This window comes from Rhizobium sp. OAE497 (assembly GCF_040546565.1).
Classification (GTDB): Bacteria; Pseudomonadota; Alphaproteobacteria; order Rhizobiales; family Rhizobiaceae; genus Rhizobium.
Genome location: NZ_JBEPOA010000001.1, coordinates 3,842,876 through 3,900,279, shown reverse-complemented (window position 1 = coordinate 3,900,279; position 57,404 = coordinate 3,842,876). Strand labels below are relative to the sequence as shown.

The following is a 57,404-nucleotide window of genomic DNA, read 5'->3' as shown; positions in this document are numbered from 1 at the left end:
CAACGTTCACGCAACGGCGATCCGGATCAACCAAACCGGGCTGATGTTTGCTGGCCCCTCCGGATGGGGCAAGTCTATGCTTGCCTTCACCTGCCTGACGGAAGCCCGGCGTCTCGGCCTGCCCGCGATGCTTGTTGCCGACGACCAGGTCTTTGTCGAACATCGTGGCGGCGCGATCATCGCCAAGCGCCCGGATTCGATTGCCGGACTGATCGAATTGCGTGGCACCGGCATCGTTTCGCTCGAGTGCATCCCTGAAGCGGTAATGCACTTTGCTATCCTTCCTGCCAGCGTTTCCGGACCCGACCGGCTGCCGCCCGACAACGAGCAGATCGAAGTTGCCGAAGGCTTTGCACTGCCGGTAATCCGGCTTCTTGCGAATACATCCGTACCTCTCGCAATTTTGATGGCGAAGGCGCCTGAAATCGGAATGGAATGCCGCTGAAACCACCGGAATCGCCCCGTATCGCTGCATTTTTGTCTTGCACTTCGGTTTTTGATCGCCAAGATGTGCCCCCACCGGTGGACGCGATTGTTGCATTGCGATATTGGGGCCGCCGTTGATATGCCATTGGGAGCAGTTAAATCATGATCGGACTTGTGCTTGTCACTCATGGCAAGCTGGCTGAAGAGTTTCGTCATGCTGTCGAGCACGTCGTAGGTCCTCAGAAATTCATCGAGACGGTCTGCATCGGCCCCGAAGACGATATGGATCAGAGGCGGCAGGACATTCTCCAGGCAGTCGCCGGCGCCGATGACGGTCATGGCGTGGTGATCCTCACCGACATGTTCGGCGGGACCCCTTCCAATCTGGCAATTTCCGTGATGAGCAGCGGCCACACCGAAGTGATCGCCGGCATGAACCTGCCGATGCTTATCAAGCTCGCCGGCGTACGCGGCGAGAACAATATGGAAAAGGCCCTGGCCGAGGCTTCGGAAGCCGGCCGCAAGTATATCAACGTCGCGAGCCGCGTTCTCAGCGGTAAATAACGGGCCTTCATGACCACGACGCAGCTCTCCCGGGAACTCCTCATCATCAACAAGCGCGGCCTGCACGCCCGCGCCTCGGCGAAATTCGTCCAGATGGTCGATACGTTCGATGCGACGATCACCGTGTCGAAAGACGGGATGACGGTGGGCGGGACCTCGATCATGGGACTGATGATGCTGGCAGCGAGCCCCGGCTCGACGGTGCTGGTGACCGCCAGCGGCAACCAGGCCACCGAAGCGCTTGAGGCGCTGGATCAGCTGATCCAGAACAAATTCGGCGAAGAAATCTAAGAAATCGCCGACATATAAACATATAAAGACTTCTTTATATCCTTATTGCCTTCCCACAAGAAGCCTGCTAAACGGCAAGCATGGCCGTGCAGACCGCGCGTGCTCTGCTGCGCCCATTGCGCACTTTTGATTTATTGACACGCTTTTCAGCCTGGAGACCTCTATGAGCACTGAAAAAGATTATGTCGTCGCCGATATCGCCCTCGCAGATTTCGGCCGTAAGGAAATTACGATCGCCGAAACCGAAATGCCGGGCCTGATGTCCAGCCGCGAAGAATTCGGCAAGTCGCAGCCGCTGAAGGGCGCGCGCATCACCGGCTCGCTGCACATGACGATCCAGACGGCTGTTCTCATCGAGACGCTGGTGGCGCTCGGCGCCGAAGTCCGCTGGGCTTCGTGCAACATCTTCTCGACGCAGGACCACGCCGCTGCCGCGATCGCCGCTGCCGGCATCCCGGTCTTCGCGATCAAGGGCGAGTCCCTCGAAGACTACTGGACCTACACCGACAAGATCTTCCAGTGGGCCGACGGCGGCTTCTCCAACATGATCCTCGACGACGGCGGCGATGCGACCATGTACATCCTGCTCGGTGCCCGCGCCGAAGCCGGTGAAGACGTGCTGTCGAACCCGCATTCTGAAGAAGAAGAGATCCTCTTCGCCCAGATCAAGAAGCGCCTCGCCGCTTCTCCGGGCTGGTTCACCAAGCAGCGCGACGCGATCAAGGGCGTCACCGAGGAAACCACCACAGGCGTCAACCGCCTCTACCAGCTGCATGCCAAGGGCCTGCTGCCGTTCCCGGCGATCAACGTCAACGACTCCGTCACCAAGTCGAAGTTCGACAACAAGTACGGCTGCAAGGAATCGCTGGTTGACGGTATCCGCCGCGGCACCGACGTCATGATGGCCGGCAAGGTTGCTGTTGTCTGCGGTTACGGCGACGTCGGCAAGGGTTCTGCCGCTTCGCTCTCCGGCGCCGGCGCCCGCGTCAAGGTTACCGAAGCTGACCCGATCTGCGCCCTGCAGGCCGCCATGGACGGCTATGAAGTGGTTCTGCTCGAAGACGTCGTATCTTCGGCCGACATCTTCATCACCACGACCGGCAACAAGGACGTCATCCGCATCGACCACATGCGGGCGATGAAGGACATGGCAATCGTCGGCAATATCGGCCACTTCGACAACGAAATCGAAGTTGCGGCACTCCGTAACCTCAAGTGGACCAACGTCAAGCCGCAGGTCGACCTGATCGAGTTCCCGAAGGGCAACCGCATCATCCTGCTGTCGGAAGGCCGCCTCTTGAACCTCGGCAACGCCACCGGCCATCCGTCCTTCGTCATGTCGGCATCCTTCACCAACCAGACGCTGGCACAGATCGAACTCTTCACCAAGCCGGAGCAGTATTCCAACCAGGTCTACATCCTGCCGAAGCACCTCGACGAGAAGGTCGCCCGTCTTCACCTCGGCAAGCTCGGCGTCAAGCTGACCCAGCTTTCGGAAGAACAGGCTGCCTATATCGGCGTGAAGCCGCAGGGTCCGTTCAAGGCTGACCACTACAGATACTAATCGCATCTCGACTATCCACAACATCTTGATGGGCGCCGCATTGACATTTGCGGCGCCCTTATTTTTTACCTCCTACCTTCCCGCTGAATCCCATCCGAAGTATTGTTTTAGAACTCGATTCGTGGCCCGGACTCGTCCGTTTGCCCGAAAATGGGATGTCTTGTCGTGATGCGGCACATTGAAAGACGGAGACAGACCGGGGATGCCGGAAGAAGAAAAAAGCCTGCCGGGACAGGTGGATGACGGCGTTCGGCCGGAAGCCTACCTGAGAGCGGCAGCACAAAACGATAAACTTGCGGCGGCCGGGCGGGTCGTGAAGCAAGGAAGGGGATCGCTGATGCGACTGGCGCAGATCTGCGCCGGCGGTACTGCGATTTCTACGCTCGCACGCCCGGTGATGGCTCAGGTCGAGTCCGAAGCGGCGGCATCGGCCCATCTCTTCACCTCGTCTCAGGTCGTCGGCGTTTCCGTCGTCATCGGCGTGATTTCGGCAGCCCTGCTCTCGACACTGTGGTCAGTGCGCCAGCGCGGCAATATCGAGACCGAAAGCCGCGAGATGCGTACGGCTCTGTCCGATGCGCAGCAGCGAATTTCCCAGTACCAGGCGCTGATCGCCGACAAGAACCGCCGCATCGTCATCTGGGACGGCAATGAGCGGCCCGAACTGCTGGGCCAGCTGCCGGCCGAAACCGGCGCGCCGCAGGACAATGAATTCCTGGCATTCGGCCTATGGCTGAAGCCACGCTCGGCCTCGGAACTCGACCGCGCCATCGACCGGCTGCGCGAAGCGGCGCAGAGCTTCGATATGGTCGTCGAGACCAATCGCGATGAGATCCTCGAAGCGCAGGGCCGGGTTTCCGGCGGCCGCGCCTTCGTACGCTTCGTTGCGCTCAACAATCTGCGCGCCGAGCTTGCCGAACTGAAGATCGAGCGCGACCGGCTGATGTCGTCGATCTCGGCCTTCCAGAACCTGCTCGACGCGATCGACTTGCCGGCATGGCAGCGCGATACCGATGGCCGCCTGACCTGGGTGAACCAGGCCTATGGCGATGCCGTCGAGGCGACCACGCCGCAGCAGGCGATCAACGAGAGCCGCGAAATCCTGACGACCGTCGCCCGCGAGCGCATCCGCGCCACAGCAACGCCGGAATCGCCGTTCCATGACAAGATTTCCACCGTCGTCCACGGCAATCGGACCTTCTTCGACGTCGTCGACGTCAAGGTGCCGAGCGGCTCTGCCGGTATCGCGGTCGATGTTTCTGATGCGGAAGCCGTCCGTGCCGAGCTTGAGCGGACACTGAAGAGCCATGCCGAAACGCTCGACCATCTGGCGACACCTGTTGCGATCTTCGACGGCGACCAGCGGCTGCAGTTCTATAACCAGGCTTTCGTGACCCTCTGGGAACTCGATATCGCCTTCCTCGAGCGCAAGCCTGACAATGCCGAGCTGCTGGAACGTCTGCGGGTGGCCAAGAAGCTGCCCGACCAGCTGAACTGGAAAAGCTGGAAGGATACGGCGCTGGCCGTCTATCGCTCGCTGGACACCAAATCCGATGTCTGGCATTTGCCGAACGGCCAGACGCTGCGCGTCTTCGCGACTGCACATCCGCAGGGCGGCGCAACCTGGGTATTCGAAAACCTGACCGAACAGGTCGATCTCGAAACCCGCTACAACACGCTGGTGAAGGTTCAGGGCGAGACCATCGACCACCTCTCCGAGGGTGTCGCGGTGTTCGGCGCCGACGGCAGGGTTCGTCTTGCAAATCCGGCCTTCCGTGTGCTCTGGGGCATCACCGAAGCCGAAGCCAAGCCCGGCACGCATATCCGCGCCGTGGGCGAGGCCTGCGCCCAATCCTATGACCGGCCGGATGGCTGGAAGACCTTTGCCGAGCTGATCACCAGCTTCGACGACGAGCGCCGGTCGAGCCAGGGTACGCTTGAGCTTTTCTCCGGCCTGGTTCTAGACTATGCCGTCATTCCGCTGCCGAACGCGCAGACCATGCTGACCTTCGTCAACATGACGGATGCGGTGCGCGCCGAGCGGGCGCTGACGGAAAAGAACGAAGCGCTGCGCAAGGCCGACGAGCTGAAGAACGATTTTGTCCAGCACGTTTCCTACGAGCTGCGCTCGCCGCTGACCAACATCATCGGCTTTACCGACCTGCTGCGCACGCCGGGCGTCGGCCCGTTGAACGACCGGCAGGCCGAGTATATCGATCATATCGCCACCTCGTCGTCGGTGCTGCTGACGCTGGTGAACGACATTCTCGATCTGGCGACCGTCGATGCCGGCATCATGCGGCTGAACTATTCCGAGATCGATCTCAGCGACCTGCTGGACGACGTTTCGATGCAGATCGCCGACCGGCTGCAGGAAAGCGGCGTAACGCTCGAAATCACCGCTCCGGCGCAGCTCGGCACGATCGTTGCCGATCCGCAGCGCCTCAAGCAGATCCTGCTGAAGCTCTTGTCGAATGCGGCGAACTTCTCGCCGGAGGGCGCGGCGATCGCGCTCGAATGCCATCGCGAAGGCACGGATTTCGTCTTCTCGGTCGCCGACCGCGGCCCCGGCATCTCGCAGGAGATGATTGCAACCGTCTTCGACCGCTTTGCCACGGGCGCGAAAAGCGGCAAGCGCGGCGGAGCCGGCCTTGGCCTCTCGATCGTCGACAGCTTCGTCAGCCTGCATAACGGCAAGGTCACGATCGACAGCAAGCCGGGCCGCGGCACCACGGTCGTTTGCCGGATTCCATCGGTGAACTTGCCGCGCGCCATCGCAGCAGCCGAATGACGGCCAGAGACACGCCAATCGCCCTGTTCCTGGCAGACGAAGCGGCAACGATCCGCCTCAGCGAAGATCTGGCGCTCGCCCTGAAAGCCGGCGACTGCCTGACGCTCTCAGGCGATCTCGGCGCCGGAAAATCATCGCTGGCGCGAGCGCTGATCCGCGCGATTGCCGATGATCCGGGCCTTGAGGTACCGAGCCCCACCTTCACGCTGGTTCAGTCCTACGACATCAGAATTCCCGTCTCGCATTTCGATCTCTATCGTCTCGCCGACGGATCGGAGCTGGAAGAGCTCGGCTTCGACGAAGCGCTGCAAAACGGTATCTGTCTCGTCGAATGGCCGGAAATGGCGCAGCACGAGATGCCTGAGGATCGCATCGTCCTGGCGCTCGAGCACGAGGGCCAGGGACGCCGCGTGACGATCACGGCACCGGAAAAGAAAGCAGAGCGGATTGAGCGCGTGCTGGCGATCCGCACGTTTCTTGGTGGTCTCGGCTATGAGACGGCCAGCCGCCGGTTCCTGACCGGCGATGCATCGCTGCGCGCCTATGAAGCCGTCTATCCGGCCACCGGCGGCAGGAAAATCCTGATGGACTGGCCGCCGCTCCCCGAAGGGCCTCCAGTTCTGGACGGCAAACCCTATCCGAAAGTCGCGCATCTCGCCGAAAACGCCTATCCCTTCGTCGCCATTGCCGATGCGCTGCGCGAGCGCGGCTTTGCGACGCCCGAAATTTACGGCGTCGATTATCCGCAGGGTATCCTGCTGATCGAGGATCTCGGCACCGAAGGCGTTCTCGATGGCGCCGGTCTGCCGATTGCCGAGCGTTACCGCGAAAGCGTCGCCTGCCTGGCACAGCTTCATGGCATGCAGATCCCGCAGGACATTCCAGCCGGCAAGGACCACATCCATCACATTCCGGATTTCGACCGGACGGCCATGAAGATGGAAGCGCGCCTGCTGCTCGACTGGCATCTGCCATGGAAGCGGGACGGCGCTGCCGCCACCGAAGCCGAGCGCGACGAGTATCTGGCGATCTGGGACGCGCTGATCGATCAGCTGGCGGAGGCAGAAAAGAACCTCCTGCTTCGCGACTTCCACTCGCCCAACATCATCTGGCGCGGCGAAAAGCAGGGTGTGCAAAAGATCGGTCTCATCGATTTCCAGGACGCGATGATCGGGCCGACATCCTACGATCTCGCCTCGATCGCCCAAGACGCCCGCGTCACCATCGAACCACCGCTGTTCCGCGAGCTGATGGACGGCTATCTAGACATCCGCCGCAGCCAGGGCGGCTTCGACGAGGCTTCCTTCCTGAAAAGCTGGGCGATCATGTCGGCGCAACGCAATTGCAAGCTTGCGGGATTGTGGGTGCGTCTGCTGCAGCGCGACGGAAAACCGGGCTATCTCAAGCACATGCCGCGCACGCTCGTCTATCTCCGCGTTGCCTTGGAGCACGAGGCGCTTGCCCCCTTGCGCGAATGGTGCGCAAGGGCTGGAATAGTCACCAGCGAATCATAAGTTCCGGACCAGAATGACGATCAAACAAGCCATGGTACTGGCGGCGGGTCTCGGCACCCGCATGCGCCCGATCACCGACACGATGCCCAAGCCGCTGGTGAAGATCGGCGGCAAGCCGATGATCGATTATTCGCTGGATGCGCTGAAGCAGGCCGGCGTAGAAGTTGCTGCAGTCAACGTCCATCATTTCGCCGATCAGATGGAAACCCACCTCAAGACCTATAGCGGTCTCGATGTGCTGATATCGGACGAGCGCGAGGCGCTGCTGAACAATGGCGGCGGCATAGTCAAAGGCCTGACATTGCTGGGCCGCGACACGATCTTCGTGATGAATGCCGACCTTTTCTGGATCGGCGAGAAGCCGGGCGAACCAAGCAACCTGGATCGCTTAGCCGGATTCTTCGATCCTGAGCGTATGGATATGGCCATGCTCTGCGTGCGCATCGAAGACACGACGGGCCATAACGGCGTCAACGATTTCTCTATTGGCCCGGATGGACGGCTGACGCGCTATCGCGACGATCAATCCAATCCCGTGGTCTATGCCGGCGCCTTCGCCATGAAGCCCGAGTTTCTGGACGATGCTCCGCGCGATCCGTTCAACATCAACATCTATTTCGACAAGGCGATCAGCCGCGGGCGCCTCTATGGCATGATGATGGACGGCCATTGGCTGACCGTCGGCACGCCCGAAGCCGTCGGCGAGGCGGAGGAGACGATCCGGCGATTCCGGACGTTTGCCTGAGCGATGAGCGAGCGCCACCAGCCGCGAATCCTGACGATCCCTGCCGGTGTGCCCTTTCTGAAGACACTCGCGGAGACGCTCTGCGATGGGCGGTTAACACCGCATTTCCGGCACGACCCGGCCGATCCGCTATCGTTGTCGAAGGTGACGATCTACCTGCCGACGCGGCGTGCCGCGCGCGTCCTGCGATCAGAATTCGTCGATCTGCTCGGCGGCCGCTCGGCCATTCTCCCGGTCATCCGGCCGCTCGGGGAGACCGACGATGACAGCGGCTATTTCGACGAGGCGCTGCCCGCGACGCTCGATCTGGCGCAACCGCTGTCCAACACGGCCCGCCTCCTCGAACTTGCCCGGCTGATCCTTGCCTGGCGCAACAAGCTGCCGGAGATCGTTCGCCACATCCATTCGGATTCGCCGCTGGTGGCCCCGGCAAGCCCGGCCGATGCCATCTGGCTGGCGCGCAATCTGGCGGAGCTGATCGATTCGATCGAGACCGAGGATCGCGACTGGAGCGAGCTCGCCAAGCTCGATGCCGCCGACCATGCGCTCTGGTGGCAGCTGACGGCGGAATTCCTACAGATCGCCAGCGCTTTCTGGCCGGAGCGGCTGGCCGAGCTCGGACGCTCTTCGCCGGCGCGCCACCGCAATGCGATCCTGCGCGCCGAGGCCAACCGGCTCGCAACCTCGCATCCTGCCGGGCCGATCATTATCGCCGGTTCGACCGGTTCCGTGCCAGCGACGGCCGACCTGATCGCCGCCGTAGCCGATCTGCTCGAAGGCGTTATCGTGCTGCCCGGCCTCGATCTTTCCATGCCGGACGAGCATTGGCGGATGGTCGCGCCGGAGCCGATCTCCGGACGGCCCGTCAATCCGGCGAGCCGCAGCCATTCGCAATATGGCCTTTCTCATCTCCTGAAGCGGCTCAAGCTGACACGCAATGATGTCACGCCGATCGTCGAAGCGGAGCCGGCGCTGCGGCAGCGTGCGGAGGTCCTCTCGCGAGCCCTCGCACCGGCGGAAGCGACCAGCGGTTGGGGCGAATGGAAGAGCGAGCTGCCCGGCGATGCCATTGCATCCGGCTTTGCCGACGTGGCGCTGATCGAAGCTGCAAACGAGCGTGAGGAAGCGACCGCGATCGCCATTGCTCTGCGCCTTGCCCTTGAGGAGCCCGGTCGAAACGGCGAAAGCCAGGCGGCGCTGATCACGCCAGACCGCAACCTCGCCCGGCGCGTCATGTCCGAGCTGGCGCGTTTCGGCATCCTCGCCGACGACTCCGCCGGTACACCGCTGGCGGCGATGCCGCAGGGCACGTTCCTGCAGCTCGTCCTTGAGGCGACCCTGCGGCCGGGTGATCCCGTCGCGCTCGTCGCCCTGCTGAAACACCCACTGAGCCATTTCGGCCTCGACAAGGCAGCGCTCACCGGTGCCGTGGAGGCGCTTGAGCTGCTGGCATTGCGCGGCGGCGTGGCGGATGTCGATATCGCGACGCTAAACGCCCTTCTGGAGCGGCAGCTCTTCGAACAGCGCGACGACCGGCATGCGCCGCACTGGCGCAAGGCGCTGCCCGCCGATGCCATCGATCAGGCGCGCGATCTCGCCACACGGATCACCAGTGCCACGGAGCCTTTGGTTTCAACGCTGGTCAGACGCGGTGGCGATGGGCGCGGGCTGACTGCCAAGTTCACACTTTCCGAATGGGCGGAACGCACCGGCCGTGCGCTGGAAGCGGTGGCCCGCGATGCCCGCGGCGATCTCTCCAGTCTCTGGAGCGGTGAAGCCGGTGACGCGCTGGCCGGGCTGCTTGCCGAGGTGATGGAAACAGAGGGTCAACTGGAAGCCGACGGTCCGCAATGGATCGATATCATCGCGGCGCTTTCGGCGGGCCAGGCGGCGAAACCCCGGGCGCTCACCCATCCGCGCGTCTTTATCTTCGGTACGCTCGAAGCCCGCCTCCAGAATGTCGATACGCTGATCCTCGGCGGCCTGAACGAGGGCTCTTGGCCGGGCCAGACGGCCAATAATCCCTTCATCTCGCGGATGATGAAGACGGAGATCGGCCTGGAGCCGCCGGAGCGGCGCATCGGCCAGCTCGCCCATGACTTTGAGATGGCGAACGGCACCCGGAAGCTGATCTATTCGCGTGCGCTGCGCCAGGGCTCGACGCCGACGGTCGCCTCACGTTGGCTGCAGCGGCTGCTGGCACTTGGTGGCTCGGACTTTGAAGCAAGCTTGAGAGGGCGCGGCGAAAAATACGTGCATTGGGTCAATCTACTCGACGAAGGCAACCCGCAGGCGCCGGCGCAACGTCCCTCCCCGATTCCGCCGGCCGAGCTGCAGCCGAAATCCTATTCCTTCAGCGAAGTCGGCCGTCTGCGCCGTGATCCCTATGCGATCTATGCCCGACGCATCCTGCGTCTCGATCCCGTCGATCCCTTCAATCGCGATCCGGGCGCGGCCGAGCGCGGTACGCTCTATCACGCGATCATCGACCGCTTCGTCCGCGAGGGACATATTGCCGGAACGCTTGAGGGCGAATCGGCAATGGAGCGCATCCTGACCGAGCTTTTCGACATGGAGGAGTTGCCGGCCCATATCGATGCCGTCTGGCGCCCACGCTTCCGCGAGGTCGCCCGTGCCTTTCTGGATTGGGAAGCCGAGCGCCGCCCGGCGATCCGCCGGACCTTTACCGAAGTTCGCGGCAGCGTCGAGCTCGATACCGTCAATATCCGGCTGACCGGGGTGGCAGACCGCATCGATCTGACCGGGCCGAAGGCCGCTGATATCATCGACTACAAGACGGGTTACAACCCCTCTCCTGCCCAGGCACGAACCCTGCTCGATCCGCAGCTGGCGCTTGAAGCGGCAGCCTTGAGCGCGGGTGCCTTCCGGGATGCCGGAAGTCTCGTACCGCAGGATCTCCTTTACGTGCGGCTACGGCCCGGCAGCCGGTTCCGTGCCGATACCGTCAACAACGAGAATTCGGCACGCAGCGACAAGGCCAAATCGGCGCTCGACCTTGCAGAAGAGTCGATCGACCAGCTGATCAAGTTCGTGTCGTTGCTGCAATCCGGCGAGCGCGGCTTTACCTCGCGGCTCATTCCCGCCCAGCAGTTCGATTTCGGTGGGGACTACGACCATCTGGCCCGCGTTTCCGAATGGTCGACGGCAGAAGAAGAGGAGGCCGGCGGTGATGAATGACGTGACGGCCCTTCCCGAGAGTGACGATCCCGGCACCTGGATCAGCTGGACGACGATCCAGCAGGCGATCGCCTCCGATCCCCAACGCTCGGCCTGGGTGTCGGCCAATGCCGGATCCGGCAAGACCCATGTTCTGACGCAGCGCGTCATCCGTCTGCTGCTCGCGGGCGCCCGGCCCTCGGCCATCCTCTGCCTCACCTATACGAAGGCTGCAGCCTCCGAAATGTCGAACCGCGTCTTTGCGCGGCTGGCCGACTGGGCCGTCCTGTCGGATGAGGAGCTCAGCAAGCGGATTGGCCAGATCGAAGGCGAAATGCCTGACAGGGTGAAGCTTGCCGAAGCGCGACGGCTGTTTGCCAAGGCGCTGGAAACGCCAGGTGGATTGAAGATCCAGACGATCCACGCCTTCTGCGAAGCGCTGCTGCACCAGTTTCCGCTGGAAGCCAATGTCGCCGGACATTTCTCGGTGCTCGACGATCGGGCTGCGGCAACGCTGCTCGCGGATGCCCGGCGCTCGCTTCTGACAGCAACGGCGCCGGAAGAGGATGCGGCGCTCGCCGAAGCCTTCGCCTATGTTCTCAATCTTGGCGACGAAAGCGGGCTGGAAGCGCTGCTCGAAGAGATCGTTGCCAATCGAAACGCGATCCGCCGCTTCACGGCCGTTGCCGAAGCGGAGGGCGGCATCGCCATGGCCCTGCGCAAAAGCCTAAAGCTTTCGCCGACGGAGACCGAGGCCGACATCGCCGGCCAATATTGGCCGCTGCCTGAACTCTCCGGCCTGATGCTCGACCTCTACATGTCGCTTGCGGCGCAGAAGGGTGGCGCCAAGGCACAGGAAGTCGCCTACGGGCTTCGCCAGGCATCGAACGAACGCAATGCGGCCAAGCGCGCCGAGCTGCTGGAGAAGATCTTCCTGACGGTGAAAGGTGAACCGAAGTCGGATTCGCAATTCACCGTGAAGGCGATGCTCGCGGATGCGCCGGAACTGACGGCAGCGATCGCCGCGGCGCGCGACCATGTCGTTGCCTGCCGCGACCGGCTGAAGATCATGCGGATGTTTACCGCGACGCATGCCGCGCTGGTTCTCGCCGAACGGCTGAACCGCGACTACGAAGACCTGAAGAAGCAGCGCAGCCATCTCGACTTCGAGGATCTGATCACCCGTACCGCCGATCTCCTGACGAAGAGCGGTGTTGGCCCCTGGATCCATTACAAGCTCGATCAGGGCATCGATCATATCCTCGTCGACGAGGCGCAGGATACCAGCCCGATCCAGTGGAGCGTCATCCAGTCGCTGGCGGAAGACTTCTTCTCCGGCGAAAGCGCCCGGCCGGTGGTGCGCACGCTGTTTGCTGTCGGCGACGAGAAGCAGTCGATCTATTCGTTCCAGGGCGCCCGGCCGGAGCGCTTCTCCGAAGAGAGCAAGCGAACGCAGCGCAAGGTACAGGCGAGCGGCCAGCAGTTCACGCCGGTGCGCTTGCCGCTCTCCTTCCGCTCGACATCGGATGTGCTGGCTGCCGTCGACCACGTGTTCCTGCCGCCGGAGAACGCCAGGGGGCTGAGCGCCGAGGGCGAGCCGGTCATTCACCGCTCGAGCCGCATCGGCCATCCGGGCGCTGTCGATCTCTGGGAGATGGTCGCGCCCGAGGCGGTCATCAAGGACGAAGACTGGACGGCCCCCTTCGATGCGACGCCGGAAAGCGCGCCGCCGGCGATCCTTGCCCGGCGCATGGCCCATACGATCGAGAAGCTCGTGGGACGCGAAACGATCGTCGAAAAGGGCAACGAGCGACTGATCGAGGCCGGCGACATCCTGGTTCTGGTGCGCAAGCGCGACAGCTTCGTCAATGCGCTGACCCGGGCGCTGAAGCGCCGAAACAATATTCCGGTGGCCGGTGCCGACCGTCTGCGCCTGACGAGCCATATCGCCGTGCAGGATCTTCTTGCGCTCGGCCGCTTCCTGCTTCTGCCGCAGGATGACCTCTCGCTGGCTGCGGTACTGAAAAGCCCGCTCTTCGATCTGTCTGAGGATCAGGTCTTTGCTCTGGCTGCGCTACGCGGCGAGCATCAGAGCGTCTGGAGCCATCTGCAAAGCTTCGGTGCCGACGGTCACGAGGCCTATGCGGGAGCGGAAAAGCGGCTGAAGCTGTTTCTCGACCAGTCGCGATCGCTTTCGGTTCACGATTTCTACGCCCGGGTGCTTGGCGTACATGGCGGACGCCGGCAGTTCCTTGCCCGGCTCGGCACCGAGGTCAGCGACATCCTGGACGAGTTCCTGACCTTTGCGCTCGATCACGAGAGTTCCGGCTTGCCCGGCCTGCAATCCTTCATCTCGACGCTGGAACTCGAGGCACCGGAGGTCAAGCGCGAGCAGGACAAGGGCCGCAACGAAGTGCGGATCATGACCGTGCATGCCTCGAAGGGCCTGGAAGCGCCGATCGTGTTCCTCGTCGATAGCGGCGGCAAGGCCTTTACCCACACGCATATCCCGAAGCTGCGGCTGCTTGAGATGGGCAATAGCGAGCCGATGCCGGTCTGGGTGCCGGTCAGCGATCTTGCCAATTCGCGGACGCAGACCGATGCCGCGCGCATCCAGACGCTGGCGGAAGAGGAATATCGCCGGCTGCTCTATGTGGCGATGACGCGTGCGGCCGACCGGCTGGTCGTCTGCGGCTATCGCGGCGTGCGCGCCAACGCCGAGACTTGGCACGCAATGATCTCCGCCGCCATGAGCGACAGCCATCCGTATGTGACGGCGGTGGAATTTGACGGGCCGGATGGTAGCTGGCCCGGCGTGACGTGGCGCGTACCGCAGGTCGAGCGCAGCTTCGAACGGGCCGAGCCGCGGGCGGAGATGCAGGACAAGCATGAGCTGCCCGCAGCGATGCTCCGGCCGCTGCCACCGCAAAGACAGCTGCCGCGGCCACTCAGCCCATCGGGCGCCGGAACGATCATCGATGAAGAGGCGGACGATCTGCTGGTCGCTTCGCCGCTTTTCAGCGAGCCGCCGCGATCCGACCGGTCGCTGGAGAAAGGCCGCCTGATCCACCGCATGCTGCAGATGCTCCCCGATATTCCGGCAGCGGAACGCACCTCTGCGGCCGAACGCTATGTTGGCAGGACAGCGCGGCATTGGCCTCAGAGCGAACGGGACCGGCTTGTCGATTCGGTTCTGAAACTATTGACGGAGCAGAGCCTGCAGCCGGTCTTTTCGGCGCATGCACAGCCGGAAGTCTCGATCATGGGGACGCTGACGCTTGAGGACAAGCAGTATGCGGTTTCCGGCCGGATCGACAGATTGGCCGTGCTCGACGACCGCATTGTTATTCTGGATTACAAGACGAACCGGGTGCCGCCACAGACGGAAGAGGCCGTTCCCTATGCGCACAAGGCGCAGCTTGCGATCTATCGCGAGATCCTGGCGCCGCTTTATCCCGGCAAGCCGGTCGAATGCGTGCTGGTCTATACCGAGAACGCAGCCGTTCACCGGCTGAGCGAGCGCACCCTAGAATTGGCGCTTGCGGGACTCAAGACAAAGTGAAATACCGGTCATTGAAATTATGACACCGCACCATCACATGTGGGTCAACAGCAAATTCCCCGCAAAGGAGCAGCCTATGGCTACCGTGAAAGTCGATATCAATAACTTCCAGTCGGAAGTTCTGGAATCCGCAGAGCCCGTCGTTGTCGATTTCTGGGCTGAGTGGTGCGGCCCGTGCAAGATGATCGCCCCGAGCCTCGAGGAAATCTCGACCGAGCTCGCCGGCAAGGTGAAGGTCGCCAAGCTCAACATCGACGAAAACCCGGAACTGGCTGCCCAGTTCGGCGTTCGCTCGATCCCGACGCTCGCAATCTTCAAGGCTGGCGAAGTCGCTGACATCAAGGTCGGCGCCGCTCCGAAGACGGCCCTGTCGAACTGGATTTCCAGCGCCGCCTAATGCGCGTTGATATCTTAAAGAAAAAGCCCGGTTTCGACCGGGCTTTTTTCATTTCGGCGGTGTGCCGTTGTCCGAGAGCACGTCGCCTACGAGGTAGAGCGACCCGCCGACCAGAATGCGCGGCGGCGGCTTTGCCGGATCGAGGATTTCCTTGATCGCATCCAGCGCTTCGCCGACCGTCGACATCGGCTCGGCAACCAGCCCCGCATCGTAGGCCGCGTTGGCGAGAATGACCGGATCGATCATCGCATCGCTACCGCGGATCGGGACGCAGAAGACCTTCTCCGCCAATCCCGCAAATGCCTTGAAATAACCGACCGGATCCTTGGTGTTGATCATGCCGGTGATCAGATAAAGCGGCCGCGGCTGCTTTTCCTCGAAATTCGCCATAGCCTCGGCAATCACTTCGCCGGCACCGGGATTATGCCCGCCATCAATCCAGATTTCAGCACCAGCGGGCGCATTCGCCATCAGGCGGCCATCGGTCAACCGCTGCAGGCGGCCGGCCCACTCGACGCTTCCCAGTGCCTTTTCCATCATCGCTTCCGTGACGACGAAGCCCGCAGCCTTGACGGCGCGGATGGCGGCGGCGGCATTGGCATATTGATGGCGGCCGGGAAGCCTCGGCAGTGGCAGATCGGCAAGACCGAACTCGTCCTGATAGACGAGGCGGCCGTATTCTTCATGGGCCATGAAATCCTGACCGTAGACGGCGGTCGGACAATGCAGCCGCTCGGCAGTCGACATCAGCACTTCGAGGGCGGCATCATAGGGCTGCTGGCCGATCACGACGGGATGCTTCGGCTTCATGATGCCTGCCTTTTCGGCGGCGATCAGCTCGACGCGATCCCCGAGGTAGGGCTGGTGATCGAGCGAGATCGGCATGATGACCGAGACAGCCGGATCGGAGATGACGTTGGTCGCATCGAAGCGGCCGCCGAGGCCGACTTCGATGACCGCGGCATCGGCCGGATGCTCTGAAAAGAGCAGGAAGGTGACGGCGGTCAGGATTTCGAAAACGGTGATCTTCTGGCCGGCATTGGCTTCGGCGACGCGGCGCACGGCATCGGCAAAGACGGCGTCTTCGACGAGCTCGCCGCGGCCGCCCTTGACGCCCATGCGGTAGCGCTCGTGCCAGTTCACCAGATGCGGAGAGGTATGGACGTGGACGCTATAGCCGCCCGCTTCAAGCAGGGCACGGCAGAAGGCCGTCACCGATCCCTTGCCGTTGGTGCCGGCAACGTGGATAACCCGCGCGAGCTTGTCCTGCGGGTTTCCGAGAATTTCGAGCAGGCGGGTGATCCGCTCCAGCGAAAGATCGAAGCCCTTGGGATGCAATTCCAAGAGCTTGTCGATTTCCTGTGCTGCCTCGCTCACGACGGTCTGACCCCTAGGTATCATTCGGCCCTCCGCTGAGGCAGGTTCTGGATCGATCAGGCGCTCGCTGCCAGGGCGACCGCGCTGCCATTGGTTGCAACGGTGTTTGCCGGCTTCTTGGTCAAGATCTTCAGGACGCGCGCCAGCGTATCCGGGATATCGTGGCGCTTCACGACCATGTCGACCATGCCGTGTTCCAGCAGGTATTCCGAGGTCTGGAAGCCTTCCGGCAGCTTTTCGCGGATCGTCTGTTCGATGACGCGCTTGCCTGCAAAGCAGATTTCAGCGCCCGGCTCTGCCAGATGCATATCGCCGAGCATGGCGTAAGAAGCCGTGACGCCGCCCGTTGTCGGGTTGGTGAGAACGACGATATAGGGCTGGCCTGCTTCCTTCAGCATGTCGACGGCAACGGTCGTGCGCGGCAGCTGCATCAGCGAGAGAATGCCTTCCTGCATGCGGGCGCCGCCCGAAGCCGGGAACATGACAAGCGGGCACTTCTCCGAAATGGCGCGCTCGAATGCCTTGACGATCGCCTCACCGGCCGCAATGCCGAGCGAGCCGCCCATGAAGTTGAACTCGTGAACGACGGCAACGAGCTTCAGACCGCGCACCTTACCGACGCCGGCGACGATCGTGTCTTCCTGCTCGGTCTTCAGGCGGCTGTCGCGCAGACGGTCGGTGTATTTCTTGGAATCGCGGAACTTCAGCGGGTCCTGCGCCACCTTCGGCTGGACCAGCGCTTCATATTCGGCGTTGTCGAACAGGTCGGCCAGGCGTGCCTTTGCCGGCATCTTCATGTGATAGCCGGAGGCAGGAATGACCCACTTGTTGTCTTCCAGATCCTTGTGGAAGACCATCTCGCCCGTTTCCGGGCACTTGATCCAGAGATTTTCCGGAACTTCACGGCGGCCCAGCATGGAATTGATCCGCGGGCGGACGTAATTGGTGATCCAGTTCAAATCAAAAACTCCTGATTGACTACAGCCAATGTGGGGACACTATTCGGCAGCAACAAGGCGCGCCGAACGCGTTCCGGATGAAAGACCGCGGACGAGCGTGGCAACGGCCTGAACCGTATCAGCTGTCGCTTTTCCGTCCTTGGTCAAGCTTGTGGCCACCTGATTGACGATGGCGGTGCCGACGACGACGCCATCAGCCGAGCCGCCGATGACCTTCGCATGGTCGGCCGTCTTGACGCCGAAGCCGACGCATACAGGCAGGTCGGTGTGCTGCTTGATGCGCTTCACGGCACCCGAGACCAGCGACGGATCGGGCAGAGCCGAGCCGGTGATGCCGTTCATCGAGACATAATAGACGAAGCCCGAAGTGTTCTTCAGAACGGCCGGCAGGCGCTTCTCATCCGTCGTCGGCGTTGCCAGGCGGATGAAGTTGATGCCCTTGCGGATTGCCGGAATGCAGAGCTCGTCGTCCATTTCCGGCGGCAGATCGACGACGATCAGGCCGTCGATGCCGGCGGCGAGTGCATCATCGAGAAACTTCTCGACGCCGTAGATGTAGATCGGGTTGTAGTAACCCATCATGACGATCGGCGTCGCGTCATCGGACTTGCGGAAGTCGGCAGCGAGCTGCAGCGTCTTCTTGAGCGTCTGACCGCCCTTCAGCGCGCGCTGGCCTGCAAGCTGGATCGCCGGGCCATCGGCCATCGGATCCGAGAAGGGCATGCCGAGCTCAATGATATCGGAACCGGCTTCCGGCAGCGCCTTCATGATGCCGAGCGAGGTTTCGTAGTCCGGATCACCGCCCATGAAATAGGTGACGAGCGCCGGGCGGCCCTCAGCCTTCAGGTCGGCAAAGCGTTTGTCCATACGAGCAGTCATGACTTAAGCACCCATTCCGAGAATCTTGCCGACAGTGAAGATGTCCTTGTCGCCGCGGCCGGAGAGGTTCATCAGGATGATCTCGTCCTTGCCCATCTTCGGCGCGCGCTTGATGACTTCAGCCAGCGCATGCGACGGCTCGAGCGCCGGAATGATGCCTTCGAGGCGCGTCAGCGTCTGGAAAGCTTCGAGCGCTTCGTGGTCCATGATCGGCACGTATTCGACGCGGCCGATATCGTTCAGGTAGGAATGCTCCGGGCCGATGCCGGGATAGTCGAGGCCCGCCGAAATCGAATGGCCTTCCTTGATCTGGCCATCGCCGTCCTGCAGTAGATAGGTGCGGTTTCCATGCAGAACGCCGGGCGAACCGGCGGTGATCGAAGCGCAATGCTCATCGCCCTGCAAGCCCTTACCGCCGGCTTCGACGCCGACGATCTTGACGCTTTGGTCATCGAGGAACGGATGGAAGATGCCGATCGCATTCGAACCACCGCCGACGGCGGCAACGACGAGATCCGGCAGACGTCCTTCGGCCTCGAGCATCTGCTGCTTGGCTTCGGTGCCGATGACGGCCTGGAAATCGCGAACCATTTCCGGATAGGGATGCGGACCGGCAGCGGTACCGATCAGGTAGTAGGTGTCTTCGACATTGGTGACCCAGTCACGCAGCGCCTCGTTCATGGCGTCTTTCAGCGTGCCGTGGCCAGCTGTCACCGGCTTCACTTCGGCGCCGAGGAGCTTCATGCGAAAGACGTTCGGCGCCTGACGCTCGACGTCGGTGGCACCCATGTAGACGACGCAGGGAAGGCCGAAGCGGGCGGCAACAGTTGCCGAGGCAACGCCGTGCTGGCCAGCGCCGGTTTCGGCGATGATGCGGGTCTTGCCCATGCGCTTGGCCAGCAGAATCTGGCCAATGCAGTTGTTGATCTTGTGCGAGCCGGTGTGGTTCAGCTCTTCGCGCTTGAAATAGATCTTCGCGCCGCCGAGTTCAGCCGTCAGGCGTTCGGCGAAGTAGAGCGGGCTCGGGCGGCCGATATAGTGCGTGCCGAGATGCTTCAGTTCCGCCTGAAATTCCGGATCGTTCTTTGCCTTGTCCCACTCAGCCTGCAGGTCGAGGATCAGGGGCATCAGCGTCTCGGCGACGAAACGGCCGCCATAGATGCCGAAACGGCCGTCTTCATCGGGGCCGGAACGGAAGGAATTCGGTTTAGGCGTATCGTTCACTCTCAACTCCCTGAAACGGTTTCAGGCTCACAGGCCTTCTCGACCGCATCGAAAAATCTATCGATCATCACGACGTCCTTGGTACCCGGGGCACTCTCGACACCGGAGGAAACGTCGATACCCGGCGCCTTGGTTATCGCCATGGCTTGGGCAATGTTATCCTTGTTCAGCCCTCCGGAAAGCATGTAATCCACGCTGTCGTCAAGCCAGCTGAGCAGGCTCCAGTCGAAGGAAACGCCGTTACCGCCGGGCAATTCAGAGCCCTTCGGCGGCTTGGCATCGAACAGGAACCGGTCGGCAATGCCGATATAGGCCTCGACGCGCTGCAGATCTTCGGAGGTACGGACAGAGAAGGCCTTCATGACCGGAAGACCGTAAACGGCCTTTATGGTCAAAACGCGTTCCGGGCTTTCATCGCCGTGCAGCTGGATCATATCCGGGCGCAAAAGCGCAACGATTTCATCGAGATCGTCGTTGGTAGGGTTCACCGTGACGGCAACGATCTTGGCCTTGCCACGGGCTGCCTCGGCAAGCCTTCCAGCGACGTCCGGCTCGATGTAACGCGGGCTCTTTTCGAAGAAGATGAAGCCGATATGGGTCGCGCCGCGCGCCAACGCGCGGTCGATCGCCTCGGCAGTCTTGAGGCCGCAGATTTTGATGTCCGGTTTCATGGCAGCGGAGTGACACGAAAAGGCTGCTGAGTCGAGCCAATTTGCGACGAAGGCTTAATTTCCCGCGGTTTCCGCTCAGTCGAAATCGATGGCGTGAAGCAGGCTGCCGTGGCGCTTCAGCCAGCCCTTGGCCTCATCCATATCCGGGCAGAGCTTTTCGCACAGCGCCCAGAACCGTGGCCCGTGGTTCATCTCCTTGAGATGGGCCACTTCATGGGCAGCGAGATAGTCGATGACGGAGGGCGGCGCCATGACGATGCGCCAGGAAAAGCTCAGGTTGCCTTCATAAGAGCAGGATCCCCAGCGGCTGCGGGTATCCTTCATCGAGATGGACTTGATCGGCGCCTTGATCGAGTGGGCGTGGAAATGCGCCAGCCTCTCCAGATCGGCGCGGGCTTCCTTTTTCAGGAAGGTGGCGATCCGCCGGCCGAGATGCTCCGGCATGCCGCTGACCTTGAGGACATGGTAGCCATCGATGATCGCGGTTTCCGTCAGGCCACGCAGGCTGCCTGTATGCCGGATCCGGTGGCGAATGCCGCGGAGAAGAATCTCGCCGCCGTCGCGAAGGCCAGTCTCCGGGGAAAACTTTGCGAGTTTGGTGAGAAGCCAGCCCTGATGCCGGTCCAGGAAAGCGTTGACTTCGCGCTGCGCCAGTCCGCGGGGAACAGTCATCTTCAGCGCCCGGCCGCCGGGCTCGATGCGCAGCGTGATGCGCGTGGCGCGATCATGCTGCTTGATCGTCAGCGGCATCAGCCGGCCCGCCACGTCAAGCGTCCGCGTTTCAGGCGGCGCAGGCTTTCGGGCGGCAGGCCGCCGCGGCTTTGAAAGAAGCGGAAACATAGGGCTTTTCTATACGATTCGCGGCAAATCCGGGCAAAGAAAAACCGGCATCGGAGATGCCGGTTCGATCCTCATTTCCGCGCGCCCGTTACGGCGTCTGGAACTCGGCGACCGGGCCGTTGTCGTCGCGCTTGGCGTTCTTGCGATCGCGCATGAAGCGGTCGAACTCGTCCTGGTCCTTGGCGCGGCGAAGTTCGCGCAGGTAGTTGTCGAACTCCTCGCGCATTTCGTCGAGCTTGCGGCGCTCTTCTTCGATGCGGTCGAGCTCGGCCTTCCGCCAATCGTCAAAAGCGACGTTGCCGGTGGTGAAATGCGGGCGGTAACGGTCACGCGAGCGGCGGCAGCCTGCAAAGAAGCTATCTGCCGTGCTGTTGGCGTCGCGCTTGAAGCCGCGAAGGCGTTCGCCGAAGATGATATAGGCAAGCATGGCCAGGCCCAGGGGCCAGAAGACCACGAAGCCGAGCACCATCAAGGCAATGGTAGCCGGAGTCCAATCCGGGCGGAGCAATGCTGACTGGTTCATCGTGCGGTATCCTCGCTTTCTGCACCCGGCAGAATACCGAATGCTGAAAATCGATGTGGTTACCGCTCCGCGCGCCTTCAAGGCGATTTCCGGCAAAATCGGACAAGGCCTTGAGCGGGCTTAATTAATTCAGCATCCGCTAACTCAGGCGGATTTGCCGCCCTTGATGACGCGCTTGACCGAAGGCTTCGACGAGCGGGAGTGCTCGTTGACGAAGCTGACGATGCGGGGCGCGATCTCGCGGCGGAAGCGGGAGCCGTTGAAGACACCGTAATGGCCGACATCGGGCTGCAGGTAGTGCATGCGCATGTTGTCGGGGATGTTGGTGCAGATCGTCTGGGCGGCCTTGGTTTGGCCGACGCCGGAGATGTCGTCATTCTCGCCTTCGACAGTGAGTAGCGCGACATTGCGGATTGCCGAGGGATCGACGAGCTTGCCGCGATGGACGAGTTCGCCCTTCGGCAGCGCGTGCTTGATGAACACCTGATCAACGGTCTGCAGGTAGAATTCCGCCGTCAGGTCCATGACTGCCAGATATTCGTCGTAGAAATCGCGATGCTTCTCCGGCTCACCGTCGTTCTTCACGAGGTGCATGAAGAATTCCTTGTGCGCAATCACATGCCGGTCGAGATTCATCGACATGAAGCCCGACAGCTGCAGGAAGCCCGGATAAACGGGACGCATGAAACCAGGCTGGGGCCAGGGAACATTCATGATGACGTTATCGGCAAACCATTCCAACGGCTTATCTTTTGCGAGCTTGTTGACGGCCGTCGGGTTGATGCGGGTATCGATCGGACCACCCATCAGAGTCATCGACGCGGGCGACAGCGGATCGTTCGCCTCTTCCATCACCGCAGCGGCCGCGAGAACCGGCACGGAGGGCTGACAGACGGCGATGACATGCGTGTCCGGGCCGAGGAAATGCAGCATCTCGATGACGTAGTCGACGTAATCGTCGAAATCGAAAGTGCCCTCGGTCATCGGCACCATGCGGGCGTCGATCCAGTCGGTGATGTAGATATCGGCGCTCGGCAGCAACGCTTCGACCGTGCCGCGCAGCAGCGTTGCATAGTGGCCCGACATCGGTGCGACGATCAGGATGCGCGGATCGCGATGGGCGGCAGGAAGATTGCGGGAGAAATGCAGAAGATTGCAGAAGGCGCGGGACCAGACGATCTCCTCGCGAACCTTGACCGTCTTGTCGCCTACCACCGTTTCGTTCAGGCCAAATTCCGGCTTGCCGTAGCGGCGAGTGGTGCGCTCGAACATTTCGAGGCTGGCGGCAATCGTTCGGCCGAAGGGGGTCTGGGACCAGGGATTGAGCGGATTGGCATAGGCAAGCCGCATCACATCGGCGGCGGCCCGGAAGGGCGCCATTGCGGCATGGTTCAGTTCATAGAGCTGGTAAAACATCGGATGCGCCACCTTTCTTTACCGGAAAAGACGGCGCCATTGGGGGCAGGCACACACTTCTTTCCATCGTCTCTGCTGGCACTTCAACGCAGATTAACAGGCTTTTGTTGCATAGCAACATAGGTATCCGCACTGCAAAAGAAAATGCCGGGGCATCACATCCCCGGCATCATGATGCTCTTCAATCGTTAAGAGACCGCTGTTCAGCGATCGGCGACGAATGTCTGCTTCTGGGTGCCGAGGCCCTCGATGCCGAGTTCGACGACATCGCCGGCTTTCAGATAGCGCGGCGGCTTCTGGCCCATGCCGACACCAGGAGGCGTGCCGGTCGAGATCACGTCGCCCGGATGCAGCGACATGAACTGGCTGAGATAGGAAACCAGGAAAGCCACTCCGTAGACCATGGTCTTCGAGGAGCCGTCCTGCATCTTCTGGCCGTTGACAGTCAGCCACATGCCGAGGTTCTGCGGATCGGGGATTTCATCCTTGGTGACGAGCCAGGGGCCGATCGGGCCGAAGGTGTCGCAGGACTTGCCCTTGGTCCACTGGCCGGAGCGCTCGGTCTGGAAAGCACGCTCGGAGACGTCGTCGCAGACGCAGTAACCGGCAACATAATCAAGGGCTTCGGCTTCAGAGACGTATTTTGCCGTCTTGCCGATGACAACCGCGAGCTCGACTTCCCAATCGGTCTTTTCAGAACCGCGTGGGATGATGACGTTGTCGTTCGGGCCGACGATCGCCGAGGTGGCTTTCATGAAGATGATCGGCTCCGGAGGAACCGTTGCGCCGGTTTCGGCAGCGTGGTCCGAATAGTTCAGGCCGATGCAGATGAACTTGCCGGTGCCGGCAACGCAGGCGCCGATGCGGCCCGGCGCGAGCTCCGGCAGGCTCTTGGGGTCGAGCGCCGCGATCTTCTTCAGGCCATCCGGCGAAATCGCAGCGCCGCCAATATCCGCGACATGCGCCGAGAGGTCGCGGATCTTGCCATCGGCATCGAGAATTGCAGGCTTTTCGCTGCCGGCTTCGCCAACACGCATCAGTTTCATGGGGTGTCCTCCTCATCGAAAAGCAGTGGGAAGGCACCTATGACCCAGTTGGCCCGGACTGTCATTACGGGTTTTCAGTTAAGCGGTACGGCGCGCTCAAAAAATCTCCGCGAGATCTGGGCCAACAGGGACGATCCGCGTCGGATTGAGCTTCTCGATCGAGTAATAGCCGCGCTTGATATGGTCGATGTTCACGGTCGCCGCGACGCCCGGCCAATCCAGCACGCGACGGCAGAACGCCTTCAAAGCGGGATAATCCGAGACACGGCGCAGATTGCATTTGAAGAGGCCGTGATAGGCGGCATCGAAGCGGACCAGCGTGACGAACAGACGGATGTCGGCTTCGGTCGGGTGATCGGCGAAAAGGAATGATCGTCCTTCAAGCCGCGGGGCGACCCAATCGAGGCAATTGAAGACGTCGGCGAAGGCTTCCTCATAGGCGATCTGCGTCGTCGCGAAGCCGGCGCGATAGACGCCGTTGTTGAGATTTGGGTAAATCCGCCCATTGAACGCATCGATTTCCGCGCGTTTGGCAGCCGGGTAAAGATCGACGTCATTCCTGGCGAGATTGCCGAAACCGCTATTGAGCATGCGCAGGATATCGGCGGATTCGTTGTTGACGATTGTCTGCTTCTGCTTGTCCCAGAGAACGGGAACGGTCGCGCGGCCGGTGAAATCAGGTGCAACTTTCGTATAGATTTCATGCATATAGGTCGCACCATTGACGGTGTCGGCGGTCGCGCCCGGATAGTCACCGAATTGCCAGCCCTGTCGTGACAGCGCCGGTTCGACGACGGAGACGGTGATGACATCCTCAAGCCCTTTGAGAGCCCGGCCCATCAGCGTGCGCGATGCCCAGGGGCAGATATAGGCGACGTAAAGATGGTAACGCCCGGCCTCGGCCTTGGAGCCCGCCTCGCCGGTCGGCCCGGCCGAGCCATCCGGCGTGATCCAGTTGCGGAAACTCGAGGTCTGGCGGACAAAGCCACCCTTCGCATCGGTCGCCTGCACCGGCTGCCAATCTTCGGTCCATTTTCCATTCACCAGCACGGCCATGCCTCCTGATCGTCACGTTGCCGCTTACCTACCGCTTATTCGCGCGCGTGGGAGGCCCAGAATTTTGAAACAGACTGTGCACGCTTCGCTCGGTCTCGCGCTTGCCAAAGGGTGGAGGCCGGAAATATGACGGTAGGCGACAATGGACAGGAGCCCCCACCCATGACCACAAGCAACAGCCGCGAATCCCAATTTCCGATCGATGCCATGTTTCTCGACCGCTGGTCGCCGCGCGCCTTCACCGGCGAAGTCATTAGCGAAGAGCAGCTTCTGACCATCCTCGACGCCGCCCATTGGGCGCCCTCCTCCGCCAACCAGCAGCCCTGGCGCTTCATCTACGCGCTGAAGGGCTCCGAGCATTTCGAGACGCTGCTTGGTTTGCTGGTCGAGGCCAATCAGGAATGGGCGAAGAATGCTTCAGCGTTGCTCTTCGTCGTTTCCCGCGGCTTCAGCGGCGAGTTCTCCGAAGGCAAGAAGAGCTACACGCATTCCTTCGATGCCGGTACGGCCTGGGGCTATTTCGCCATGCAGGCGCGGCTTTCTGGCTTCTATGCCCACGGCATGGGCGGCATCAAGCATGACGAGATCATGAAGACTTTCGAGATCCCGGAAGGCTACCGCGTCGAAGCGGGCATTGCATTCGGTCGTCTCGCAGACAAGAGCGTGCTTTCCGAACGCAACCAGGCGCGTGAATTCCCGAGCCAGCGCAAGCCGCTCTCGGAAGTCGCCTTCAACGGCAAGTTCATCGCCGATTAAATCATTGGCGTAGAAACAAAAAAGGCCGCGCAGCTATCGTTGCGCGGCCTTTTGCTTGTTTGAATTCGATCAGATATCGAGGTTTGCGACGCTCAGCGCGTTGTCCTGGATGAACTCGCGGCGCGGCTCGACCTCATCGCCCATCAGGCGGGCGAAGAGACCATCGGCATCGGTCGCATCGGCGACCTTGACCTGCAGCAGCGAGCGGACGTTCGGATCGAGCGTCGTTTCCCAAAGCTGTTCGGCATTCATTTCGCCAAGACCCTTATAGCGCTGCATCGTCAGGCCCTTTCGGCCGCTGGCGAAGATTGCGTCCAGAAGAGCGCGCGGGCCGGCAATCTCGGTGTCGCCATCACGGCGCGAGAGCTTCGGCGGAACGTCGTAGATTTCCTTGAGGCGCGACGAGATCTGATCGATGTGGCGCGCATCCTGCGAGCCGATCAGTGCCATATCGAGGATAACGACTTCCTTGACGCCGCGGACCATGCGCTCGAGGCGGAGACCGCCTTCGCTCGTCAGGCCACCTTCCCAACCGCGTTCGGTTTCTTCGGCGATGATATCGAGACGCTTGGCTACGTCGGACGCCAGCTGCTCGGCGCGGGCGCGATCGCTGACGGCTTCGGCATTCAGCGCACCGGCAATCGCCGCCTGTTCGACGACGGCGCGGTTGTAGCGGGAATGCAGACCATCGATCAGCGTGCGAAGGCGCAGCGCGTCCGAGATGACTTCGCGCATATCCTGGCCGACGCGAACTTCACCGCTGGCAAGCCTCAAGGCCGCATCTTCGAGGCCTTGGCCAATCAGGTATTCTTCGAGAGCGCCTTCGTTCTTGACGTACTGCACCGACTTGCCGCGTGCCACCTTATAGAGCGGCGGCTGGGCGATGTAGAGATGACCGCGCTCGATCAGCTCCGGCATCTGGCGGAAGAAGAAGGTCAGCAGCAGCGTACGGATGTGGGCGCCGTCGACGTCAGCATCCGTCATGATGATGATCTTGTGGTAGCGCAGCTTTTCGGCGTTGAACTCGTCCTTGCCGATGCCGGTGCCGAGCGCGGTGATCAGCGTGCCGATTTCCGCAGAAGACAGCATCTTGTCGAAGCGGGCACGCTCGACGTTCAGGATCTTGCCTCGCAGCGGCAGGATCGCCTGGTTTTCGCGCGAACGGCCCTGTTTTGCCGAACCGCCTGCCGAGTCACCCTCGACGAGGAAGACTTCGGACTTGGACGGATCGCGCTCGGAGCAATCGGCCAGCTTGCCGGGCAGCGAGGCGATATCGAGGGCGCCCTTGCGGCGGGTCAGCTCACGCGCCTTGCGGGCCGCTTCGCGAGCGGCAGCAGCTTCGACGACCTTGCCGACGAGAACCTTGGATTCAGCCGGATGCTCTTCGAGCCAGATGCTGAGCGCCTCGTTCGAGAGGTTTTCGACAACGGGACGGACTTCCGACGAAACCAGCTTGTCCTTCGTCTGCGACGAGAACTTCGGATCCGGTACCTTTACCGAGAGAACGGCGGTCAGGCCTTCGCGGCAATCGTCGCCGGTCAGCGCGACCTTTTCCTTCTTCAGAATGCCGGAGCTATCGGCATAGCCGGTGACCTGGCGGGTAAGCGCCGCGCGGAAACCGGCAAGATGTGTGCCGCCGTCGCGCTGCGGGATGTTGTTGGTGAAGCAGAGGACATTCTCGTGGTAGCTGTCGTTCCACCACATTGCCACTTCGACCGTGATGCCATCCTTCTCGTTGCGGAAGAAGATCGGTTTTTCGATCAGCGGCTTCTTGGCGCGGTCGAGATAATGCACGAAGGCTTCGAGACCGCCGTCATAGAGCAGCTCTTCCTGCTTGACGTCGGAATGGCGCTTGTCGGTGAGAATGATGCGCACACCCGAGTTAAGGAAGGCCAGCTCGCGCAGGCGATGCTCCAGTGTCGGGTAATCGTATTCGGTCTTGGTGAAGGTCTCGGGGCTTGCGAGGAAAGTCACCTCGGTGCCGGTCTCGTCGCCCGCATCACCCGTCACCGCCAACGGCGCGTCGGCCACGCCATGGGTGAAGCTCATCTCGTGGACCTTGCCCTTCTGGCGGATCTTGAGCTTCAGCTGAACCGAGAGCGCGTTGACAACAGAAACGCCGACGCCGTGCAGACCGCCGGAAACCTTGTAGGAATTCTGGTCGAACTTACCGCCGGCATGGAGCTGGGTCATGATGACTTCGGCAGCCGAAACGCCTTCGTCATGCATGCCGGTCGGGATGCCGCGGCCGTTGTCGGTGACCGTGACCGATCCGTCGGGATTGAGCGTGACGGTGACGAGGTCGGCATGGCCGGCCAGCGCTTCGTCGATCGCGTTGTCGACGACTTCGTAGACCATGTGATGCAGGCCGGAGCCGTCGTCGGTATCGCCGATATACATGCCGGGGCGCTTGCGGACGGCATCGAGGCCCTTCAGGACCTTGATGGAGTCTGCGCCATACTCGGCGGTAACGCCGTTTTCCGTCGCGGGTGTATCGGTCATACTGTCTTTGAATTTCCCTGTTGTAACAGCTGCAATGACCCTTGCGAATCACTGGTGTTTTTCATTCCGGAATATAGGGTTTTTGCACGCCATTCCCAATGCCGGAGCCCTGAAATCAGGCATAAAGCAGGGGATTATGACGCTTTTCCGTCCGCTTTTTTGCCTTTTTCAAGCAGGGCTGTGAGCTCTGCCAAAACAGTCGCGTCAAGGCTGCGGATTTGACCTGCCAGGCGGTTGGCAAAAGCCGTGTATTCGGGTGACAAACCCGAGGTATCGACGACCACGCGCGGGTCTGACGAGCGGGCAAGCAGGAAGAGTTCTTCCGCTTCATCCCAGATGATGTTGAAATATCCGGCGATCCGCTGCAGCAGATCGAAGGTCGGTAGCCCGCGCTTTCCATGCTCGAGCGCCGATAGATAGGCCGGCGAGACATTCAGCGCCGCTGCCATCTGCTTCTGCGAGACACCCTTGCGCACCCGCAATTTGCGCACCGCTTCTCCGAACGGCGTGGTCATGAGCGCTCTCCGCGCCGGGCCAGGCGGATGTAAAGCGCACCTTCGCCGCCATGATGCTGCGCGGCGGTCTCATAGGATGAGATCAGATAGCGGAATTCCGGCTTGGAGAACCAGAACGGCACCGCCCTCTTCAGGGCGCCTTCGCTGCCGAGCGAACTGCCCTTGCCGGTGATGACGAGCACATGGCGCATGCCGCGTTCGTGCGCACGGATCAGGAAGTCGAGAAGGATGACATGCGCCTCGCTCTGGACGAGGCCGTGGAGATCGATGCGCGCTTCGAGCGCGAGGCGTCCCTTGGCGATCTTGCGCTTGACCGGGCGCTCCAGCGGATGATGGACGCCAGAGGTTTTCTTTGCGGCCGGTGCCTGCGGCGCCTGTTCGGCAACCGGCGCGGCTTTGCGCTGCTGCTCGGCCTTTTCAATCTCAGCTTCGGCAGCGGCTAGGAAAGCGTCGAGCTCCGTTAGTTCCTCCGCCTTGCCCGACATCGGCCGGGTGCTCTTGGCCACCCTGCCCCAGAGAATACGTTCGTCGGTGCTGAGCTTGCGATCCTTGGCCATCAGAGAAATCTCTCCGCGGCGTCGTTGGGGATCAGGATGACGAAGTCCGCATCATTGCGCACCGTTCCGGCCTGTTCGCCGGCTTCATCGCCCGAACCGGTGAAGATGTCGCCGCGGGCCGGGCCGACGATTGCCGAGCCGGTGTCGAGCGCCAGCATCAGCCGGGCGAAGGGCTTTCCGTCATCGAGATGGGTGAGGCTTTCCGAGCGGATGAAGAAGGGAAAGCCGAACGTATGGATCAGCCGGTCGACCGCCAGCGAGCGGCCGGCAAGCAGCGGTACTTTTGCGGCCGCGATCGGTCCGGCTTCGATCCCCTCGACCTCGGCTTCACGGAAGAAAATGTAGGAGCGATTATGCCAGAGAACTTCATCCACCTGCTCCGGATGGGCATTGAGCCAGGCGCGGATCGACTGCATGGAAATCCGGCTGCGATCGATTTCGCCGCGCTCAATCAAAAGCTTGCCGACCGCCGAGAATGGATGGCCGGCCTTGGCGGCATAGGTGATGCGGCCGATAGTGCCATCGGGATAGCGCAGGCGCGCAGCGCCCTGGACGTGGACGAAGAAGATATCAATCTTGGATTTGGCCCAAGCGATCTCGAGGCCACGTCCATCGAGAAAACCTTCATCGATCATCTGCCGGTCGGGATAGGCGCTGATATTGCCATCCGTCAGGCGGCCGAAGGCATAATAGGGATCGATATCAGCGGGACGATTGCTGTCGTCGAGATCGATCAGATCCTCCGGGCGGCGATAGAAGGGAAAGCGGTAGACTTCATCCGGCACCGCTGAAACCGCGATCTCGGGCTCATAGAAGGCGGTGACGAAGCCGGGCTTGCCATCGCTTTTGCGGATCAGAAACGGCCGACAGTTTTCTTCGAAGAAACGGCGCGTCGAAGCGGCGTCCGAGATATTGGCCGTTCGTGCCTTATCGAGAAGCGCGGAGAGATCCGCCGCCGTCAGCCCGAGCGATCCCGTGCGGTATGGCTTGACCGCGATATGTTTGCGGCAGGCGTCCATGACTTCAAAAAGGCTGGAAGGATCATCATCCTTCCAGCCCTTCAATTCATCGAAGCTGATGGGGTGCAGCGTAAAATCTGCCTGACCGTCACTCATGTTCCGATTCGGTTGCCACAAGTTTCCAGTTCGGATCGCGCGAACGCGTATCGCGGGCGAAGGTCCAGAGGTCGTTTACCTCGGCAACGTTCTCGGCGTCGCCTTCGATCAGCTTGTCGTCCTTGTCGTAGGTCGCCGAAATCAGCTGGCTGATGATGCGGATCGTGATCTGCGCCTCGCTGCCCTTCACTTCCGCATGGGTGATTTCCGCCTTGTCGATGCCGACAAAGGTGGATTTCACCTTCTCGCCTTTCGTCTCGCGATCGGCGATCGCTGCATCGAAACCATCATAGACTTCGCGCGAAAGCAGGTTCTTCAGCGATTTCCGGTCGCCATCGGCATAGGCCATGACGATCATCTCGTAGGCCATCTTGGCGCCGTTCAGGAATTCCTTCGGCGTGAAGGACGGATCCGCCTTGTTGAGCTCGCGAAGCGATTCGTTGAGCGCAGTTCCGGCCGGAGCGAAGGCGTCGATAGCCGCGAAGCGATCTTCTTCTTCGCCATTGCTGTCGCGGCGCGGCAGCGTCACCACCTTGCCGGCATCTGCCGGTTCGGGGGCGGCCGCATCGCGCGGCGTATAGAGGTCACGTGGCGGCTTCTCGTTTCCGGTGCGGCGGCCAAGGACGCTGCGCAGCTGGAAAAAGATCAGAACTGCCGCTACCAGGAAAAATAACGTGATGAAGTCGTTTGAACTCATATTGTCCCGCGATTGCCGTTAACATCCCAAATTTGTACTCCCATATAGTCCGCATAGACAGATGATTCAAATAGGAGCCCGTCAGGTTGCGGGTGGAGAGACGATGCGATTGACAATGCTTCCCGGTTTCATGCTGCTTTTGCCGCTGGCAGAGATCGCAGGCTTCGTGATCGTCGGCCGCGCGATCGGCGTTCTGGCGACGCTGGGGCTGGTGGTTCTCGGCGTCGTCGTCGGCATGGCGATCCTGCGCCGGCAGGGCTTGGGCATCCTGCAGAAGATGTCGGCAGAGGGGCAGTCCGGCGTGGTTCCCGGCCGTGAACTGTTGAAACCGGCAATGTTTGTGATCGCCGGCCTGCTGTTCATGATCCCCGGTTTCATCTCGGATATCCTGGCGATCCTGATCTGCATTCCCGCCGTTCGCGATCTCGCATGGAAATATGTGAGCCGCAGGTTTGTGGTCGTCGGCGGCCGCAACGGCTTTACCGCATCCGCGGGTCCTAACTTCCGCAATCGCAATCCATCCGCTGGCGGCAAGGTCGTCGACCTCGACGAAGACGATTTCAAGCGCGAGCCGAACCAAAACTCGCCGTGGTCCGGCAAGCGGCTCGGCGACTGAAAGCGACCTTCGCCCAGGGTTGTAAGCGTTTCCTCGAAATGGTAGATGGCGGCACGATCAAAATGCCCTTTCGAGGAAAACCCAATGGCTGATGAAAACAACGGCGCCGGCGCAGTAAGCCCGAGCCTCACCATTCTCGCTCAGTACACGAAGGATCTTTCCTTCGAAAACCCGGGAGCGCCGCGTTCGCTGCAGGCCCGCGAGACCGCGCCGGCGATCAATATCAGCGTCAACGTCAATGCCAACCCGCTGTCCGACACCGACTTCGACGTCGTTCTCTCGCTGAACGCCGAAGCCAAGGATGGCGACAAGACGGTATTCCACACCGAGCTCGTCTATGGCGGCGTTTTCCGCATCGCCGGCTTCCCGCAGGAACACATGCTGCCGGTTCTCTTCATCGAGTGCCCGCGCATGCTCTTCCCGTTCGCCCGCCAGATCATCGCTGACGTGACGCGCAACGGCGGCTTCCCGCCGCTGATGATCGACCCGATCGATTTCGCGCAGATGTTTGCTCAGCGCGTTGCCGAAGAGCAGACCCGCGCCAAGGTTCAGACGAACTGATCACATTTTGCTGATTGAATGAAAATGCCCGGTCAAAAGCCGGGCATTTTTAGTTTGGCCGATCGTATTTCGACCAGATGCCCTTGGTGCCGAGCTTGGCAATCAGCGCATCATGCGCTTCGGCTTCCGCAGTGTTGAGGCGCGGCGCCAGCGGGCGCGGCCTTTCGAGAACGGCCAGGATTACGTCATCTGCTTCGTCTGCATCATTTGCCGAACCGGCCGATGCGGCGACGCCGAGACCGAGCGCCGTCTGGCGCCCACCGATCATCTCGATATAGACCTCGGCCAGCAGTTCGGAGTCGAGAAGCGCGCCGTGCTTGGTGCGGTGCGAGTTGTCGATGCCGTAGCGGCGGCAGAGCGCGTCAAGCGAGTTCGGCCCCATCGGATGCTTGCGTCGGGCAAGCGACAATGTATCGACGACACGCTCCGGCAGGATCGGCGGCATACTGAGGCGGGCGAGCTCGGCATTGATGAAGCCCATGTCGAAGGTCGCGTTATGGGCGATCCACTTGGCGTCACCGAAAAACTCGATGATCTCCTCGACAACGTCGGCGAAGGGTTTCTTGTCCTTCAAGAACTCGTCGGTGATGCCGTGGACGGCGAGTGCATCCGGATGAACCTTCTGGTCGCCGGGATTGATATAGATATGGAGCGTCCGGCCGGTCGGGAAATGATTGTTGAGCTCGATGCCGCCGATTTCGATGATGCGGTCCAGACGGTTGTCGAGGCCGGTGGTTTCCGTATCGAAGATGATCTCACGCATTCCGGAAGTCTCCCTTGCCGATCCTGTCTTTGATATCGGCAATGATCTCGTTCACTCTCGCCTTTGCCGCTTCGATGCCGTGACCGGTATCGATGATATAATCGGCGCGCGCGCGCTTTTCGGCGTCGGGCATCTGCCGCGAGAGAATCATATTGAATTTTTCGTCCGTCATGCCGGGACGCGCAAGCACCCTCGCCTTCTGAATCTGTGGATCGCAGCTGACGACGACGGTTAAATCGACCCGCGTGTTGCCACCAGTCTCGAAGAGTAAAGGGATATCGAGGAGCACCATGCTGACGCCGGCCGCCCGATGTTTTTCCAGGAACATCGTTTCCCGCTGGCGCACGAGCGGATGGACGATGGCCTCAAGCGCCTTGAAACCACCGGGCCGCGCCGACAGCATGCGGGCAAGTTCTACCCGATCGACCGCGCCGTTCTTGGTGCTTCCCGGAAACTCCGCTTCGACAGCAGGCACGGCTTCGCCCATGTAAAGATCATGCACGACAGCATCTGCATCGTTGACCGGAATGCCGGCTTCGGCAAAGAGCTTTGCCGTCGTCGACTTTCCCATGCCGATGGAACCCGTCAGCCCGATCTTCAGCATTAATGCTTTTCCATATCAGCGATGATCAGCGCGCGGAGCGCTTCATCAACAACCGGCGTCTTGCCGAACCATTTGGCAAAACCGGGCACGGCCTGATGCAAGAGCATGCCCAGCCCGTCGACCGTCGCAAAGCCCTGCTCTTCTGCCTGGATCAGCATCGGGGTGAGCAGTGGCACATAGACGATGTCGGTAACGACGGCGCCTGACGCGAGCGGCGAGAAATCCATCTGCGGTGCCGCCTCGCCGTCCATGCCGAGCGACGTCGTATTGATGAAGAGGCCGGCGCCCTTCATGACTTCGCCGAGTGCATCGGTCGGGTGCGCATGGATCGCCGGGCCGAAGCGATCAGCCAGTTCCTGCGCGCGGCTAATGGTGCGGTTGACGACATGGATGTTTTTCAGACCGCGATCGCGGATCGCCTGGATGACCGCGCGGCTGGCGCCGCCGGCGCCGAAGATCACCGCCGTGTCCGTCTGATCCCAACCGGGATGACGCTCGTCGAGATTGGCTGTGAAGCCGCGGCCATCGGTATTGGAGGCGTGCAGCTTGCCCTCCTCCATCCAGAGCGTGTTCGAAGCGCCAAGTTCTTCCGACAGCGCATCCGGCCGGTCCGCCAGCTGAAAGGCGAGTTCCTTGTGCGGGATCGTGACATTGCCGCCGATGAAACCGGAGCTGCCATCCTTGATGCCGGCGATGAAGGCGCCGAACTGTTCCGGTGCGACCTCATGGGCGCGGTAGCTACCAGCCAACCCGAGGCTTCTCAGCCAGTGGCCATGGATCAGCGGCGAGCGCGAGTGCTTGACCGGAAAGCCCGTGACGAACGCGTTTTGACCGAATGTTTCACGTGAATCATCCATTAATGGCACCCAATTCCCTCAGTTTGGCGAGCAGCGGCAACAGCGGAAGGCCGATGATCGTGAAGTAATCGCCGTCGATCTTCTCGAAAAGCTGGATGCCCTCGCCTTCCAGCTGATAGGCGCCGACGCTTGACATCGCCTTGTTTCCGACCCGCTGAAGATGTTGATCAATAAATTCCGCGCCCAACGATCGCATCGTCAGCGACGCATGGGCAACATGATCCCACAGCAACTCGCCATCGCGGCATAAGGCGATCGCGCTGTTCAGCCGATGTGTTTTGCCGCTGAGTTCCGTCAGGTGATTGGCGGCATCCGCCATGTCCTTCGGTTTGTGAAACACTTTCTCGCCCAGCGACAAGGTCTGGTCAGACCCAATGACCAGGGCGCCGGGAAAGCGGCCGCTGACCTCCTTCGCCTTGGCGCGGGCGAGAACGAGCGCCACTTCATCCGGCGAAGCACCGTTTTTCTCCAGCGGCGCTTCGATCGCCCGTTCGTCGATTTCGGCGGCATGCGCCTCGAAGGTCAGGCCAGCATTCTGCATCAGCATGCGGCGGAAGGGGCTGGATGAAGCGAGGATCAGCGTCGGTGTCATCGGGTTCCCTGAGAATTCACAGATCGGATGCGATTAGCGCAGCTTCGGGCGAAGGGCAACGATCGCCGCCGCCGTCTCTTCGATCGAGCGGCGCGTGACATCGATGATCGGCCAGTTGTGCTTGGCGCAAAGCGAGCGGGCATATTTCAGCTCCTCGGAGATGGCGGCCCTGTCGATATACTCGCCCCGATCGAAACCGGGTGTGGCGCCGAGCACTCTATTCTCGCGAACCTGGGAGATGCGATCGGTCGTGGCGATCAAACAGACGATCAGCGGCTTGGTCGCCGAGAAGACGGCTTCCGGCAATGGCACGCCATAGACGATCGGAATGTTTGCGGTCTTGATGCCACGATTGGCGAGATAGATGCTGGTGGGGGTTTTCGACGTGCGGCTGATGCCGACGATAACGACATCGGCGTCATTATAATCGTCCGGCATCTGCCCGTCGTCATGATCCATGGTGAAGTTCAGCGCTTCGATACGCGCGAAATATCCGGCATTCATCACATGCTGCGCGCCGACACGGCGGCGGGACGGCGCGCCAAGATAGATCTGGAACGCGGCCATCACGGGCTCGAGCACATTGACAGAGGCGACACCCATTTCGGCACAACGCTCGTCAATCAGCGTCGCGAGCTCGCGGTCGACAATCGTGTAGAGGACGATGCCCGGTTCATGGTCGATGGCATCGAGAACTGGCAGCAGCTGCTTGCGATTTCGGATGAGCGGATAGACGTGCTCGATCGGCTGGGCTGATTTGAACTGCGCAGAAGCCGCGCGTCCAGCCGAGATGAGAGTCTCTCCTGTTGAGTCAGATATGAGATGCAGATGGAAGAAGTTCGTCCGGTTCTCCACGTTATTTTCCGCCACCTGTTGATAAGACTGGATGACCAAGAGCTAAGGGAGCCGCGGGGTTCGAGGCAAGGGAAAACGTGCCTGCTTATCCACATTCGGAATTTTCCGGACAGCGAAAGGGCGGGCTTGTGGAGGATGTGGATGATGAAGAGAAGCCCGACTCTCGTCCACTGGTTGTCCACAGACGGGCGATAAAGCGGAAGCATTAAAGCGATTGGATTCGTTTCGAGATTCCGTTTGGTCCACAGGTTATAGCCCAAATGGCTGATTTCTTTCCGCGCCGTCCGAGCAAACGCGACAAATCGCATCGTTCGTGGATGGATTTTAATCCTTGATAGACACCGACTCTAAGAAATAGAAACCTTTTAAAATATCTTTGATTTTAGATAGGGAAGAAGCGCTTGAGCGAAACGCGCCGGAAAATCATGAGAGTTCTCGACGGTGAAACTCTCTCCCCTCCTCCGATCTGGCTTATGAGACAGGCAGGACGATATCTGCCGGAGTACAGACAAACGCGCCAGAAGGCCGGAAGTTTCCTCGACCTCTGTTATTCTCCTGACCATGCCGTGGAAGTGACGCTCCAGCCGATCCGCCGTTATGGCTTCGACGCAGCGATCCTGTTCTCGGATATCCTGGTCATTCCCGACGCGATGAAGCGCAATGTCCGTTTCACCGAAGGTCACGGTCCTGAGATGGATCCCATCGATGAAGCCGGAATTGCCAATCTTAATGACGAGGAGATCGTCTCCTATCTCAAGCCGGTGCTGGAGACGGTTTCGAGGCTGCGGGCTGAGCTACCCTCGGAAACGACGCTGCTCGGCTTCTGTGGGGCTCCCTGGACCGTTGCGACCTATATGATCGCTGGGAAGGGTACGCCGGATCAGGCGCCTGCCCGCCTGTTCGCCTACAAGCATCCGAAAGCCTTCGAGCGGCTGTTGATGTTGCTTGCTGATGTTTCGGCCGATTATCTCGTGGCGCAGATCGATGCTGGCGCCGATGCAGTGCAGATTTTCGATTCCTGGGCCGGTGTTCTCGGCGAGAAGGAATTTGCTGCCTATGCCGTGAAGCCCGTCGCGCGCATGATCGCTTCGATCCGTGCACAGCGTCCGCAGGCCAAGATCATCGCTTTCGCCAAGGGCGCCGGCTATCTCCTGAAGGACTACCGACAGAGGACCGGGGCGGACGCGATCGGCCTCGATTGGTCGGTGCCGCTGGAATTTGCGCGTGAGCTGCAGAAGGATGGCGCGGTTCAGGGCAATCTTGATCCGATGCGCGTTGTCGCCGGTGGCCGGGCGCTGGAGGAAGGCATCGACGAAATCCTCGAGAAGCTCGGCAATGGGCCGCTGATTTTCAATCTCGGTCACGGCATCACGCCGCAGGCGGATCCCGAGAATGTGCGGCTGCTGGTCGAGCGGGTGCGCGGATCGCGAGGTTGACCATGGAAAAGCAGACTGGAGCCCGGCCCGGAGCCTATGCACGTCGGCGCGCGCATTTCGCCCTCGCCTTCTTTGCCGTTCTTGCTGTCGGGCTCTTTGCCTGGAACCCGGAGAACCTCTATCTCTGGATCAAGGCGCTGCACATCATTGCGGTTATCTCCTGGATGGCCGGCCTGTTCTACATGCCGCGGCTTTTCATCTATCACACGGATGCAGAACCGGGTTCCGAGCAGTCGGAAACCTTCAAGGTTATGGAGAGCAGGCTTCTGAAGATCATCATGAACCCGGCGATGATGCTGACCTGGATCTTCGGGCTTTATCTCGCCTGGTCGGTCTATGGCTTCCAGGGCGGCTGGCTGCATGCCAAGATAGGGCTTGTCGTGCTGCTGACGGCTGTTCACATGTTCTTCAGCCGGGCCGTTCGCGACTTTGCGGCGGATCGCAACCGGCGCTCGGCGCGCTACTGGCGGTTCATGAATGAAGCCCCGACGCTGCTGATGATCCTGATCGTCATTCTGGTTGTCGTGAAGCCTTTTTGAGGTCTGGCGGAAGCCGAGGTTAAATTTGCTTCATTTTAAGCAGCCCCCTTGCGGCGCCTTATCTTAGTCGCTATTTTCCGCGCATCTCATCTTCGTGGCATGTGTTTTGAGTTCAGTCGTCTGCGAGCCCTTTCGCAACACCGAATACGACCCGACATAGCCTTCCCCCTTTTGAAATACAGAGTAATGGTCACTTCATGGCTGAAATGAAGCTTCAGGAACTTAAGAGTAAATCCCCGACCGATCTTCTGGCGTTTGCCGAATCGCTCGAGGTCGAAAATGCAAGCACAATGCGCAAACAGGAATTGATGTTTGCGATCCTGAAGGTTCTCGCCAGCCAGGACGTCGAGATCATCGGCGAAGGCGTCGTCGAAGTACTGCAGGACGGTTTTGGCTTCCTGCGCTCCGCTAACGCAAACTATCTGCCGGGTCCTGACGATATCTATATCTCCCCATCGCAGATCCGCCGCTTCTCGCTGAAGACAGGTGACACCGTCGAGGGCCCGATCCGCGGACCGAAGGAAGGCGAGCGCTACTTCGCGCTGCTCAAAGTCAACACGATCAATTTCGACGATCCGGAGAAGATCCGTCACAAGGTTCACTTCGATAACCTGACGCCGCTTTATCCAAACGAGCGCTTCCGTATGGAGCTCGATATTCCGACCTCGAAGGATCTGTCTTCGCGCGTCATCGATCTTGTCGCCCCGCTCGGCAAGGGCCAGCGCGGTCTGATCGTTGCTCCGCCGCGTACCGGTAAGACGGTTCTCTTGCAGAACATCGCGCATTCGATCACTGCAAACCATCCGGAATGCTACCTGATCGTTCTCCTGATCGATGAGCGTCCGGAAGAAGTGACGGACATGCAGCGCTCCGTGCGCGGCGAAGTTATCTCGTCCACCTTCGATGAGCCGGCCGTTCGTCACGTCCAGGTCGCCGAGATGGTCATCGAGAAGGCCAAGCGCCTTGTTGAACATGGCCGCGATGTCGTTATCCTGCTCGACTCCATCACCCGCCTCGGCCGCGCCTACAACACGGTTGTTCCGTCTTCCGGTAAGGTTCTGACCGGTGGTGTCGACGCCAATGCCCTGCAGCGCCCGAAGCGCTTCTTCGGTGCCGCCCGTAACATCGAAGAAGGCGGCTCTCTGACGATCATCGCTACGGCGCTGATCGACACCGGCAGCCGCATGGACGAAGTCATCTTCGAGGAGTTCAAGGGCACCGGCAACTCGGAAATTGTCCTCGACCGCAAGGTTGCCGACAAGCGTATCTTCCCGGCGATGGATATCCTCAAGTCCGGTACGCGTAAGGAAGACCTGCTGGTGCCGCGCCAGGATCTCCAGAAGATCTTCGTGCTCCGCCGCATCCTGGCACCGATGGGCACGACGGATGCAATCGAGTTCCTCATCGATAAGCTCAAGCAGACGAAGAACAACCCTGACTTCTTCGACTCGATGAACACCTAATCCGTTAGCCGGATTCATCCATACAAGCCGGTCGCATCTAGCGGCCGGCTTTGTTATTTTGGGAGCCGGAGAGAGCAAGCGATGACGCGACAAACGATCTATGCCCTGTCGAGCGGCGGCCTTCCCTCGGGCGTCGCTGTCGTTCGCATTAGCGGTCCGGCCACGGCGGCAGCACTTCAGCATCTGGTCGGTACCCTCCCATCTCCGAGGCAGGCAAGTCTGCGAACGATTCGAAATCCGAACGGTGACCCGATCGATTCGGGTCTGATCCTATTCTTCCCGAGCCCCGCATCGTTCACCGGTGAAGACTGCGCCGAACTGCAGATTCATGGCGGCCGCGCCGTCGTTCAAAGCCTGCTTCAGTGCCTGAGCGAAATTCCCGGGCTGCGTCTTGCCGTAGAAGGTGAGTTCTCGCGCCGGGCATTCGAGAACGGCAAGCTTGATCTCGTTGAGATCGAAGGCTTGGCGGATTTGATTGCTGCCGAGACCGAGATGCAGCGGCGCCTGGCCGTGGAGCACAGCTCAGGACACCTTTCCAAGCTATACGATTCGTGGGCGGAACGATTGACCCGCTGCCGAGCGCTGATTGAGGCGGAACTGGACTTTGCTGACGAGGACGATGTTCCCGGCTCGGTTTCGGATCAGGTATGGGCAGAGGTCAACCGCCTGCAGTCCGAGATATCTGCGCATCTTGCAAATGCAGATGCCGGCGAGATCATCCGGGATGGCTTCAAGGTCGTCATCGCCGGTGCACCGAATGCCGGCAAGTCCTCGCTGATGAATGCCCTCGCCCAGCGCGACGTGGCGATTGTTACCGACATAGCCGGCACCACTCGTGATGTGCTCCAGGTCGATCTCGATATTGGTGGCTTTCTGGTGAAGCTTTACGATACGGCTGGACTTCGCGAGACAGAGGAACGCGTCGAGCGTGAGGGTATCCGCCGCGCCGAAAACCTTGTTGCCCAGGCGGACTTGGTGCTGTATTTGCATGACCAATCGTCTGGCCTGAGTGCGGAGCATGCTGTTAGCGGCGATGCGCGTGTCAATATCCGGACAAAGGCGGATCTTGCTGTTGCCTCGGATGCGTTTGATCTGTCGATATCGGTGCAGACGGGCGAAGGTCTGGACGAGCTCAGGCTGCTGATCGGCGATCGGATCGCCCGCACGGTGCGGCCCGAGAGCTTGGCTTTGCCGAGCCGGCTGAGACATAAAGATTCGCTTGCGGAATGTTTGCGAGCCATCGGGATTGCCCTGTCCGCTGGCGAGCTTGACCTCAGGGCCGAAGAGCTGCGGGTCGCGGCGAATGCACTTGGCAGGATTACCGGCCGGGTCGATGTAGAAAATCTCCTTGACGTGATCTTCTCCGAGTTCTGCATCGGTAAATGATTCACGTGAAACACTGGATGGCCGCAAGTGCGTGAGTTTCACGTGAAACGCGGCGAGTATCGGATGCTCAGAGCATGAAGTACGATGTCATCATCATTGGCGGTGGCCATGCGGGCACGGAAGCGGCAAGCGCTGCTGCCCGTCTCGGCGCCAAGACCGCGCTCGTAACCCATCGCCGGGATACGATCGGCGTGATGTCTTGCAATCCCGCGATCGGCGGGCTTGGGAAGGGACATCTGGTTCGCGAGGTTGATGCGCTCGATGGCCTTATGGGCCGCGTTGCAGACGCCGGCGGCATTCAGTTCCGGATGCTCAATCGCAAGAAGGGCCCGGCGGTCCGCGGCCCGCGGACGCAGGCGGACCGCAAGCTCTATCGCGAGGCCATGCTGCGCGAGATCGAAGCGATCGAGAACCTTGATATCATTGAGGGTGATGCCTTTGATCTCCGGGTCGAAGATGGCGTTGTTGCCGGTGTCATCATGAAAGGTAGCCGGATTCTGGAGTGCCGCGCTGTTGTCCTGACGACGGGCACATTTCTTCGCGGCCTTATCCATATCGGCGACAAGAAGATCCCAGCTGGACGCGTCGGTGAGGAACCCTCCGTCGGCTTGTCGGGTACGCTGCTGCGGCTCGGCATCAAGCTTGGCCGTCTGAAGACCGGTACGCCGGCACGGCTTGATGGCCGCACGATTGACTGGGCTTCCGTCGGCCGGCAGGCCGCCGATGATGAGCTGATCCCCTTCTCGTTCATGACAGACCGCATTACCAATGCGCAGGTCGAATGCGGCGTGACGCGGACCACCTCTGCGACGCACAAGATCATCGCCGATAATCTCAACCGCTCCGCAATGTATTCCGGCCAGATCGAAGGCGTGGGGCCGCGCTATTGCCCGTCGATCGAGGATAAGATCGTCAAGTTCGGTGAGCGCGACGGCCACCAGATCTTCCTCGAGCCTGAAGGCCTGGACGATCATACGATCTATCCGAACGGCATTTCCACCTCCCTCCCCGCTGAGGTGCAGGAAGAGTTCATCCGGACAATCCCCGGTCTCGAAGCGGTGTCGATCCTGCAGCCGGGCTATGCGATAGAGTACGATCACGTCGATCCGCGCGAGCTCACACCATCGCTGGAGCTCAAGCGTCTATCGGGGCTGTTTCTTGCCGGTCAGATCAATGGCACGACCGGTTATGAGGAAGCGGCGGCACAGGGCCTCGTCGCAGGCCTCAATGCAGCGCGCCTTGCAGGTGGTTCCGATCCTTTCGTCCTTAGCCGGACGAATTCCTATATTGGCGTGATGATTGACGATCTGACATCGCGTGGCGTCGCCGAGCCCTATCGGATGTTCACCTCCCGAGCGGAGTACCGGCTGTCGCTTCGTGCCGACAATGCCGATGTGCGACTTACGCCGATCGGGTTGGAGATTGGCTGCGTGAGCGGCTGGACGCGCACAGCGTTTCGCGGCTTATAATGAGCAACTCGATGCGGCTCGCGCGATGCTTCAATCTCTGGAGACCACGCCGAACGAAGCGCGACGTGCCGGCCTCATGATCAATCTCGATGGGCAGCGCCGAACGGCCTATGAGCTTCTTTCGTACCCGGACTTCAGTCTGGCGGATATCGCGAAGATTTGGCCAGACATTGCCACGCTTGATGCCAGGATCGGTGAGGCGATGGATATCGAGGCATCGTATGCAGTGTATATGAAGCGGCAAGCTGTTGATATTGCTGATATAAAGCGCGATGAAGACCGTCTGATCCCTGCGGATTTCGACTATTCGCAGCTTTCGGGTCTTTCGAATGAGTTGAAACAGAAGCTGCAGCGCGCGGAGCCATACAGCATTGCGCAAGCGGCGAAGATTGACGGTATGACGCCGGCGGCCATATCGCTATTGCTCGTCCATCTGCGGCGCGCTGATATGGCACGCGCCATCTAATACACGCGAAAAGAGTCCTTGAATGAAGCTGAACGGTCAAAGTGTTTCACGTGAAACACAGGCGCGACTCGAGCATTTTCTGCAACTTTTCCAGAAGTGGGCCAAGACCATAAATCTGGTGGCGCCCTCCACACTCTCCGATGCATGGGACCGCCACATCGTCGATAGCGCTCAGATCTACCAGCTGAGCCCCGGCGCGAAGACCTGGGTGGATTTGGGTAGCGGTGGCGGCTTTCCGGGTGTGATTACCGCTATCCTGATGGCTGAACAGGCTAATGGGTGGGTACATCTTGTCGAAAGCAACAACAAGAAGGCCTCGTTTCTGCGGCTTGCGCTACGCGAGACCAATGCGCGCGGTTCTGTCCATGCTGTCAGAATCGAGGATGTCTACAAGGAAGTGCCTGACAGTGATGCCATTTCAGGCCGTGCGCTAGCCGATCTGGACAAACTGTTAGAATTCTCAAAGCCGTGGATGGATCGAAATGAAGAATGCCAGGCTTTCTTCCATAAAGGCAGGGATTACCGATCCGAGATCAAGAAAGCGCATGGCCGCTGGCAATTCGATCTGGTAGAACATACGAGTGTCGTCGAGAGAGATTCCGTTATTCTCGAAATCTCCAAACTCCGGCACTTGGTTTAACGATTTTGGATCATCGATGATGGCTGGCGAGCGAAACCGGATTATCACCATAGCAAATCAGAAGGGCGGCGTCGGCAAAACGACGACGGCCATCAATCTGGCGACTGCGCTTGCCGCGATCGGTGAGCGTGTTCTGATCGTCGATCTTGATCCGCAGGGTAACGCCAGCACAGGACTTGGTATCGATCGCAAGGATCGCCGGGTCTCGTCCTACGACCTGCTGGTCGGCGAAGCGGGTGTTCGGGAAACCGCACAGCAGACTGCCGTGCCTAATCTTTTCATCGTGCCGTCGACCATGGATCTGCTCGGGATCGAGATGGAGATCGCGCAACAGTCCGACCGCGTCTTCAAGCTGAAGAAGGCTCTCGCGAGCGAGGAAGCCTTTGAGTTCTCGTACATCATCCTGGACTGCCCGCCGTCGTTCAACCTGCTGACGATGAACGCGATGGCCGCTGCTCACTCGGTTCTTGTGCCGCTGCAGTGCGAATTCTTCGCGCTTGAAGGTCTCAGCCAGTTGCTCGAAACCGTCGATCAGGTTCGCCGGACGGTCAATCCGAGGTTGGATATCCAGGGTATCGTGCTGACAATGTTTGATGCCCGAAACAATCTGGCGCAGCAGGTGGTCAACGACGTCAGGACGCATCTCGGCGAGAAGGTCTACCATACGTTGATTCCGAGGAATGTTCGCGTTTCTGAAGCGCCCTCCTACGGCAAGCCCGCCATTCTCTACGATCTGAAGTGCGCCGGCAGTCAAGCCTATCTGCAGCTGGCGTCGGAAGTGATCCAGCGCGAACGCCAGCGCCTCGCAGCTTGAATTGTAAAGTGAGTTGAGACCATGAACGACGATGTTTCGAAGAGGCGCCTTGGGCGCGGACTTGCTGCGCTGATCGGCGAGATGGATCAGCCGGTTCCAGTCGAGGGCGAGAAGCCAAGCGTGAGCGCCGATCGCCAGGTGCCGATCGAATTCGTGAGCCGCAATCCGCGCAACCCGCGCCGCTTCTTCGATGACACCGAGCTGCATGACCTCGCGAGCTCGATCCGCCAGCATGGCATCGTTCAGCCGATCGTCGTTCGCACGATCGGCGAAGGCCGCTTTGAGATCATCGCTGGTGAAAGGCGCTGGCGTGCCGCTCAGCTTGCCGGCCTGATCGAGATCCCGGTTCTGGTTCGTGATGTCGACGACAAGACGGCGCTGGAGATTGCCATTGTCGAGAACGTCCAGCGTTCCGATCTCAATCCTCTGGAAGAGGCGTTGGGCTATGAGCAGCTGATCGCCGAGTATGGCTATACGCAGAACGATCTCGGCGAAATCATTGGTAAGAGCCGCAGCCATGTTGCGAATTCGCTTCGCCTGTTGAAGCTTCCCGATCAGGTTCGCGATCTCCTTGCTGCTGGCAGCCTTTCGGCAGGCCATGCGCGTGCCCTGGTGTCGACTTCCGATCCGGCGATGCTGGCGAAGACGATTGTCGCCAAGGGTATGTCGGTGCGCGATGCCGAGCGCCTGGCGCAGAACGATATCAAGGCGCAGTCGGAGCCCAAAAGTTCCGGCCCACGACTGGATCAGAAAGATTCGGATACGCTGGCGCTAGAACGCACGCTGTCAGACACGCTTGGCCTTGACGTGACGATCAATCACAAAGCCAATGGCGGGCAGATCAAGATCGCCTATAAGTCATTGGAACAATTGGAAGAAATCTGCCGGCTTCTGGAACGCCGCTGATCAGCCCTTGCGGCCGGATTGCAGCGTCGTCGATAGCAGGGTCTGGAGGGCGATGCTGTCTTCCAGGCTCTGACGCTTGCGCGTCTGCAGGATGGCTGCGTGAAGACGGTTCGTTTCGCGGGCGATCGCTTCTGCTGACCACGTTCTCAATGCCTGCTCGATGATCGGCTTGCGCCTGAAATGCAGGTGGCGGCCGAGGGTCTGTATCACTTGCCCGGCCTGCAGCCGCTTCTCATCCATTTCCGCACGCATCGTATCCAGAAGCTGGAACTGCTTCAGGCATGCCTGGATGACGAGGAAGATTGCCGTCTTCGAGGCGGTGATCTTCTGCATGGCATGCAGAAATGTCGTCGTGTTGCCGCTCAGGATCGCGTCAACGGCATCATCGACCGAGATGGCGCTCGCGTCACCGATGATTTCATCGACGTGGTGCTCTTCGATCGTATCCATTCCGCGGCAATAAAGGGCGAGCTTGCGCACCTCGTTGCGTGACGCGATACGGTCGCCGCCGATCAGTTCGACCAGTGCCTGGCGTGCTGCGGGGGTGATGCGCAATCCTTCCGCAGCCAGTTCGTTGTCAATCAGCGCGTTCAGGGCGCGCGCGTCGTCAGCATAGCATGGGATAACCGCGACCGTACGGGCGCCTTCCACCACCTTGCGCAGAAGCGAACCCTTCTTGAGGTCACCGGCTTCGACGATAACCGATGTTCCCTCCGGGGGCTTGGCAGCGAGCAATTGAAGGGCATCGGCCAGATATTTTTCGTTGGCGGCGCCTCTGATCCAGATCAGTTTCTCGCCGCCGAACAAGCCGATCGAGCCTGCCTCGTCCATCAGCCGGCCGGGATCTTTCTGGAGGTCGCCGATATCGAGCTTGATCAGCGAAAAGGGATCGTCGAGCGCGACGCTGCTTTTGGCGGCGATCTGTGAGGCGCGCTCGGAAACCAGGCCCCGGTCGGGACCATAGATCACAAAGAGGCTGTAAGCCGCGGCGGAGCGCTGAAGGAAGCCTTCGAACTCATGCGACTTGATCTCCGCCACAGCCCTGCCCTCAGCGGCCGAGGGCGGCGGCGATATCGAGGCCTACGAATTCTGCAGCTTCGCGTGCGGCGCGGTTTTCCGCGTCGCGAACAGCACGCTGCTTAGCGAATTCCTGGCCGGGATAATCCAGCAGGGCAGTCGCATAGCGATTGCCCGCCTTGATGACCTGGCTGTCCTTGGTAGAGCGCAGCGTATAGTCGACGCTGACCGTGACGCGGCCGGCGCGGGCAGTGTCCGATGACTGCACGAGCAGTGTGTCGGTAACGCTCGAGCGGACGTGGATCTCGGCTTCATATTCCGGGTTTTCCGCCTCGCCGGCTCCGCGGCCGGCGATGAAGATCAGCCGGTTGCGGACTTCCTGCTCGACGCGTGAGGTCGCCTCGGAGAAGCCGACCGACGAGAGCTTTGCGGTGACCCCGGAGGATTCCGAGTAGAGCGGACGGACCTGGCAGGAGCTCAGCAGTGCCGCGGAAGCGATGATGATGCCGAGAGCGGCGCGGCGGCCGAGCTTCGAAGCGAAATCAGACGACAATGTTCACAATCCTTTGCGGAACCACGATAATCTTCTTCGGCGCTTGGCCATTCAGGGCGGCGGTGACCGCCTCCAGAGCTAGCACTGCTTCGGTCACGGCATTCTGATCCGCGTCGCGAGAAATTGTCAATTCAGCGCGCTTCTTGCCGTTGATCTGGACCGGCATAACGACATCATTCTCGGTTGTCAGCGCCTCGTCATAGGCCGGCCATGCAGCTTGCGCCAGCAGGCCGGTATTGCCGAGTGCTGCCCAGCATTCTTCAGCCAGGTGCGGGGTCATCGGGGCCACTAGCTGGACGAGGATCTGCGATGCTTCGCGAACGGCAGAACGGTAGGCCGCGTCGCCTTCGCCGGCCGCAACCTTTGTCAGCGGCGACGCGAGCGCATTGACGAGCTCATAGATGCGCGCCACGGCCTTATTGAACCAGAGCTTGTCATAATCGTTCTGGACGGCCTTCAGCGTCTTGTGAGCGGCTTGGGAGATTGCCAACGCCTCGCCATCCTTAGCCGGATTCGCAGGCACCGCTGCCAGCGCTTCCGATGCTTCGGAAATCAGGCGGTACAGACGCTGGGTGAAGCGGTGGGCGCCTTCGACGCCTGCTTCGGACCAGATGACGTCGCGCTCCGGCGGAGAATCCGACAGCACGAAGAAGCGGGCCGTGTCGGCGCCGTAGGATGCGATGATATCGTCGGGATCGACGACGTTCTTCTTCGACTTCGACATCTTTTCGATTGAGCCGATCGATACTTCATCGCCACCCTCCAGCAGGAAGGCACGGCGCTTGCCGTCGACTTCCTCGATCCGGATATCCGCAGGCGCTACCCAATCGCCGTGCGAACCGGTGCCGCGGCGGTAGGTTTCGTGCACCACCATGCCTTGGGTGAAGAGGCCCTTGAAGGGTTCCTTCACGTCGACATGACCGGTCTCGCGCATGGCGCGGGTGAAGAAACGCGAGTAGAGCAGGTGCAGGATCGCGTGCTCGATGCCGCCGATATACTGATCGACGGGGAGCCAGCGATTGGCGGCCTTCGGATCGGTCGGCTGCTTTTCCCACGGCGCGGTGAAGCGGGTGAAATACCAGCTCGAATCGACGAAGGTGTCCATCGTGTCCGTCTCGCGGCGCGCGTCCTTGCCGCAATGCGGGCAGGCAACGTGGCGCCAGGTCGGATGACGGTCGAGCGGATTGCCCGGCTGGTCGAAGGTGACGTCGGATGGCAGCTGAACCGGCAGGTCCTTCTTCGGAACCGGCACGACGCCGCAATCATCACAATGGATGACCGGGATGGGGCAGCCCCAGTAACGCTGGCGCGAAATGCCCCAGTCGCGCAGGCGGAAGTTCACCTTGCGCTCACCTTGGGCCGCGCCGCCGATCTCGGTCGAAGACAGCTTGTCGGCAACGATCTCGAATGCCTCGCTCGTCGTCTTGCCGTCGAGGAAACGCGAGTTGATCATGACGCCATCGCCGTCATAGGCGGTGTCGCCGACAGCGAAGCTTGCTGCGTCGCCATCCTTCGGCATGACGACCGGCACGACAGGAAGATCGTACTTGCGGGCGAAATCGAGGTCGCGCTGGTCGCCGGACGGGCAGCCGAAGATGGCGCCCGTGCCGTAGTCCATCAGCACGAAATTCGCGACGTAGACAGGCAGCTCCCAGGACGGATCCAGCGGATGCTTGACACGGATGCCGGTGTCGATGCCCTTCTTTTCGGCGGTTTCGAGCGCAGCCAGCGAGGTGCCGGCGCGGCGGCATTCTTCACAGAAGGCGTCGATCGCGGCGTTCTTGGCGGCGGCTTCCTTGGCCAGCGGATGGTCGGCGGCGATCGCCAGGAAGGATGCGCCGAACAGCGTGTCGGGACGCGTCGTGTAGACGGTCACCTCGGTCTCGCCGGCAGGCGCAGTCTCAGCGACGATTTCCCAACGGATCGTCAGGCCTTCCGACCGGCCGATCCAGTTCTTCTGCATGAGGCGGACCTTTTCCGGCCACTGGTCGAGCGTATCCAGTGCATCCAGCAGATCCTGGCTGAAATCGGTGATCTTGAAGAACCACTGCGTCAGTTCGCGCTGCTCGACCAGAGCGCCCGAGCGCCAGCCGCGGCCGTCGATGACCTGTTCATTGGCCAGAACGGTATTGTCGACCGGGTCCCAGTTGACCTTCGACTGCTTGCGGTAGACCAGGCCCTTCTCCAGGAAATCCAGGAACAGGTGCTGCTGGTGCTGGTAATATTCGACGTCGCAGGTCGCGAACTCGCGGCTCCAGTCGAGCGACAGGCCCATGGCCTTCAGCTGCGACTTCATCGAGCCGATATTCTGATAGGTCCAGGACGCCGGGTGAACGCCACGTTCCATCGCCGCGTTTTCCGCCGGCATGCCGAATGCGTCCCAGCCCATCGGGTGGAGAACGTTGTAGCCGCGGGCGCGCTTGTAGCGGGCGACGACGTCGCCCATCGCATAGTTGCGGACATGGCCCATGTGAATGCGGCCCGACGGATACGGGAACATTTCAAGGACGTAGTATTTCTCGCGCGGATCGGCATTGTCGGTCTCGAAGACCTTTGCCTCGTTCCATTTCTGCTGCCAGCGGGGCTCGGCGTCGCGCGGATTATAACGTTCGGTAGCCATGGTATTCGAATTTCCGGAAAATCAGGGGAAGTTGGTGGTGACCTTCACCACGAAACCACCGTAGCGTCAAGTTTTGCGGGTGCTGCAAATGCCCGATCCGGCGCAGGAAAGGCCGTTTTCGGGCCGGTGGGTCTTGGCAAGCACGCATGCCGCGTTTAGTGCTCTGCCGTCATCACCTAGCATCATGTCGGGGGTAAGCGATGGAACTTCAAGAGCGGCTGAACGAGGTGCGTTCGCGCATTGCCGAAGCAGAGGCCGGGATCAAGCGTCCGGCGGGCTCGGTGCAGCTTGTCGCGGTGTCCAAGACCTTCGATGCCGATGCCATCCGCCCGGCGATTGCCGCCGGTCAGCGGGTCTTCGGCGAGAACCGCGTGCAGGAAAGCCAGGGCAAATGGCCCGAGCTGAAAAGCGAGACGGCGGACCTCGAGCTCCATCTCATTGGTCCGCTGCAGTCGAACAAGGCGGAAGATGCCGTTGCCCTCTTTGATGTCATCGAGACTGTCGACCGGGAGAAGATTGCCCGGGCGCTCGCCGATGAGATGAAGCGCCAGGGCAAAACGGTTCGTCTCTATGTTCAGGTCAATACCGGACTGGAGCCGCAGAAGGCGGGTATCGCGCCAGGCGATACCGCGGCTTTCGTCGATCTCTGCCGCAACGAGCTTGGGCTGGCGATCGAAGGGCTGATGTGCATTCCGCCGGCGGAGGAAAATCCTGGGCCGCATTTCGCCCTGCTTGCCAAGCTTGCAAAGGCTTGCGGGCTGACAAAGCTGTCGATGGGCATGTCGGGAGACTATGAAACGGCAATTGCTTTCGGTGCCACCAGCGTGCGCGTCGGCTCGGCAATCTTCGGCGCCCGATAAGCTCGTCTTTCGTCGGGCTTCCTGTCCGCACCTCCCTCCCCTAGATTGGCTCTATAGCTTGCATGTCCTGGGGAGGAGCAGATGCGGAGCCACTATCACAGCGTCTATGACGGCTGGAAAGCCGACCCCGAGGGTTTCTGGAAGAAAGCCGCGGAGGCGATCGACTGGTTCAGGGAGCCGGAGCAGATATTTTCTGCCGGTGATGGTGTCTATGGCCGCTGGTTCAAGGGCGGCGAGACCAATACCTGCTTCAATTGCCTCGATCGTCATGTTGCCGCCGGACGGGGTGGCGAGAGTGCTATCATCTTCGACAGCGCCATGAATGGCGCCAAGCGGCGCTTCACCTATGGAGAGGTGCTCGATGAGGTGAAGGCGATTGCGGCGGCGCTGAGCGCACTCGGCATCGGCAAAGGCGACCGCGTGATCCTCTATATGCCGATGGTGCCAGAGGCGATCTTCTCGATGCTGGCCTGCGCCCGGCTTGGGGCCGTGCATTCCGTCGTCTTCGGCGGTTTTGCCGCCAGCGAGCTCGCATCGCGTATCGATGATTCGGGTGCCAAGCTGGTCATCACGGCGAGCTGCGGTCTGGAGCCCGGCCGTGTCGTTGCATATAAGCCGCTTGTCGATCAGGCCATTGCGACTGCAAAGATCAAACCTGCCCATTGCCTCGTGCTGCAGCGGCAGGAGCTTACAGCTGATCTGACAGAGGGGCGCGACCTCGATTTCGCCGAGACGGTGGATCGCTATCGCGGTGCGGATATCGGCTGTACGCCGGTGCCTGCGACCGATCCGCTCTACATCCTCTACACATCGGGAACGACCGGCCAGCCGAAAGGCGTGGTGCGCGACAATGGCGGCCATATGGTTGCGTTGCATTGGTCGATGGCGAATATCTATGGGCTGAAGCCCGGCGAGGTCTTCTGGACGGCATCCGATATCGGCTGGGTGGTCGGCCATTCCTATATCGTCTATGCGCCGCTGCTGGCTGGGGTCACGACGTTGATCTATGAGGGCAAGCCGGTGGGCACGCCGGATGCCGGGGCATTCTGGCGGGTCGTGTCGGACTACGATGTGCGGGTGCTTTTCACGGCGCCGACGGCATTCCGGGCCATCCGCCGAGAGGACCCCGATGGCGAGCTTGCGGCACGCTATAAGAAAGCGAAGTTCCGGGCTCTGTTTCTTGCCGGTGAGCGCGCCGATCCGGAAACACTGAAATGGGCGGAGCAGACGCTTGGCGTGCCCGTCATCGATCACTGGTGGCAGACAGAGACCGGCTGGCCGATCGCTGCCAATCCGATCGGGCTCGGCGAGTTGCCGGTCAAGCACGGATCGCCTGCGGTGCCGATGCCCGGCTACGATATCCAGGTGCTCGACGATGCCGGTCATCCGGTAGCCGCGGGCACGCTCGGCAATATCGTTGCCAAGCTACCGCTGCCGCCCGGATGCCTGCCGACGCTGTGGAATGCCGATGCCCGGTTTCGTTCGGCCTATCTCGATGAGTTTCCGGGTTACTATAAGACGGCCGACGCCGGCTATATCGATGAGGATGGTTATCTCTTCATCATGTCGCGCACCGACGACATCATCAATTGCGCCGGGCACCGTCTTTCGACGGGTGCGATGGAAGAAATCTGCGCCAAGCACCCCGACATTGCCGAATGCGCCGTGGTCGGAATCGCTGATTCGCTGAAGGGTCAGGTTCCCTGCGGACTGCTCGTGCTGAAGAAGGGCGTGCGGCGCGAATCACCGGAGATCGAATCAGAAGTCGTTAAAATGATTCGTGAAGAAATTGGTCCGGTTGCGGCCTTCAAAACTGCCATCACCGTCGAAAGGTTACCAAAAACGCGCTCCGGCAAGATCCTGAGGGGCACGATTCAGAAGATTGCGGACGGTCTTCCCTGGAAAATGCCTGCGACAATTGATGACCCGGTAACACTTGAAGAAGTCGCAGAAGCCTTGCGCCACAGGGGTTTTGGCTCCCGACCCATATAGGATATTTGCTATTTGGTAAGAATCGTTGACGAGATGTGACCATCGTTGACGACTTGTTAACCATGTTCTCATTAGCTTTCCCTCAACGGACACCTGAGCTCAGGTGAAGCATGAAGCACCGCCACCGCCGGCCTCTGCCGGTATGCTCCTTCATCCTCACGAGAAGTGGAAAAAGCGATGTCAAGCATCCTGACTAACACGGCTGCGATGTCAGCTCTTCAGACCCTGCGCAGCGTCAACCAGAGCCTGCAGACGACGCAGGCACACGTTTCTTCCGGCCTCCGCGTTGCCAAGGCCGCCGACAATGCCGCCTACTGGTCGATCGCGACGACGATGAAATCCGACAACAAGGCGCTGTCGGCCGTCTCCGACGCGCTGGGTCTCGGCGCCGCCAAGGTCGATACCGCCTATTCGGCCATGGATAACGCCATCGACGTCGTTACCGAAATCAAGGCGAAGATCGTTGCCGCAACTGAAAAGGGCGTCGACAAGTCAAAGATCCAGGAAGAAATCACTCAGCTGCAGGCGCAGTTGAAGAGCATTTCGGAATCGGCCTCCTTCTCCGGTGAAAACTGGGTTGCGGGCAACGGCACGAAGAGCGTCGTCTCGACCTTTGTTCGCGATGGCTCGAATGGCATCTCGGTCAAGATGACCGACTACATTCTCGACAGCGGCTCGACGGGCAACGTCCTGTTCGGCACGACGACCGGCGGTGTTATCGACACGTCGACGGGCATTCTCGGCACGTCCAACGGCTCGGTCGGTTCGGTTTACTCGATGAACATCAGCAACCTGTCTTCCGACGATATCGCCTCGGCGCTGAACAATGTCGAGAACGCACTCAAGGCGATGACGAGCGCTGGTTCGCAGCTCGGCTCGATCTCGACGCGCATCCAGCTGCAGGAGAATTTCGTCTCTACACTCAGCGACTCGATCGACTCCGGTGTCGGGCGATTGGTGGACGCGGATATGGAAGAGGAATCGTCGAAACTGACGGCACTGCAGACGCAGCAGCAGCTTGCGATCCAGTCGCTGTCGATCGCCAACTCCGCTTCGCAGAACATCCTGTCGCTGTTCCGCAGCTAAGCGGCAGCAAGCGGTCAATAAAAAACCCGCCGGATCGCTCCGGCGGGTTTTTCGTTTGGAGAGAAAGACGATCAGAACTGATCGTCTTCGTCCTCATCCTTGGAAGACGACTTCAGCGACTTCAGCTTTGCGAAAACCGCATCGGCGTCGATTTCGCGCTCTTCTTCACGCTCGTAGCTCGGCGTCAGGCGCTCGGTCTCCTGAGCGGATTCGAGCGTCGCGCCCAGTTCGGCTGCGGTCGGCAGCGGACGGCCCTTGGCTGCCTTTTCGACTTCCATGTCGAGGTCGATCTGGCTGCAGAGGCCGAGCGTCACCGGGTCCATCGGCGTCAGGTTTGCGGAGTTCCAGTGGGTGCGCTCGCGGATCTGCTCGATCGTCGACTTGGTGGTGCCGACGAGACGCGAGATCTGGGCGTCCTTCAGTTCCGGATGGTTGCGAACCAGCCAGAGAATGGCGTTCGGACGATCCTGGCGCTTGGAAACCGGCGTGTAGCGCGGGCCGCGGCGCTTCGATTCCGGAACGCGAACCTTCGGCTCGGAAAGCTTCAGCTTGTGGTTCGGGTTGCCCTCGGCGCGCGCTATTTCGTCGCGGGACAGCTGGCCGGTTGCGATCGGATCCAGGCCCTTGATGCCCTGCGCAGCTTCACCATCGGCGATCGCTTTGACTTCCAGAGGATGCAGCTTGCAGAACTGTGCGATCTGGTCGAAAGACAGCGCCGTGTTGTCGACGAGCCAGATGGCAGTCGCTTTCGGCATGAGCAGTTGTTGAGCCATGGATATAGTCCTTCTGTCGTCCGCGCCGGTGTCGCGGTCCGTGGATTGTCACCACAATGTCCGGGAAATATTGGCGCTATATAACCGGAGTGACGCAGAATTGCAATTGATCCGGAATGAAATGACCTTTGTCTAATTGCCGGGCCGTTTTGACCTGCTATGAATGCCCTGAATTGAGTCCCGGGCGCTGCTTCGTGCGGCGAAACCGGTGCCCGCGTGAGGAGGAGTTTCCATGTCGGAGAAGATCTATCCGGTTACCAAACCGGTGAAGAGCCATGCCCTGATCGACAAGGCGAAATACGAGAAGTGGTACGAGGAGAGCGTTGAGAATCCGGACAAGTTCTGGGGCAAGCACGGCAAGCGGATCGACTGGTTCAAACCCTATACCAAGGTCAAGAACACTTCCTTCACCGGCAAGGTTTCGATCAAGTGGTTCGAAGACGGCCAGACCAACGTCTCCTATAACTGCATCGACCGTCACCTGAAGACGCATGGCAACCAGACCGCCATCATCTTCGAAGGCGACAACCCCTACGTCGACAAGAAGATCACCTATAACGAGCTCTACGAGCACGTCTGCCGGATGGCGAACGTGCTGAAGAAGCACGGCGTCAAGAAGGGCGACCGCGTCACCATCTACATGCCGATGATCCCCGAAGCGGCTTATGCGATGCTCGCCTGTTCGCGCATCGGCGCCGTGCATTCGGTGGTCTTCGGCGGCTTCTCGCCGGAGGCGCTGGCCGGCCGTATCGTCGACTGTGAATCGACCTTCGTCATCACCTGCGACGAGGGCGTTCGCGGCGGCAAGCCGGTTTCGCTCAAGGAAAATACCGACACCGCGATCCATATCGCCGCCAAGCAGCATGTCATCGTCGACAAGGTGCTGGTCGTGCGCCGCACCGGCGGCAAGACCGGCTGGGCGCCGGGCCGCGATCTCTGGTATCACCAGGAAGTCGCCACCGTGAAGGCCGAGTGCCCGCCGGTGAAGATGAAGGCGGAAGATCCGCTGTTCATCCTCTACACCTCGGGCTCGACCGGCAAGCCGAAGGGCGTGCTGCACACCACCGGTGGCTATCTCGTCTACGCGTCTATGACGCATGAATATGTCTTCGATTATCACCCCGGCGATATCTACTGGTGCACGGCCGATGTCGGCTGGGTCACCGGTCACTCCTATATCGTCTATGGACCGCTTTCGAACTGCGCGACGACGCTGATGTTCGAGGGCGTGCCGAACTTCCCGGATCAAGGCCGTTTCTGGGAGATCATCGACAAGCACAAGGTCAACATCTTCTACACCGCACCGACGGCGATCCGCTCGCTGATGGGCGCCGGCGATCATTTCGTCACCCGCTCGTCGCGCTCCTCGCTGCGGCTGCTCGGAACGGTCGGCGAGCCAATCAATCCGGAAGCCTGGGAGTGGTATTACCGCGTGGTCGGCGACAGCCGCTGCCCCGTCATCGACACATGGTGGCAGACGGAAACGGGTGGCCACATGATCACGCCGCTCCCGGGCGCGATCGATTTGAAGCCGGGTTCGGCAACGGTACCGTTTTTCGGGGTCAAGCCGCAGCTGGTGGATAACGAGGGGAAGGTGCTTGAGGGTGCCGCCGACGGCAATCTCTGCATCACCGACAGCTGGCCCGGCCAGATGCGCACCGTCTACGGCGACCATGAGCGCTTCATCCAGACCTACTTCTCGACGTACAAGGGCAAGTATTTCACCGGTGACGGCTGCCGCCGCGACGAGGATGGCTATTACTGGATCACCGGCCGCGTCGATGACGTGCTGAACGTTTCCGGCCACCGCCTCGGCACGGCCGAAGTGGAATCGGCGCTCGTCTCCCACAATCTCGTCTCGGAAGCCGCCGTCGTCGGCTATCCGCATGCGATCAAGGGTCAGGGCATCTATTGCTACGTGACGCTGATGGCCGGTAACGAGGGTTCGGACGAGCTGCGCCAGCAGCTGATCAAGCATGTCCGCACCGAAATCGGCCCGATCGCGTCGCCCGACAAGATCCAGTTCGCGCCGGGTCTGCCGAAGACCCGTTCCGGCAAGATCATGCGCCGCATCCTGCGCAAGATTGCCGAGGACGATTTCGGATCGCTCGGCGATACCTCGACGCTCGCCGATCCCGCCGTCGTCGACGATCTCATCGCCAATCGCCAGAACAAGGCGAGTGCCTGATCTCAAAAGCCGCTCCCATCCGGAGCGGCTTTTTCAATTGGTGCTGGCGCAGGCTATACGGGGCTTGCGCCCGCCATCATATCCGGCGGCAAGGCCAGCACTCAGCATCTCCTGAGCCGGATTCCTGCCGTCTTGCATGGCGACATCGGCGACGATGCGGCCGAAATATTTGTCGCCGCTGATATTGGTCAGCCTGATGTGCGGCGAACTGGCCGCCATTTCATCCAGCACGGAACGTGCCTGTTCGGCTGCTTGCCTGATAGCGGGGCATCTCGATTTCATTTCCGGTGCGTCGATGCCGCGGATGCGGACATAGACCTCAATGCGCTGCTGCGGCCAGGGGGCCGCTTCCACCAGAAGCGTGTCACCGTCGATGACGCGAATGATCTCCGCAGCGACCGGACCGGCAATCTGCTCGGCGCTCTCCGCTGTAAGCGGAAAGACAGACATGGCGACAAGAATCGAAATCATCGTCCTCATATAGAGGAATAAATTCCGATACTTTGCTGCTGTCAATAGGAATATTTACTTAGAAATCGATGGCGCGGCCGTTGATCTCGTAGTCGCCGAAACGGGCGGGTTCTGCGCCGCCGCGGCCGCCGATCTCCGGGGGCAGGTTCATGGGTGTCGCGTTGCGCCGGCGCTCTTCAGCTTCGGCGAGCGCACGTTTGGCGGCAGGCGAAAGGGGCTTGCGCGTTACGGCGCCTTCCGTGGCTGGGCCTTCGGTGTTGTCGTTGTCAGCTGATTGCATGGCGCTATCCTGCCGGAAAATATTGAAAGTGGCGGGCGAATAACCAAATCATAGTGCCTGGAAGGGCCGATTGAAACCCTTGAGCCGCCACATAGGAGATGGAGACCCTCGATGAACCTCGTTCGTACTGCCATGTTGCTTGCCTTCATGACGGCCCTGTTCATGTTCGTCGGATTCCTGATCGGTGGCCGCGGCGGCATGATGATCGCATTCCTGGTCGCCGCAGGCATGAACTTCTTCTCCTACTGGAATTCGGGAAACATGGTGCTGTCGGCCTATCGCGCCCAGGAGGTCGATGAGCGGAATGCGCCTGAATTCTACGGCATCGTTCGCGATCTGGCGCGAAATGCCGGCCTGCCGATGCCCAGGGTCTATCTTTACGACAATCCGCAGCCGAATGCCTTTGCGACTGGGCGCAATCCCGAGAATGCAG

Annotated in this window: 51 protein-coding genes and 1 pseudogene (2 of these 52 running past the window's edge); 26 read left to right on the top strand and 26 right to left on the bottom strand. The window is 60.7% G+C overall.

Annotated elements, in window-relative coordinates:
• The 10 genes from ABIE40_RS19400 to trxA all read left to right on the top strand — a co-directional run.
• Positions 1-445: the 3' portion of an HPr kinase/phosphorylase gene (locus tag ABIE40_RS19400; protein WP_199628047.1), read on the top strand. Its footprint begins 14 nt before the window's first position; 445 of the gene's 459 nt are visible here — the last part of the coding sequence; its start codon lies beyond the left edge, outside the window; the stop codon is at positions 443-445.
• 143 nt (positions 446-588) lie between these two features.
• Entirely contained in the window at positions 589-990 is a 402-nt protein-coding gene (locus ABIE40_RS19395) for a PTS sugar transporter subunit IIA (RefSeq protein ID WP_025584219.1), read from the top strand.
• Positions 991-999: 9 nt separating this feature from the next.
• Positions 1,000-1,281, top strand: coding sequence for an HPr family phosphocarrier protein (locus ABIE40_RS19390; RefSeq protein WP_025555283.1), 282 nt, complete (start codon positions 1,000-1,002; stop codon positions 1,279-1,281).
• 163 nt (positions 1,282-1,444) lie between these two features.
• Positions 1,445-2,845 carry an adenosylhomocysteinase gene (gene ahcY / locus ABIE40_RS19385; RefSeq protein ID WP_025555282.1) on the top strand — a complete coding sequence of 467 codons (1,401 nt, stop codon included), beginning with the start codon at positions 1,445-1,447 and terminating at the stop codon, positions 2,843-2,845.
• 202 nt (positions 2,846-3,047) lie between these two features.
• A complete protein-coding gene (locus ABIE40_RS19380; protein WP_199628046.1) occupies positions 3,048-5,636 on the top strand; it encodes a sensor histidine kinase in 2,589 nt (862 codons plus the stop codon).
• A complete protein-coding gene (tsaE, locus tag ABIE40_RS19375; protein ID WP_199628045.1) occupies positions 5,633-7,150 on the top strand; it encodes a tRNA (adenosine(37)-N6)-threonylcarbamoyltransferase complex ATPase subunit type 1 TsaE in 1,518 nt (505 codons plus the stop codon). The genes ABIE40_RS19380 and tsaE overlap by 4 nt, the downstream gene beginning before the upstream one ends.
• Positions 7,151-7,163: 13 nt before the next feature.
• Positions 7,164-7,895 carry a nucleotidyltransferase family protein gene (locus ABIE40_RS19370; RefSeq protein ID WP_025555469.1) on the top strand — a complete coding sequence of 244 codons (732 nt, stop codon included), beginning with the start codon at positions 7,164-7,166 and terminating at the stop codon, positions 7,893-7,895.
• 3 nt (positions 7,896-7,898) lie between these two features.
• On the top strand, positions 7,899-11,093 hold the full coding sequence (gene addB, locus ABIE40_RS19365; RefSeq protein WP_199628044.1) for a double-strand break repair protein AddB: 3,195 nt from the start codon (positions 7,899-7,901) through the stop codon (positions 11,091-11,093).
• Positions 11,086-14,634: a double-strand break repair helicase AddA gene (addA, locus tag ABIE40_RS19360; protein WP_199628043.1), complete on the top strand. Its 3,549-nt coding sequence runs from the start codon at positions 11,086-11,088 to the stop codon at positions 14,632-14,634. Before addB ends, addA begins: the two co-directional genes overlap by 8 nt.
• A 37-nt stretch (positions 14,635-14,671) precedes the next feature.
• Positions 14,672-15,031, top strand: coding sequence for a thioredoxin (gene trxA / locus ABIE40_RS19355; RefSeq protein WP_162708728.1), 360 nt, complete (start codon positions 14,672-14,674; stop codon positions 15,029-15,031).
• 48 nt (positions 15,032-15,079) lie between these two features.
• Here trxA and ABIE40_RS19350 read toward each other — a convergent pair whose 3' ends face one another.
• The 10 genes from ABIE40_RS19350 to ABIE40_RS19305 all read right to left on the bottom strand — a co-directional run bounded on the left by ABIE40_RS19350 (position 15,080) and on the right by ABIE40_RS19305 (position 25,016).
• The gene (locus ABIE40_RS19350) at positions 15,080-16,432 is read right to left on the bottom strand and encodes a bifunctional folylpolyglutamate synthase/dihydrofolate synthase (protein ID WP_199628042.1); all 1,353 of its coding nucleotides are present in this window, start codon (positions 16,430-16,432) and stop codon (positions 15,080-15,082) included.
• A 32-nt stretch (positions 16,433-16,464) separates the two neighbouring features.
• Positions 16,465-17,367, bottom strand: a complete 903-nt coding sequence (gene accD, locus ABIE40_RS19345; RefSeq protein ID WP_199628041.1) for an acetyl-CoA carboxylase, carboxyltransferase subunit beta — start codon at positions 17,365-17,367, stop codon at positions 16,465-16,467.
• 39 nt (positions 17,368-17,406) lie between these two features.
• Positions 17,407-18,246, bottom strand: a complete 840-nt coding sequence (gene trpA, locus ABIE40_RS19340) for a tryptophan synthase subunit alpha (protein ID WP_130282937.1) — start codon at positions 18,244-18,246, stop codon at positions 17,407-17,409.
• Positions 18,247-18,249: 3 nt separating this feature from the next.
• A complete protein-coding gene (gene trpB, locus ABIE40_RS19335) occupies positions 18,250-19,470 on the bottom strand; it encodes a tryptophan synthase subunit beta (protein ID WP_112718014.1) in 1,221 nt (406 codons plus the stop codon).
• 2 nt (positions 19,471-19,472) lie between these two features.
• Positions 19,473-20,141: a phosphoribosylanthranilate isomerase gene (locus ABIE40_RS19330; protein WP_199628040.1), complete on the bottom strand. Its 669-nt coding sequence runs from the start codon at positions 20,139-20,141 to the stop codon at positions 19,473-19,475.
• A gap of 75 nt (positions 20,142-20,216) precedes the next feature.
• Positions 20,217-20,981, bottom strand: a complete 765-nt coding sequence (locus tag ABIE40_RS19325; protein WP_199628039.1) for a M48 family metallopeptidase — start codon at positions 20,979-20,981, stop codon at positions 20,217-20,219.
• 88 nt (positions 20,982-21,069) lie between these two features.
• Positions 21,070-21,504 carry a DUF2852 domain-containing protein gene (locus ABIE40_RS19320; RefSeq protein WP_199628038.1) on the bottom strand — a complete coding sequence of 145 codons (435 nt, stop codon included), beginning with the start codon at positions 21,502-21,504 and terminating at the stop codon, positions 21,070-21,072.
• Positions 21,505-21,648: 144 nt separating this feature from the next.
• Positions 21,649-22,920 carry a polyhydroxyalkanoate depolymerase gene (locus tag ABIE40_RS19315; protein WP_112718022.1) on the bottom strand — a complete coding sequence of 424 codons (1,272 nt, stop codon included), beginning with the start codon at positions 22,918-22,920 and terminating at the stop codon, positions 21,649-21,651.
• Between the two features lie 203 nt (positions 22,921-23,123).
• Complete coding sequence (locus tag ABIE40_RS19310) at positions 23,124-23,966, bottom strand: fumarylacetoacetate hydrolase family protein (protein WP_199628037.1); 843 nt, start codon at positions 23,964-23,966, stop codon at positions 23,124-23,126.
• Positions 23,967-24,062: 96 nt separating this feature from the next.
• A complete protein-coding gene (locus tag ABIE40_RS19305; RefSeq protein ID WP_354541057.1) occupies positions 24,063-25,016 on the bottom strand; it encodes a glutathione S-transferase family protein in 954 nt (317 codons plus the stop codon).
• A gap of 168 nt (positions 25,017-25,184) precedes the next feature.
• On the opposite strand from ABIE40_RS19305, the gene ABIE40_RS19300 reads away from it, so the two are divergent.
• Positions 25,185-25,778, top strand: coding sequence for a nitroreductase family protein (locus ABIE40_RS19300; protein ID WP_199628035.1), 594 nt, complete (start codon positions 25,185-25,187; stop codon positions 25,776-25,778).
• Positions 25,779-25,847: 69 nt separating this feature from the next.
• Here ABIE40_RS19300 and gyrB read toward each other — a convergent pair whose 3' ends face one another.
• From gyrB to ABIE40_RS19275, 5 genes are all read right to left on the bottom strand, one after another.
• Positions 25,848-28,280: a DNA topoisomerase (ATP-hydrolyzing) subunit B gene (gyrB, locus tag ABIE40_RS19295; RefSeq protein ID WP_112718028.1), complete on the bottom strand. Its 2,433-nt coding sequence runs from the start codon at positions 28,278-28,280 to the stop codon at positions 25,848-25,850.
• 134 nt (positions 28,281-28,414) lie between these two features.
• Complete coding sequence (locus ABIE40_RS19290) at positions 28,415-28,795, bottom strand: helix-turn-helix domain-containing protein (RefSeq protein WP_199628034.1); 381 nt, start codon at positions 28,793-28,795, stop codon at positions 28,415-28,417.
• Positions 28,792-29,352: a Smr/MutS family protein gene (locus tag ABIE40_RS19285; RefSeq protein WP_199628033.1), complete on the bottom strand. Its 561-nt coding sequence runs from the start codon at positions 29,350-29,352 to the stop codon at positions 28,792-28,794. Before ABIE40_RS19285 ends, ABIE40_RS19290 begins: the two co-directional genes overlap by 4 nt.
• Positions 29,352-30,467, bottom strand: a complete 1,116-nt coding sequence (mltA, locus tag ABIE40_RS19280; RefSeq protein ID WP_199628032.1) for a murein transglycosylase A — start codon at positions 30,465-30,467, stop codon at positions 29,352-29,354. The genes ABIE40_RS19285 and mltA overlap by 1 nt, the downstream gene beginning before the upstream one ends.
• On the bottom strand, positions 30,460-31,164 hold the full coding sequence (locus ABIE40_RS19275; RefSeq protein ID WP_199628031.1) for a Tim44/TimA family putative adaptor protein: 705 nt from the start codon (positions 31,162-31,164) through the stop codon (positions 30,460-30,462). The genes mltA and ABIE40_RS19275 overlap by 8 nt, the downstream gene beginning before the upstream one ends.
• A 103-nt stretch (positions 31,165-31,267) precedes the next feature.
• Here ABIE40_RS19275 and ABIE40_RS19270 point away from each other — a divergent pair, with 103 nt between their 5' ends.
• The gene (locus tag ABIE40_RS19270) at positions 31,268-31,780 is read left to right on the top strand and encodes an FxsA family protein (RefSeq protein ID WP_199628030.1); all 513 of its coding nucleotides are present in this window, start codon (positions 31,268-31,270) and stop codon (positions 31,778-31,780) included.
• An 84-nt stretch (positions 31,781-31,864) separates the two neighbouring features.
• On the top strand, positions 31,865-32,341 hold the full coding sequence (gene secB / locus ABIE40_RS19265; RefSeq protein WP_112718039.1) for a protein-export chaperone SecB: 477 nt from the start codon (positions 31,865-31,867) through the stop codon (positions 32,339-32,341).
• 49 nt (positions 32,342-32,390) lie between these two features.
• Here the strand turns inward: secB and dnaQ are convergent, their stop codons facing one another.
• From dnaQ to ABIE40_RS19240, 5 genes are read right to left on the bottom strand one after another with little or no spacing between them, the layout of a single operon-like run.
• Positions 32,391-33,104 (bottom strand): DNA polymerase III subunit epsilon, encoded by a 714-nt coding sequence (dnaQ, locus tag ABIE40_RS19260; RefSeq protein ID WP_112718041.1) that lies wholly within the window; start codon positions 33,102-33,104, stop codon positions 32,391-32,393.
• Complete coding sequence (coaE, locus tag ABIE40_RS19255; protein ID WP_199628029.1) at positions 33,097-33,708, bottom strand: dephospho-CoA kinase; 612 nt, start codon at positions 33,706-33,708, stop codon at positions 33,097-33,099. Before coaE ends, dnaQ begins: the two co-directional genes overlap by 8 nt.
• A complete protein-coding gene (locus tag ABIE40_RS19250; protein WP_199628028.1) occupies positions 33,708-34,565 on the bottom strand; it encodes a shikimate dehydrogenase in 858 nt (285 codons plus the stop codon). Before ABIE40_RS19250 ends, coaE begins: the two co-directional genes overlap by 1 nt.
• On the bottom strand, positions 34,558-35,157 hold the full coding sequence (locus ABIE40_RS19245; RefSeq protein ID WP_199628027.1) for a Maf-like protein: 600 nt from the start codon (positions 35,155-35,157) through the stop codon (positions 34,558-34,560). The genes ABIE40_RS19250 and ABIE40_RS19245 overlap by 8 nt, the downstream gene beginning before the upstream one ends.
• A gap of 33 nt (positions 35,158-35,190) precedes the next feature.
• Positions 35,191-36,012: a pyruvate, water dikinase regulatory protein gene (locus tag ABIE40_RS19240; RefSeq protein WP_112718049.1), complete on the bottom strand. Its 822-nt coding sequence runs from the start codon at positions 36,010-36,012 to the stop codon at positions 35,191-35,193.
• A 401-nt stretch (positions 36,013-36,413) separates the two neighbouring features.
• Here ABIE40_RS19240 and hemE point away from each other — a divergent pair, with 401 nt between their 5' ends.
• The 8 genes and pseudogenes from hemE to ABIE40_RS19200 all read left to right on the top strand — a co-directional run bounded on the left by hemE (position 36,414) and on the right by ABIE40_RS19200 (position 45,131).
• Positions 36,414-37,448, top strand: coding sequence for a uroporphyrinogen decarboxylase (gene hemE, locus ABIE40_RS19235; RefSeq protein ID WP_199628026.1), 1,035 nt, complete (start codon positions 36,414-36,416; stop codon positions 37,446-37,448).
• A 2-nt stretch (positions 37,449-37,450) separates the two neighbouring features.
• A complete protein-coding gene (gene hemJ / locus ABIE40_RS19230; protein ID WP_112718053.1) occupies positions 37,451-37,987 on the top strand; it encodes a protoporphyrinogen oxidase HemJ in 537 nt (178 codons plus the stop codon).
• Between the two features lie 197 nt (positions 37,988-38,184).
• Positions 38,185-39,450 (top strand): transcription termination factor Rho, encoded by a 1,266-nt coding sequence (gene rho / locus ABIE40_RS19225; protein WP_112718055.1) that lies wholly within the window; start codon positions 38,185-38,187, stop codon positions 39,448-39,450.
• A gap of 81 nt (positions 39,451-39,531) precedes the next feature.
• Positions 39,532-40,836: a tRNA uridine-5-carboxymethylaminomethyl(34) synthesis GTPase MnmE gene (mnmE, locus tag ABIE40_RS19220; protein ID WP_199628025.1), complete on the top strand. Its 1,305-nt coding sequence runs from the start codon at positions 39,532-39,534 to the stop codon at positions 40,834-40,836.
• A 74-nt stretch (positions 40,837-40,910) separates the two neighbouring features.
• A pseudogene (gene mnmG, locus ABIE40_RS19215) lies at positions 40,911-42,771 on the top strand (tRNA uridine-5-carboxymethylaminomethyl(34) synthesis enzyme MnmG).
• Positions 42,772-42,793: 22 nt separating this feature from the next.
• Positions 42,794-43,411 (top strand): 16S rRNA (guanine(527)-N(7))-methyltransferase RsmG, encoded by a 618-nt coding sequence (gene rsmG / locus ABIE40_RS19210; protein ID WP_112718061.1) that lies wholly within the window; start codon positions 42,794-42,796, stop codon positions 43,409-43,411.
• Positions 43,412-43,430: 19 nt separating this feature from the next.
• The gene (locus ABIE40_RS19205; RefSeq protein WP_112718473.1) at positions 43,431-44,225 is read left to right on the top strand and encodes a ParA family protein; all 795 of its coding nucleotides are present in this window, start codon (positions 43,431-43,433) and stop codon (positions 44,223-44,225) included.
• Positions 44,226-44,246: 21 nt separating this feature from the next.
• Positions 44,247-45,131, top strand: a complete 885-nt coding sequence (locus tag ABIE40_RS19200) for a ParB/RepB/Spo0J family partition protein (protein WP_199628023.1) — start codon at positions 44,247-44,249, stop codon at positions 45,129-45,131.
• Here the strand turns inward: ABIE40_RS19200 and holA are convergent, their stop codons facing one another.
• Genes holA through leuS form a run of 3 tightly spaced genes read right to left on the bottom strand, consistent with a single transcriptional unit; the run spans position 45,132 to position 49,321 of the window.
• Positions 45,132-46,169, bottom strand: a complete 1,038-nt coding sequence (gene holA / locus ABIE40_RS19195; RefSeq protein ID WP_199628022.1) for a DNA polymerase III subunit delta — start codon at positions 46,167-46,169, stop codon at positions 45,132-45,134.
• Between the two features lie 10 nt (positions 46,170-46,179).
• On the bottom strand, positions 46,180-46,701 hold the full coding sequence (gene lptE / locus ABIE40_RS19190) for an LPS assembly lipoprotein LptE (protein WP_130282982.1): 522 nt from the start codon (positions 46,699-46,701) through the stop codon (positions 46,180-46,182).
• Complete coding sequence (leuS, locus tag ABIE40_RS19185; protein WP_199628021.1) at positions 46,691-49,321, bottom strand: leucine--tRNA ligase; 2,631 nt, start codon at positions 49,319-49,321, stop codon at positions 46,691-46,693. The genes lptE and leuS overlap by 11 nt, the downstream gene beginning before the upstream one ends.
• A gap of 200 nt (positions 49,322-49,521) precedes the next feature.
• On the opposite strand from leuS, the gene ABIE40_RS19180 reads away from it, so the two are divergent.
• The 3 genes from ABIE40_RS19180 to ABIE40_RS19170 all read left to right on the top strand — a co-directional run bounded on the left by ABIE40_RS19180 (position 49,522) and on the right by ABIE40_RS19170 (position 53,259).
• Positions 49,522-50,181 (top strand): YggS family pyridoxal phosphate-dependent enzyme, encoded by a 660-nt coding sequence (locus ABIE40_RS19180; protein WP_199628020.1) that lies wholly within the window; start codon positions 49,522-49,524, stop codon positions 50,179-50,181.
• Positions 50,182-50,262: 81 nt separating this feature from the next.
• Complete coding sequence (locus ABIE40_RS19175) at positions 50,263-52,173, top strand: propionyl-CoA synthetase (protein ID WP_112718073.1); 1,911 nt, start codon at positions 50,263-50,265, stop codon at positions 52,171-52,173.
• A gap of 177 nt (positions 52,174-52,350) precedes the next feature.
• Positions 52,351-53,259 (top strand): flagellin N-terminal helical domain-containing protein, encoded by a 909-nt coding sequence (locus ABIE40_RS19170; protein WP_112718075.1) that lies wholly within the window; start codon positions 52,351-52,353, stop codon positions 53,257-53,259.
• 71 nt (positions 53,260-53,330) lie between these two features.
• On the opposite strand, the gene ABIE40_RS19165 is transcribed toward ABIE40_RS19170, so the two are convergent.
• Positions 53,331-54,032 carry a DUF1013 domain-containing protein gene (locus ABIE40_RS19165; protein ID WP_112718077.1) on the bottom strand — a complete coding sequence of 234 codons (702 nt, stop codon included), beginning with the start codon at positions 54,030-54,032 and terminating at the stop codon, positions 53,331-53,333.
• A gap of 232 nt (positions 54,033-54,264) precedes the next feature.
• Between ABIE40_RS19165 and acs the strand changes: the two genes are divergently transcribed.
• A complete protein-coding gene (acs, locus tag ABIE40_RS19160; protein ID WP_199628019.1) occupies positions 54,265-56,220 on the top strand; it encodes an acetate--CoA ligase in 1,956 nt (651 codons plus the stop codon).
• 33 nt (positions 56,221-56,253) lie between these two features.
• On the opposite strand, the gene ABIE40_RS19155 is transcribed toward acs, so the two are convergent.
• A complete protein-coding gene (locus ABIE40_RS19155) occupies positions 56,254-56,691 on the bottom strand; it encodes a thermonuclease family protein (RefSeq protein ID WP_354541056.1) in 438 nt (145 codons plus the stop codon).
• Positions 56,692-56,749: 58 nt separating this feature from the next.
• On the bottom strand, positions 56,750-56,971 hold the full coding sequence (locus ABIE40_RS19150; RefSeq protein ID WP_199628017.1) for a DUF1674 domain-containing protein: 222 nt from the start codon (positions 56,969-56,971) through the stop codon (positions 56,750-56,752).
• A gap of 111 nt (positions 56,972-57,082) precedes the next feature.
• Between ABIE40_RS19150 and htpX the strand changes: the two genes are divergently transcribed.
• Positions 57,083-57,404 carry the start of a zinc metalloprotease HtpX gene (gene htpX, locus ABIE40_RS19145; protein ID WP_199628016.1) on the top strand. The gene runs 641 nt beyond the window's last position, so 322 of the gene's 963 nt are visible here — the first part of the coding sequence; its start codon is at positions 57,083-57,085; its stop codon lies beyond the right edge, outside the window.

What these genes read in the sequence shown, in the direction of transcription:
- ABIE40_RS19320 (WP_199628038.1), bottom strand. Translation starts at nt 21,504, where the DNA reads ATGAACCAGTCAGCATTGCTCCGCCCGGATTGGACTCCGGCTACCATT.
- rsmG (WP_112718061.1), top strand. Translation starts at nt 42,794, where the DNA reads ATGAAGCTGAACGGTCAAAGTGTTTCACGTGAAACACAGGCGCGACTC.
- ABIE40_RS19170 (WP_112718075.1), top strand. Translation starts at nt 52,351, where the DNA reads ATGTCAAGCATCCTGACTAACACGGCTGCGATGTCAGCTCTTCAGACC.
- ABIE40_RS19300 (WP_199628035.1), top strand. Translation starts at nt 25,185, where the DNA reads ATGACCACAAGCAACAGCCGCGAATCCCAATTTCCGATCGATGCCATG.
- ABIE40_RS19150 (WP_199628017.1), bottom strand. Translation starts at nt 56,971, where the DNA reads ATGCAATCAGCTGACAACGACAACACCGAAGGCCCAGCCACGGAAGGC.
- tsaE (WP_199628045.1), top strand. Translation starts at nt 5,633, where the DNA reads ATGACGGCCAGAGACACGCCAATCGCCCTGTTCCTGGCAGACGAAGCG.
- secB (WP_112718039.1), top strand. Translation starts at nt 31,865, where the DNA reads ATGGCTGATGAAAACAACGGCGCCGGCGCAGTAAGCCCGAGCCTCACC.
- ABIE40_RS19370 (WP_025555469.1), top strand. Translation starts at nt 7,164, where the DNA reads ATGACGATCAAACAAGCCATGGTACTGGCGGCGGGTCTCGGCACCCGC.
- trpA (WP_130282937.1), bottom strand. Translation starts at nt 18,246, where the DNA reads ATGACTGCTCGTATGGACAAACGCTTTGCCGACCTGAAGGCTGAGGGC.
- hemJ (WP_112718053.1), top strand. Translation starts at nt 37,451, where the DNA reads ATGGAAAAGCAGACTGGAGCCCGGCCCGGAGCCTATGCACGTCGGCGC.
- ABIE40_RS19290 (WP_199628034.1), bottom strand. Translation starts at nt 28,795, where the DNA reads ATGACCACGCCGTTCGGAGAAGCGGTGCGCAAATTGCGGGTGCGCAAG.
- ABIE40_RS19330 (WP_199628040.1), bottom strand. Translation starts at nt 20,141, where the DNA reads ATGAAACCGGACATCAAAATCTGCGGCCTCAAGACTGCCGAGGCGATC.
- leuS (WP_199628021.1), bottom strand. Translation starts at nt 49,321, where the DNA reads ATGGCTACCGAACGTTATAATCCGCGCGACGCCGAGCCCCGCTGGCAG.
- addA (WP_199628043.1), top strand. Translation starts at nt 11,086, where the DNA reads ATGAATGACGTGACGGCCCTTCCCGAGAGTGACGATCCCGGCACCTGG.
- coaE (WP_199628029.1), bottom strand. Translation starts at nt 33,708, where the DNA reads ATGCTGAAGATCGGGCTGACGGGTTCCATCGGCATGGGAAAGTCGACG.
- ABIE40_RS19180 (WP_199628020.1), top strand. Translation starts at nt 49,522, where the DNA reads ATGGAACTTCAAGAGCGGCTGAACGAGGTGCGTTCGCGCATTGCCGAA.
- acs (WP_199628019.1), top strand. Translation starts at nt 54,265, where the DNA reads ATGTCGGAGAAGATCTATCCGGTTACCAAACCGGTGAAGAGCCATGCC.
- ABIE40_RS19390 (WP_025555283.1), top strand. Translation starts at nt 1,000, where the DNA reads ATGACCACGACGCAGCTCTCCCGGGAACTCCTCATCATCAACAAGCGC.
- gyrB (WP_112718028.1), bottom strand. Translation starts at nt 28,280, where the DNA reads ATGACCGATACACCCGCGACGGAAAACGGCGTTACCGCCGAGTATGGC.
- mnmE (WP_199628025.1), top strand. Translation starts at nt 39,532, where the DNA reads ATGACGCGACAAACGATCTATGCCCTGTCGAGCGGCGGCCTTCCCTCG.
- ABIE40_RS19270 (WP_199628030.1), top strand. Translation starts at nt 31,268, where the DNA reads ATGCGATTGACAATGCTTCCCGGTTTCATGCTGCTTTTGCCGCTGGCA.
- ABIE40_RS19380 (WP_199628046.1), top strand. Translation starts at nt 3,048, where the DNA reads ATGCCGGAAGAAGAAAAAAGCCTGCCGGGACAGGTGGATGACGGCGTT.
- ABIE40_RS19325 (WP_199628039.1), bottom strand. Translation starts at nt 20,981, where the DNA reads ATGTTTCCGCTTCTTTCAAAGCCGCGGCGGCCTGCCGCCCGAAAGCCT.
- ABIE40_RS19165 (WP_112718077.1), bottom strand. Translation starts at nt 54,032, where the DNA reads ATGGCTCAACAACTGCTCATGCCGAAAGCGACTGCCATCTGGCTCGTC.
- ABIE40_RS19395 (WP_025584219.1), top strand. Translation starts at nt 589, where the DNA reads ATGATCGGACTTGTGCTTGTCACTCATGGCAAGCTGGCTGAAGAGTTT.
- mltA (WP_199628032.1), bottom strand. Translation starts at nt 30,467, where the DNA reads ATGAGTGACGGTCAGGCAGATTTTACGCTGCACCCCATCAGCTTCGAT.
- ABIE40_RS19200 (WP_199628023.1), top strand. Translation starts at nt 44,247, where the DNA reads ATGAACGACGATGTTTCGAAGAGGCGCCTTGGGCGCGGACTTGCTGCG.
- ahcY (WP_025555282.1), top strand. Translation starts at nt 1,445, where the DNA reads ATGAGCACTGAAAAAGATTATGTCGTCGCCGATATCGCCCTCGCAGAT.
- ABIE40_RS19315 (WP_112718022.1), bottom strand. Translation starts at nt 22,920, where the DNA reads ATGTTTTACCAGCTCTATGAACTGAACCATGCCGCAATGGCGCCCTTC.
- rho (WP_112718055.1), top strand. Translation starts at nt 38,185, where the DNA reads ATGGCTGAAATGAAGCTTCAGGAACTTAAGAGTAAATCCCCGACCGAT.
- ABIE40_RS19245 (WP_199628027.1), bottom strand. Translation starts at nt 35,157, where the DNA reads ATGACACCGACGCTGATCCTCGCTTCATCCAGCCCCTTCCGCCGCATG.
- ABIE40_RS19250 (WP_199628028.1), bottom strand. Translation starts at nt 34,565, where the DNA reads ATGGATGATTCACGTGAAACATTCGGTCAAAACGCGTTCGTCACGGGC.
- ABIE40_RS19285 (WP_199628033.1), bottom strand. Translation starts at nt 29,352, where the DNA reads ATGGCCAAGGATCGCAAGCTCAGCACCGACGAACGTATTCTCTGGGGC.
- ABIE40_RS19205 (WP_112718473.1), top strand. Translation starts at nt 43,431, where the DNA reads ATGGCTGGCGAGCGAAACCGGATTATCACCATAGCAAATCAGAAGGGC.
- addB (WP_199628044.1), top strand. Translation starts at nt 7,899, where the DNA reads ATGAGCGAGCGCCACCAGCCGCGAATCCTGACGATCCCTGCCGGTGTG.
- ABIE40_RS19155 (WP_354541056.1), bottom strand. Translation starts at nt 56,691, where the DNA reads ATGATTTCGATTCTTGTCGCCATGTCTGTCTTTCCGCTTACAGCGGAG.
- trxA (WP_162708728.1), top strand. Translation starts at nt 14,672, where the DNA reads ATGTGGGTCAACAGCAAATTCCCCGCAAAGGAGCAGCCTATGGCTACC.
- ABIE40_RS19175 (WP_112718073.1), top strand. Translation starts at nt 50,263, where the DNA reads ATGCGGAGCCACTATCACAGCGTCTATGACGGCTGGAAAGCCGACCCC.
- dnaQ (WP_112718041.1), bottom strand. Translation starts at nt 33,104, where the DNA reads ATGCGTGAGATCATCTTCGATACGGAAACCACCGGCCTCGACAACCGT.
- ABIE40_RS19275 (WP_199628031.1), bottom strand. Translation starts at nt 31,164, where the DNA reads ATGAGTTCAAACGACTTCATCACGTTATTTTTCCTGGTAGCGGCAGTT.
- ABIE40_RS19350 (WP_199628042.1), bottom strand. Translation starts at nt 16,432, where the DNA reads ATGATACCTAGGGGTCAGACCGTCGTGAGCGAGGCAGCACAGGAAATC.
- ABIE40_RS19310 (WP_199628037.1), bottom strand. Translation starts at nt 23,966, where the DNA reads ATGAAACTGATGCGTGTTGGCGAAGCCGGCAGCGAAAAGCCTGCAATT.